General features: G+C 70.7%; 48 protein-coding genes and 5 pseudogenes. 25 read left to right on the top strand and 28 right to left on the bottom strand.

The window, feature by feature from the left end:
• From ACWBNA_RS41335 to mce, 6 genes are all read right to left on the bottom strand, one after another.
• On the bottom strand, positions 1-1,133 hold a 1,133-nt coding region (locus tag ACWBNA_RS41335), incomplete at its 3' end, for an ABC transporter ATP-binding protein (protein WP_482709743.1).
• Positions 1,134-1,262: 129 nt separating this feature from the next.
• On the bottom strand, positions 1,263-2,033 hold the full coding sequence (locus ACWBNA_RS41340; RefSeq protein ID WP_482709744.1) for an ABC transporter permease: 771 nt from the start codon (positions 2,031-2,033) through the stop codon (positions 1,263-1,265).
• Between the two features lie 2 nt (positions 2,034-2,035).
• Positions 2,036-2,992, bottom strand: coding sequence for an ABC transporter ATP-binding protein (locus ACWBNA_RS41345; RefSeq protein WP_482709745.1), 957 nt, complete (start codon positions 2,990-2,992; stop codon positions 2,036-2,038).
• A 163-nt stretch (positions 2,993-3,155) separates the two neighbouring features.
• Entirely contained in the window at positions 3,156-4,091 is a 936-nt protein-coding gene (locus ACWBNA_RS41350; protein WP_482709746.1) for a cellulose-binding protein, read from the bottom strand.
• Positions 4,092-4,274: 183 nt separating this feature from the next.
• Positions 4,275-8,186: a polarized growth protein Scy gene (gene scy, locus ACWBNA_RS41355; RefSeq protein WP_482709747.1), complete on the bottom strand. Its 3,912-nt coding sequence runs from the start codon at positions 8,184-8,186 to the stop codon at positions 4,275-4,277.
• A 234-nt stretch (positions 8,187-8,420) separates the two neighbouring features.
• Entirely contained in the window at positions 8,421-8,861 is a 441-nt protein-coding gene (gene mce / locus ACWBNA_RS41360; RefSeq protein WP_482709748.1) for a methylmalonyl-CoA epimerase, read from the bottom strand.
• 151 nt (positions 8,862-9,012) lie between these two features.
• Here mce and ACWBNA_RS41365 point away from each other — a divergent pair, with 151 nt between their 5' ends.
• From ACWBNA_RS41365 to ACWBNA_RS41375, 3 genes are all read left to right on the top strand, one after another.
• Complete coding sequence (locus tag ACWBNA_RS41365) at positions 9,013-10,215, top strand: acetyl-CoA C-acetyltransferase (protein WP_482709749.1); 1,203 nt, start codon at positions 9,013-9,015, stop codon at positions 10,213-10,215.
• Between the two features lie 74 nt (positions 10,216-10,289).
• Entirely contained in the window at positions 10,290-11,246 is a 957-nt protein-coding gene (gene meaB, locus ACWBNA_RS41370; protein ID WP_482709750.1) for a methylmalonyl Co-A mutase-associated GTPase MeaB, read from the top strand.
• Positions 11,247-11,405: 159 nt separating this feature from the next.
• A complete protein-coding gene (locus ACWBNA_RS41375; RefSeq protein WP_482709751.1) occupies positions 11,406-12,590 on the top strand; it encodes an MFS transporter in 1,185 nt (394 codons plus the stop codon).
• A 69-nt stretch (positions 12,591-12,659) separates the two neighbouring features.
• Here the strand turns inward: ACWBNA_RS41375 and ACWBNA_RS41380 are convergent, their stop codons facing one another.
• Positions 12,660-13,322, bottom strand: a complete 663-nt coding sequence (locus ACWBNA_RS41380) for a PepSY domain-containing protein (RefSeq protein WP_482709752.1) — start codon at positions 13,320-13,322, stop codon at positions 12,660-12,662.
• A 135-nt stretch (positions 13,323-13,457) separates the two neighbouring features.
• On the opposite strand from ACWBNA_RS41380, the gene ACWBNA_RS41385 reads away from it, so the two are divergent.
• Together ACWBNA_RS41385 and ACWBNA_RS41390 are read left to right on the top strand one after the other, a co-directional pair.
• Positions 13,458-14,180, top strand: a complete 723-nt coding sequence (locus ACWBNA_RS41385) for a response regulator transcription factor (RefSeq protein ID WP_482709753.1) — start codon at positions 13,458-13,460, stop codon at positions 14,178-14,180.
• On the top strand, positions 14,177-15,604 hold the full coding sequence (locus ACWBNA_RS41390) for a sensor histidine kinase (RefSeq protein WP_482709754.1): 1,428 nt from the start codon (positions 14,177-14,179) through the stop codon (positions 15,602-15,604). Before ACWBNA_RS41385 ends, ACWBNA_RS41390 begins: the two co-directional genes overlap by 4 nt.
• Positions 15,605-15,620: 16 nt before the next feature.
• Here the strand turns inward: ACWBNA_RS41390 and ACWBNA_RS41395 are convergent, their stop codons facing one another.
• The 5 genes from ACWBNA_RS41395 to ACWBNA_RS41415 all read right to left on the bottom strand — a co-directional run bounded on the left by ACWBNA_RS41395 (position 15,621) and on the right by ACWBNA_RS41415 (position 18,677).
• Positions 15,621-16,097 carry a MarR family winged helix-turn-helix transcriptional regulator gene (locus ACWBNA_RS41395; protein WP_482709755.1) on the bottom strand — a complete coding sequence of 159 codons (477 nt, stop codon included), beginning with the start codon at positions 16,095-16,097 and terminating at the stop codon, positions 15,621-15,623.
• A gap of 95 nt (positions 16,098-16,192) precedes the next feature.
• Positions 16,193-16,990 carry an AIM24 family protein gene (locus ACWBNA_RS41400; protein ID WP_482709786.1) on the bottom strand — a complete coding sequence of 266 codons (798 nt, stop codon included), beginning with the start codon at positions 16,988-16,990 and terminating at the stop codon, positions 16,193-16,195.
• Positions 16,991-16,992: 2 nt separating this feature from the next.
• On the bottom strand, positions 16,993-17,643 hold the full coding sequence (locus tag ACWBNA_RS41405) for an AIM24 family protein (protein ID WP_482709756.1): 651 nt from the start codon (positions 17,641-17,643) through the stop codon (positions 16,993-16,995).
• A 1-nt stretch (position 17,644) separates the two neighbouring features.
• Positions 17,645-18,277, bottom strand: coding sequence for an AIM24 family protein (locus tag ACWBNA_RS41410; RefSeq protein WP_482709787.1), 633 nt, complete (start codon positions 18,275-18,277; stop codon positions 17,645-17,647).
• 76 nt (positions 18,278-18,353) lie between these two features.
• Positions 18,354-18,677 (bottom strand): DUF6191 domain-containing protein, encoded by a 324-nt coding sequence (locus ACWBNA_RS41415; protein WP_482709757.1) that lies wholly within the window; start codon positions 18,675-18,677, stop codon positions 18,354-18,356.
• Between the two features lie 132 nt (positions 18,678-18,809).
• Here ACWBNA_RS41415 and ACWBNA_RS41420 point away from each other — a divergent pair, with 132 nt between their 5' ends.
• Both ACWBNA_RS41420 and ACWBNA_RS41425 read left to right on the top strand, forming a co-directional pair.
• A complete protein-coding gene (locus ACWBNA_RS41420; protein ID WP_217239317.1) occupies positions 18,810-19,154 on the top strand; it encodes a DUF3817 domain-containing protein in 345 nt (114 codons plus the stop codon).
• Complete coding sequence (locus ACWBNA_RS41425; protein WP_482709758.1) at positions 19,151-19,444, top strand: MTH1187 family thiamine-binding protein; 294 nt, start codon at positions 19,151-19,153, stop codon at positions 19,442-19,444. Before ACWBNA_RS41420 ends, ACWBNA_RS41425 begins: the two co-directional genes overlap by 4 nt.
• Before the next feature lie 515 nt (positions 19,445-19,959).
• On the opposite strand, the pseudogene ACWBNA_RS41430 reads toward ACWBNA_RS41425, so the two are convergent.
• A pseudogene (locus ACWBNA_RS41430) lies at positions 19,960-20,328 on the bottom strand (ArsR/SmtB family transcription factor); the annotation flags it as partial.
• On the opposite strand from ACWBNA_RS41430, the pseudogene ACWBNA_RS41435 reads away from it, so the two are divergent.
• From ACWBNA_RS41435 to icmA, 4 genes and pseudogenes are all read left to right on the top strand, one after another.
• Positions 20,320-20,718 (top strand): annotated as a pseudogene (locus ACWBNA_RS41435) (MFS transporter); the annotation flags it as partial. The pseudogenes ACWBNA_RS41430 and ACWBNA_RS41435 overlap by 9 nt on opposite strands.
• Positions 20,719-20,728: 10 nt before the next feature.
• The gene (locus ACWBNA_RS41440; protein ID WP_482709759.1) at positions 20,729-21,238 is read left to right on the top strand and encodes a MarR family winged helix-turn-helix transcriptional regulator; all 510 of its coding nucleotides are present in this window, start codon (positions 20,729-20,731) and stop codon (positions 21,236-21,238) included.
• A 162-nt stretch (positions 21,239-21,400) separates the two neighbouring features.
• A complete protein-coding gene (locus tag ACWBNA_RS41445) occupies positions 21,401-21,739 on the top strand; it encodes a DUF3817 domain-containing protein (RefSeq protein ID WP_482709760.1) in 339 nt (112 codons plus the stop codon).
• Positions 21,740-21,877: 138 nt separating this feature from the next.
• Positions 21,878-23,578, top strand: coding sequence for a coenzyme B12-dependent isobutyryl-CoA mutase large subunit (gene icmA, locus ACWBNA_RS41450; protein ID WP_482709761.1), 1,701 nt, complete (start codon positions 21,878-21,880; stop codon positions 23,576-23,578).
• Between the two features lie 43 nt (positions 23,579-23,621).
• Here the strand turns inward: icmA and ACWBNA_RS41455 are convergent, their stop codons facing one another.
• On the bottom strand, positions 23,622-24,353 hold the full coding sequence (locus tag ACWBNA_RS41455) for a TetR/AcrR family transcriptional regulator (protein WP_482709762.1): 732 nt from the start codon (positions 24,351-24,353) through the stop codon (positions 23,622-23,624).
• A gap of 236 nt (positions 24,354-24,589) precedes the next feature.
• On the opposite strand from ACWBNA_RS41455, the gene ACWBNA_RS41460 reads away from it, so the two are divergent.
• From ACWBNA_RS41460 to ACWBNA_RS41475, 4 genes are all read left to right on the top strand, one after another.
• Positions 24,590-25,576: a tetratricopeptide repeat protein gene (locus tag ACWBNA_RS41460; RefSeq protein WP_482709763.1), complete on the top strand. Its 987-nt coding sequence runs from the start codon at positions 24,590-24,592 to the stop codon at positions 25,574-25,576.
• Positions 25,577-26,225: 649 nt separating this feature from the next.
• Positions 26,226-26,870 carry a DUF6230 family protein gene (locus ACWBNA_RS41465; RefSeq protein ID WP_482709764.1) on the top strand — a complete coding sequence of 215 codons (645 nt, stop codon included), beginning with the start codon at positions 26,226-26,228 and terminating at the stop codon, positions 26,868-26,870.
• A gap of 191 nt (positions 26,871-27,061) precedes the next feature.
• On the top strand, positions 27,062-27,658 hold the full coding sequence (locus tag ACWBNA_RS41470; RefSeq protein ID WP_482709765.1) for a DUF6114 domain-containing protein: 597 nt from the start codon (positions 27,062-27,064) through the stop codon (positions 27,656-27,658).
• Complete coding sequence (locus ACWBNA_RS41475; RefSeq protein ID WP_482709766.1) at positions 27,648-29,000, top strand: hypothetical protein; 1,353 nt, start codon at positions 27,648-27,650, stop codon at positions 28,998-29,000. The genes ACWBNA_RS41470 and ACWBNA_RS41475 overlap by 11 nt, the downstream gene beginning before the upstream one ends.
• Positions 29,001-29,121: 121 nt before the next feature.
• Here ACWBNA_RS41475 and pyk read toward each other — a convergent pair whose 3' ends face one another.
• From pyk to pta, 3 genes are all read right to left on the bottom strand, one after another.
• Positions 29,122-30,549 (bottom strand): pyruvate kinase, encoded by a 1,428-nt coding sequence (gene pyk, locus ACWBNA_RS41480; protein ID WP_482709767.1) that lies wholly within the window; start codon positions 30,547-30,549, stop codon positions 29,122-29,124.
• A gap of 73 nt (positions 30,550-30,622) precedes the next feature.
• Positions 30,623-31,840 carry an acetate kinase gene (locus ACWBNA_RS41485; RefSeq protein ID WP_482709768.1) on the bottom strand — a complete coding sequence of 406 codons (1,218 nt, stop codon included), beginning with the start codon at positions 31,838-31,840 and terminating at the stop codon, positions 30,623-30,625.
• Positions 31,837-33,939, bottom strand: coding sequence for a phosphate acetyltransferase (gene pta / locus ACWBNA_RS41490; protein ID WP_482709769.1), 2,103 nt, complete (start codon positions 33,937-33,939; stop codon positions 31,837-31,839). Before pta ends, ACWBNA_RS41485 begins: the two co-directional genes overlap by 4 nt.
• Before the next feature lie 196 nt (positions 33,940-34,135).
• Here pta and ACWBNA_RS41495 point away from each other — a divergent pair, with 196 nt between their 5' ends.
• Entirely contained in the window at positions 34,136-35,161 is a 1,026-nt protein-coding gene (locus tag ACWBNA_RS41495) for an ATP-dependent 6-phosphofructokinase (protein ID WP_482709770.1), read from the top strand.
• Positions 35,162-35,256: 95 nt separating this feature from the next.
• Here ACWBNA_RS41495 and ACWBNA_RS41500 read toward each other — a convergent pair whose 3' ends face one another.
• Entirely contained in the window at positions 35,257-35,964 is a 708-nt protein-coding gene (locus ACWBNA_RS41500; RefSeq protein WP_482709771.1) for an XRE family transcriptional regulator, read from the bottom strand.
• Between the two features lie 178 nt (positions 35,965-36,142).
• Between ACWBNA_RS41500 and ACWBNA_RS41505 the strand changes: the two genes are divergently transcribed.
• Complete coding sequence (locus tag ACWBNA_RS41505; RefSeq protein WP_482709772.1) at positions 36,143-36,658, top strand: PPOX class F420-dependent oxidoreductase; 516 nt, start codon at positions 36,143-36,145, stop codon at positions 36,656-36,658.
• 68 nt (positions 36,659-36,726) lie between these two features.
• Here ACWBNA_RS41505 and ACWBNA_RS41510 read toward each other — a convergent pair whose 3' ends face one another.
• Positions 36,727-37,443 (bottom strand): response regulator, encoded by a 717-nt coding sequence (locus ACWBNA_RS41510; protein ID WP_482709773.1) that lies wholly within the window; start codon positions 37,441-37,443, stop codon positions 36,727-36,729.
• A complete protein-coding gene (locus ACWBNA_RS41515) occupies positions 37,440-39,224 on the bottom strand; it encodes an ATP-binding protein (RefSeq protein WP_482709774.1) in 1,785 nt (594 codons plus the stop codon). Before ACWBNA_RS41515 ends, ACWBNA_RS41510 begins: the two co-directional genes overlap by 4 nt.
• A gap of 161 nt (positions 39,225-39,385) precedes the next feature.
• On the opposite strand from ACWBNA_RS41515, the gene ACWBNA_RS41520 reads away from it, so the two are divergent.
• Positions 39,386-40,801: a cation:dicarboxylate symporter family transporter gene (locus ACWBNA_RS41520; RefSeq protein ID WP_482709788.1), complete on the top strand. Its 1,416-nt coding sequence runs from the start codon at positions 39,386-39,388 to the stop codon at positions 40,799-40,801.
• 350 nt (positions 40,802-41,151) lie between these two features.
• Here ACWBNA_RS41520 and ACWBNA_RS41525 read toward each other — a convergent pair whose 3' ends face one another.
• Positions 41,152-41,592 carry a MarR family winged helix-turn-helix transcriptional regulator gene (locus ACWBNA_RS41525; RefSeq protein ID WP_482709775.1) on the bottom strand — a complete coding sequence of 147 codons (441 nt, stop codon included), beginning with the start codon at positions 41,590-41,592 and terminating at the stop codon, positions 41,152-41,154.
• Positions 41,593-41,681: 89 nt separating this feature from the next.
• Between ACWBNA_RS41525 and ACWBNA_RS41530 the strand changes: the two genes are divergently transcribed.
• Complete coding sequence (locus ACWBNA_RS41530; protein WP_482709776.1) at positions 41,682-42,317, top strand: maleylpyruvate isomerase family mycothiol-dependent enzyme; 636 nt, start codon at positions 41,682-41,684, stop codon at positions 42,315-42,317.
• A 141-nt stretch (positions 42,318-42,458) separates the two neighbouring features.
• Positions 42,459-42,695: pseudogene (gene dnaA, locus ACWBNA_RS41535) on the top strand (chromosomal replication initiator protein DnaA); the annotation flags it as partial.
• Between the two features lie 40 nt (positions 42,696-42,735).
• On the opposite strand, the gene ACWBNA_RS41540 reads toward dnaA, so the two are convergent.
• Both ACWBNA_RS41540 and ACWBNA_RS41545 read right to left on the bottom strand, forming a co-directional pair.
• On the bottom strand, positions 42,736-43,629 hold the full coding sequence (locus tag ACWBNA_RS41540; protein WP_482709777.1) for an aldo/keto reductase: 894 nt from the start codon (positions 43,627-43,629) through the stop codon (positions 42,736-42,738).
• Position 43,630: 1 nt separating this feature from the next.
• Positions 43,631-44,545 (bottom strand): NAD-dependent epimerase/dehydratase family protein, encoded by a 915-nt coding sequence (locus tag ACWBNA_RS41545; protein WP_482709778.1) that lies wholly within the window; start codon positions 44,543-44,545, stop codon positions 43,631-43,633.
• 45 nt (positions 44,546-44,590) lie between these two features.
• On the opposite strand from ACWBNA_RS41545, the gene ACWBNA_RS41550 reads away from it, so the two are divergent.
• From ACWBNA_RS41550 to ACWBNA_RS41570, 5 genes are all read left to right on the top strand, one after another.
• Entirely contained in the window at positions 44,591-45,100 is a 510-nt protein-coding gene (locus ACWBNA_RS41550) for an Lrp/AsnC family transcriptional regulator (RefSeq protein ID WP_482709779.1), read from the top strand.
• Positions 45,101-45,129: 29 nt separating this feature from the next.
• The gene (locus ACWBNA_RS41555) at positions 45,130-45,558 is read left to right on the top strand and encodes a MerR family transcriptional regulator (protein ID WP_482709780.1); all 429 of its coding nucleotides are present in this window, start codon (positions 45,130-45,132) and stop codon (positions 45,556-45,558) included.
• 14 nt (positions 45,559-45,572) lie between these two features.
• Entirely contained in the window at positions 45,573-45,887 is a 315-nt protein-coding gene (locus ACWBNA_RS41560; RefSeq protein WP_383877555.1) for a thioredoxin family protein, read from the top strand.
• Between the two features lie 190 nt (positions 45,888-46,077).
• On the top strand, positions 46,078-48,300 hold the full coding sequence (locus tag ACWBNA_RS41565) for a HelD family protein (RefSeq protein ID WP_482709781.1): 2,223 nt from the start codon (positions 46,078-46,080) through the stop codon (positions 48,298-48,300).
• A gap of 94 nt (positions 48,301-48,394) precedes the next feature.
• Entirely contained in the window at positions 48,395-49,801 is a 1,407-nt protein-coding gene (locus tag ACWBNA_RS41570; RefSeq protein ID WP_482709782.1) for a cytochrome P450 family protein, read from the top strand.
• Between the two features lie 103 nt (positions 49,802-49,904).
• Here the strand turns inward: ACWBNA_RS41570 and glgB are convergent, their stop codons facing one another.
• From glgB to ACWBNA_RS41595, 5 genes and pseudogenes are all read right to left on the bottom strand, one after another.
• On the bottom strand, positions 49,905-52,454 hold the full coding sequence (gene glgB, locus ACWBNA_RS41575; RefSeq protein ID WP_482709783.1) for a 1,4-alpha-glucan branching enzyme: 2,550 nt from the start codon (positions 52,452-52,454) through the stop codon (positions 49,905-49,907).
• Positions 52,455-52,500: 46 nt separating this feature from the next.
• Positions 52,501-53,889: a maltokinase N-terminal cap-like domain-containing protein gene (locus tag ACWBNA_RS41580; protein ID WP_482709784.1), complete on the bottom strand. Its 1,389-nt coding sequence runs from the start codon at positions 53,887-53,889 to the stop codon at positions 52,501-52,503.
• A 112-nt stretch (positions 53,890-54,001) separates the two neighbouring features.
• Positions 54,002-54,889: pseudogene (locus ACWBNA_RS41585) on the bottom strand (alpha-glucosidase C-terminal domain-containing protein); the annotation flags it as partial.
• A gap of 18 nt (positions 54,890-54,907) precedes the next feature.
• Positions 54,908-55,846, bottom strand: a pseudogene (locus tag ACWBNA_RS41590) (alpha-amylase family glycosyl hydrolase); the annotation flags it as partial.
• On the bottom strand, positions 55,846-56,214 hold a 369-nt coding region (locus ACWBNA_RS41595), incomplete at its 5' end, for an alpha-glucosidase C-terminal domain-containing protein (protein WP_482709785.1). The gene ACWBNA_RS41595 and the pseudogene ACWBNA_RS41590, both read right to left, overlap by 1 nt.

Consider the following 56,214-nt stretch of genomic DNA (forward strand, 5'->3'; position numbering starts at 1 on the left):
GGGGCGTACGGGTTGGGCGCACCGGCGCCGGGGGCCGGGACGGCGCCAGGAGCGCCGTACGGACCCGCGGGCGGCTGCCCCTGCGGCATCGAGAACGGCTGCCCGCCCTGCTGGGGCGGCGGCGGGGCGTACCAGCCCGGCTGGCCCTGCCCCGGCATCGGCATCGGCGGCTGCGCGCCCGGCGGCAGCGGCTGCTGGAGCCCGGCCTTCTGGTCGATGGTCGAGCGGTAGTCGACCGCGCCCTGCGTCATCCGCATGTAGGCCTCCTCGAGCGAGGCCTGGTGCGGCGACAGCTCCCACAGGCGTACGTCGGTGTCGTGCGCGATGTCGCTGATGCGCGGCAGCGGCAGCCCCGTCACCCGCAGCGCGCCGTCCTGCTCCGGCATCACGTGCGCGCCCGCCTCGGTGAGCGCGGACGACAGCTTCTCGCGCAGCTGCGGGTCGGTCTCGGGCGTACGGACGCGTGCGAAGTCGGCCGAGTTGGCCGAGATGAAGTCCTTGATGTTCATGTCGGCGAGCAGCTGTCCGCGTCCGATCACGATCAGGTGGTCGGCGGTCACCGCCATCTCGCTCATGAGGTGCGAGGAGACGAAGACGGTGCGGCCCTCCGCGGCGAGCGCCTTCATCAGGTTGCGCACCCACAGGATGCCCTCGGGGTCGAGGCCGTTGACCGGCTCGTCGAACAGCAGCACCTGGGGGTCGCCGAGCAGCGCGGCGGCGATGCCCAGCCGCTGGCCCATGCCGAGGGAGAAGCCCTTGGAGCGCCTTCTGGCCACGTCCTGGAGACCGACGACGCCGAGCACCTCGTCGACCCGGCGGGCCGGGATGCCGGACAGCTGGGCCAGGCACAGCAGGTGGTTGCGGGCCGCCCGGCCGCCGTGCACCGCCTTGGCGTCGAGCAGCGCGCCGACCTGGCGGGGCGCGTTGGGCAGCTTGCGGTACGGATAGCCGCCGATCGTCACCTGCCCCGAAGTGGGATTGTCCAGGCCGAGGACCATGCGCATCGTCGTCGACTTGCCCGAGCCGTTGGGCCCGAGGAAGCCGGTGACGGCGCCGGGCCGCACCTGGAAGGAAAGGTTGTACACAGCGGTCTTGTCGCCATAGCGCTTGGTCAGGCCGACTGCCTCGATCATGCTCCGCACCCATCAAGGTTCAGGACAGCGGGGCACACGCCCCCCGTAAGGGTTAGGAGCTTATCGGGGCGCTGACGGTTCCGCTCAAATGAAAGCAAAGCCCAAAGCTTCACCCGTCCCGCTCCGGCTTCAGGCGTCCCGCTTCTTGAGCAGGACGTAACCGCCGAGCAGCGCGGCGGCCACCCACAGCGCCATGATCCCGAGGCCGCCCCAGGGGCCGTACGGTGTGTCGTCGTCGATCGGGGTGACCACCTGCATGATCTTGCTGCCGGCCTGGTCGGGCAGGTACTGGCCGATCTTCTTCGTCGCGTCGACGTTGCCCAGGATGTTGGAGATCAGGAAGAAGAACGGCATCAGGATGCCCAGCGACAGCATCGGCGAGCGCAGCATCGCGGCCACGCCCATCGAGAACATCGCGATCAGGGTCATGTAGAGGCCGCCGCCGATGACCGCGCGCAGCACGCCGGAGTCACCGATCGACGCCTTGTGGGTGCCCAGCATCGCCTGCCCCAGGAAGAAGGCGACGAAGCTGGTGGCCATGCCGACGACGAGCGAGAGCCCGGTCGCGACCGCGATCTTGCTGAACAGGAAGGTGCCGCGCTGCGGTACGGCGGCCAGCGAGGTGCGGATCATGCCGGTGCTGTACTCGTTCGACACCACGAGCACACCGAACACGATCATCGCCAGCTGTCCGAGGCTCATGCCCGCGAAGCTGATGAACGTCGGGTCGAAGGACAGCCGGTCGTTGCGGCTCATGGTGTCGAACTCGCTCTTCGACAGCGCCGAGATCAGCATGCCGAGCGCGATGGTGACGACCACGGCGAGGGAGAGCGTCCACACCGTGGACGCCACCGACCGGATCTTGGTCCACTCGGACCGGACGACCTGGATCGCCGCCATGGTCAGTTCCCCTTCCAGCCGTCGCCCCACTGCGGCCCCGGTGCGAGGGGCGTCCCGGCATGTGCGTGGTACTCGACCGACTCCGCGGTCAGTTGCATGAACGCCTCCTCCAGGGAGGCCTGCTGGGGGCTCAGCTCGTGCAGCACGATCTGGTGCTGCGCCGCGAGCTCCCCGATGTACTCGGGTTTCCAGCCGTCGACTTCCAGGGTGCCGTTGCCGGCCTCCACGGCGGTGATCCCGGCGCCGTGCAGCACGTCGAGCAGCCGCTCGCGGTGCGGGGAGCGGATGCGGACGTAGGACCGCGAGTTCCGCGCGATGAAGTCCGCCATGGAGGTGTCCGCGAGCAGCCGCCCCTGGCCGATGACGACGAGGTGGTCGGCGGTCAGCGCCATCTCGCTCATGAGGTGGGAGGAGACGAAGACCGTACGGCCCTGCGAGGCCAGCGACTTCATCAGGTTGCGGATCCAGTGGATGCCCTCGGGGTCGAGACCGTTGACGGGCTCGTCGAACATCAGGATCCGCGGGTCGCCGAGCAGCGCGCCCGCGATGCCGAGCCGCTGCCCCATGCCGAGCGAGAAGCCCTTGGCCTTCTTCTTCGCGACCGAGGTGAGACCGACCGTGTCCAGCACCTCGTGCACCCGGCTCTCGGGAATGCCGTTGCTCTGCGCGAGGCACAGCAGGTGGTTGAACGCGCTGCGCCCGCCGTGCATGGCCTTGGCGTCCAGCAGGGCGCCGATGTACCGGAACGGGTCCTTCAGCCGGTCGTAGTGCTTGCCGTCGATACGGACGTCCCCGGCGGTCGGCCGGTCGAGCCCCAGCATCATCCGCATGGTCGTCGACTTGCCGGCGCCGTTGGGCCCGAGGAAGCCCGTCACGATGCCCGGTCTGACGGCGAAGGTCAGATTGTTGACCGCCACCTTCTCGCCGTACCGCTTGGTCAACCCCTCGAGCTCGATCATGCGATCCACGCTAGGGGCGGTGTCCGGCGGATGCCAATCCTGGGGGGAAACGGATATCGGACAGAGCGGCAACAACCGTGGAAGCGGTCGCTCTCGCGCAGCCCATGACGAAGGCCCGCACCCCTCGCGGGGGATGCGGGCCCTGTCGTACTACGTCACACGCTTACCGGGACTGCTGAGCCGGGACACCCCGGGAGATCGGCTCGTCGTCGGCCGGCGTACTGGCGGCGGCCACCGCGGCACCCGTGAGCGTGGCGAGCATCTCGCGCACGTTCGTCAGCTGGGCGTTGATGGAGTCGCGGCGGTTGGTGAGGGCGGCCAGCTCGCGCTCGGATTCCGAACGGATCCGGTCGGCCTTGGCGTTGGCGTCGGCCACGATGTCCTCGGCCTGGCGCTGCGCCGTCTCCACCGTCTGACGGGCACGGCGCTCGGCGTCCGTGCGCAGCTTCTCCGCCTCCAGGCGAAGCTGCTCCGCGCGGTGCTCGATCTCCGCGAGACGCTTCTCCGCCTTCTGCTGACGCGAGGCCAGGTCGCGCTCCGACTGCTCGCGGCGCTTGGCGAGGTTCGTCTCGAAGTCGGCGGCGGCCTGCGCGGCCTTGGCGCGGGTCTCCTCGAAGAGGGCGTCGGCCTCCTCGCGCTTCGACTGCGCGTCCTTCTGAGCCTCGGAGCGCAGCTGCGAGGCGTCGCTCTTGGCCTTCTCGACGATCCGGACGCCCTCGTCCTCGGCCTTGGCCTTGCGCTCCGCAGAGAACGATTCTGCGTCGTTGCGAACCTGCTGGGCCGCCGACTCGGCGAGCTCGCGGTGCTGTTCGGCCGCGCGCCGGGCCTCCTCGCGCAGGTCCTTGGCCTCTTCCTCGGCGAGGCGGAGGATCTTCTCGACACGTGCGCCGAGACCGGCGTACGACGGCTCGGCGTCGCTGACCTGAGCCTGGGCGTTCTGCGTTTCGAGGTGGAGCTCCTCGATGCGCTTTTCCAGAGCAGTGATACGGGCCAGAGCGCTGTCACGGTCGGAGACGAGCTTCGAGATGCGTTCGTCCACCTGAGCGCGGTCGTATCCACGCCGCACAAGCTCGAAGCCGTAGGGGGAAGTGTCGCTCATGGGGTTCCTGTCGAATGAGACCGGTGAGGTGATAGGGGGAATCCTAGGGGCCGAAGCGGTGTGTCATCGAGCGGATGCGTGTTTGATCTGGAGAATGACACCCCTTTTGGGTGGCTAACCCGCGGACCACTTGCCAAAAACTTGGTCAAAGGCCCCAGAAGACACCGGAATTCGCACTTTGTTCTAGCCGTCCGACGACTTCGCACCCGAACGAGGGGCGCCGACCGTGGCGCCCGCCTTGACGCCGTCCTTGCCCCCGACAGGGGCCTCGAAGGACTCCAACGCCTCCAGGACGTCCTGGACACGCGAGATCTCGGCGTTGATGTCCTCGCGCCGGCGCACCAGGATCTCCAGCTCGCGCTTGCCCTCCTCGACCGTGCGCCGCGCCTCGCGGATCGCCTCGGCCTTGAGGTCCTCGGCCTCCTTCACGAGGGCCGCCTTCTTCTGCTCGGCCTCCTTCAGAAGCCCCTCGGCCTTCTTGACGGCGGCGATCCGCACCTTGCCGGCCTCGGAATTGGCCTCCGACACCAGCTCCTTGGCCTTCGCCTGGGCCTTGGCGAGCTGCTCCTCGGAGGCCTTGATGAGCGCGTCGCACCGGTCGCCGGTCGACTTCATCGTCTCGGAGGCCTCGCGGCGGGCCCGCTCGTGCAGGTTCTCGATCTCGGTCGTGATGCGGTCGCGCAGCTCCTCGGCCCGCTCCCTTATCGCGGTGGCGTCCCGGCGGGCACCGACGAGCAGTTCGTCCGCGTCCGTACGCGCCCTCTCCACCCGCGCGTTGCCCTCGACCGTCGCCTCGGACACCAGCCGGTCGGCCTCGGTGCGGGCCGCGCCGACCATGCTGTCGGCCTGGGCCTCCGCGTCCGCGGTGGTCTTGAGGGCCTGCTGCTGGGCCTCGGTGAGCAGCTTGTCGGCCTCGGCGGTGGTCTCCGTGATGAGCTTGTCGACCTGCTCGGCCGCCTCGGAACGCCGCTTGTTCGCGGCCTTCCGGGCCTCGTCGAGAGTGCGCTCGGCCTCCTCGCGCGCGGCCGTGGTGACCCGCTCGGCCTCCGACAGCGCCTCCTCCTGGACCCGCGCGGACTCGCCGCGGACCCGCTCGGCGTGCTGCTGGGCCGACCCGACCGTCTCGGCGGCCTCGGCGCGCAGCCGCTCCGCCTCGCCGGTGGCCTCGCCGACCAGCTGCTCGGCCTGGGCCAGCGCCTCGGACCGGACCCGCTCGGCCTCCGCGGCCGTCTCCGAGCGCAGCCGCTCGGCCTCGGCGACCGTCTCCTGCCGCAGCCGGTCGGTGTCCGTGATCGTCTCGGTGGTGAGCCGCTCGGCCTCGTTGCGCGCCTCGGTGATGAGGGTGTCGGCCTGCGTCGCCGCGTCCGACCGGATGCGGTTGGCGTCCTCGCGGGCATCCGCCCGGGTACGCGCCGCCGCCTGGTCGGCCTCGGCGATGGTCTCCGACGCCTGCGTACGCACCCGCTGGGCGTGCTCGGACGCGTCCGACCGCAGCTGCTCCGCCTCCGCGATCGCGTCCGAGACCGTCCGCTCGGCGAGCGCCTTGGCGGCGTCCGTCTCCTCGGCCGCCTCACGCCGGACCCGATTGGCGTCCTCGGTGGCCCGCTCCCGCTCGGCGTAGGCGTCGGCGCGGACCCGGTCCGACTCCTCCTGGGCCTCCCGACGGGTACGGTCCGCCGCGTGCTCGGCGGCCGACCGCAGCCCGGTGATCTCCTCCTGCGCCTGCTCGTACAGCCCCGCGACCGAGTCCCGTACCTGCTGGGCGTGCTGCTCGGCGGCCGACACCATCTCGGTGGCCCGCCGGTCCGCCTCCTCGACCAGCCGTACGGCCTCGGCCTGTGCCTCCTCGACGCGCTTGCGCGCCGAGGCCAGCAGTTCCTCGCTCTGCTCGCGGGCCCGCTCGCGCTCCTGGCCGGCCTCCTCGCGGGCCGCGCCGAGGAGCTCCTCGGCCTCGCGGCGACGCCGGTTGGCCTCGTCCTGCGCGGCGGCCAGCGTCTCCGACGCCTCGGTCGCCAGCCGCTCGGCGGCGGCCTGCGCCTCCGCCCGTACCCGGTCGGCGGTGTCCTGCGCGTCCGACTTGAGCCGCTCGGCCTCCGCCGCCGCTTCCGACCGCAGGCGTACGGCGACGGCCTCGCCCTCCGCGCGGGAGGCCGAGGCGTCCGACGCGGCCTCGGTACGCAGCCGCTCGGCCTCCGTCTCGGCCTGCTGCTGGAGGGTGCGGATCCGCTCGGCGGCCTCGCCGCGCAGTCGCTCGCCCTCCTCGGAGGCCTCGCGACGGATCCGCGCCGCCTCCTCACGGGCGTCGCTCAGCGCCTGCTCGGCGGCGACGAGGCGCTCCTCGGCCTCGTTGTGCAGCCGGCGCAGTTCCTCGGCGGCCTCGGCGCGACGGGCCTCTATGGCCCGCTCGGTCTCCTCGTGCAGTTCGAGCGCGGCCCGCTCGGCGTCGGCCTTGATGCCCTCGGACTGCTCGACGATCTCCGCGCGGTGCCGCTCGGCCTCCTTGCGGGTGCGCTCCAGGGTCTCCTCGGCCTGCCGGCGCAGGGTCGTCGCCCGCTCGATGGCCTCCGTGCGGACCTTCTCGCTGTCCGTGGTGGCCTTCTGGCGCAGCTCGTCCGCGTCCTGCCGGGACTTCGCCAGCAGTTCCTCGGCGGTCCGGGCCGCCTCCTCGATCTGCTGGACGGCCTCCTTGCGCGCCTCGGAACGGATCTTCTCGCCCTCGGCGACCGCCTCGGCGCGCAGCTGCTCGGCCTCGCCGCGCAGCCGACGGGCCTCCTCCTGCAGCTCGACCGTCTTGGCCCGGTACTCCTTGGTGTCGTCCTTCGCCGTGCCCTTGAGCTGCTCGGCGATGTCATGCGCCTCGGCGCGCAGCCGGTCCGCCTCGGTCTCCGCCTCGGTGCGGATCCGCTCGGCCTCCTCGGCGGCGGCCTTGGTGGTGCTGCGCGCGTCCTCTTGCGCCTTGTTGAGGACGTCCTCGGCCGTCTTGGCCGCCTTGGACAGCTGGGTCGCGCTCTCCTCGGCCGTGAGGGTGCGGGCCTTCTCGGCGGCCTCGTCGAGCAGCTTCTCCGCCGCCGCGCGGGCGTCGGCGACGATCTGCTCGGCGTCCGACCTGGTGGCCTCGGCCTCCTTGGTGGCCTCGGTGACCAGCCGGGCGACCTGCTCCTTCGCCGTACGGGTGCGCTGCTCGTTGGCCGACTCCGCGCTCGACAGGGCCTTCTCGGCGGCGGCCTTCGCCTCGGCGACCAGCTTCTCCGCCTCGGCGCGTGCCTCGCGCAGAGCCGTGTCGGCCTCCTGGATGCGCTGCTCGGCGGTCCGGCTCAGCTCCTGCGCCTCACGGCGGGCCTGCTCGGACTCCGACGTGGTGGAGGTGCGCAGCTGCTCGGCGTGCTCGGTGGCCTCCTGGGCCTGCGTCGAGGCGGCGTTCAGCAGTCGCTCGGCGTCCGCGCGGGCACGGCGCAGCAGCTGCTCGGCCTCCGTGCGGGCCGACTCGGCCTCGCTCTGCAGCCGCTGCCGGGCCTCGGACGTCACCCGCTCGGCCTCCGCGCGGGCCGCCGCCATGGCCTGCTCGGCCTCGGCACGGGACTCGTCCAGGAGCCGGCGGGCCTGCTGCTCGCTGCGGGCGCGCAGCTGCTCCGCCCAGGCCACGTTCTCGTTGACGTGCGACTCGACCGTCTGCCGGCGTTCGGCGAGCTCCTGGTCGAGCTGCTGGCGGCGGGTGACCGCCTCCTGGTGCAGTTCCGCCTGGAGCCGGGCCGCCTGCTCCGCGTGCTCCTGGAGGATGCGCTGGGTCTGCGCCCGGGCCTGGCTCAGCTCACGCTCGGCCTCCTGGCGCAGCTGGTCGGCCTGGACCTGCGCGTTGCGCAGCAGCTGCTCGGCCTGGTAGCCGATGTCACCGCCGTCGAAGGCGGGCCGGGACATGATGGTGCGACGCGCCTCGTGCAACTTGGCGCGCAGCACCTCGACCTGGTAGCCGAGGTCCTCGGCATGCTGGATCGCCTTTTCCCGCTCGGTCTTCAGCCGCTTCATCTCGGCTTCGAAACGAGTGAGGTGGTCGACGTCAGCCGCCGGTTCCCGCTCCTGGCTCTCGTAGCCCCGCACTGCGCGGTCCCATCCGTCCCCTGGTCGCAAGTCTCTCCGTACGAGCTCCGTCCGTTCGCAGAACGGGGCTCCCGGGGAATGGTGTCAGATCAACGGCGGAGCACGGGCTGCTGCCCCGACGCTCGTCCCCCGAAACCCGGACCCCGGCCAGGTCCCGCCGTGACGGCAGGACCCTGGTCGCCCTGGTTGTGAGCGACGACCGCCCCCAACCCTACCGGCCCATATGTACGAGGGTCAGTGCTCAGGTGACTCAACGGGCGCCGAAGTGACCAGTTCTGTCAGTACGCCGTGGCAATCCTTCGGGTGCAGGAAGGTGATCCGTGACCCCATGGAACCGATTCGCGGCTCTTCGTACAGAACGCGTACGCCCTTTCCGCGGATGTCCGCGGCGTCCGCGTCGACATCCGCCGTACCGAAGGCGATGTGGTGCACGCCCTCGCCGTTCTTCGCGAGCCACTTGCCCACGGCGGAGTCCGCCCTGGTCGGCTCCAGGAGCTGCAGGTACGAAGCCCCGCCGTCGGACGTATCGTTGATCTTGAGCATGGCCTCGCGCACGCCCTGCTCCTCGTTGACCTCGGAGTGGAACACCTCGAAGCCGTAGGTGGCCCGGTAGAACTCGACGGTCTTGTCGAGGTCGTGGCAGGCGATCCCGATGTGGTCGATTCGCGTCAGCATGGATTCAGTGCAGCGCTCCGGAGGTGGTTACGCAACGTGCGCGCGATCACACCGACAGCCCGATGACGGCATGGACTACCGCTCAGTACATTCGAAGTAAACCCTCGTTCACTCCTCGGCCAGTGCAGGCCGGATAAGGGGATCGCAGCTCATGACTGGATCGAACAGCACGACCTCGGTGATCGTCGCGGGCGCCCGGACGCCCATGGGCCGGTTGCTGGGCTCGCTGAAGTCCTTCTCCGGAGCCGACCTCGGCGGCTTCGCGATCAAGGCCGCCCTCGACCGTGCGGGTATCGGTGGCGACCAGGTGCAGTACGTGATCATGGGCCAGGTGCTCCAGGCCGGGGCGGGGCAGATCCCGGCACGCCAGGCCGCCGTCAAGGCCGGCATCCCGATGAACGTGCCGGCGCTCACCGTCAACAAGGTGTGCCTGTCCGGCCTCGACGCCATCGCGCTCGCCGACCAGCTCATCCGCGCCGGCGAGTTCGAGGTGATCGTCGCCGGCGGCCAGGAGTCCATGACCAACGCCCCCCACCTGCTGCCCAAGTCCCGTGAGGGCTTCAAGTACGGGGCCATCGAGATGCTCGACGCCATGGCGTACGACGGTCTCACCGACGCCTTCGAGAACATCGCCATGGGCGAGTCCACGGAGAAGCACAACACCCGCCTGGGCATCCAGCGCCCCGAGCAGGACGAGTTCTCGGCCCTGTCCCACCAGCGTGCCGCCGCCGCCCAGAAGAACGGCCTGTTCGAGGCGGAGATCACCCCGGTGGAGATCCCGCAGCGCAAGGGCGAGCCGGTCGTCTTCAGCAAGGACGAGGGCATCCGCGGCGACACCACGGCGGAGTCCCTGGGCAAGCTGCGCCCGGCCTTCACGAAGGACGGCACGATCACGGCGGGCTCGGCCTCGCAGATCTCCGACGGCGCCGCGGCGGTCGTGGTGATGAGCAAGGCCAAGGCGCTCGAGCTCGGCCTGGAGTGGATCGCCGAGATCGGCGCCCACGGCAACGTGGCCGGTCCGGACAACTCTTTGCAGTCGCAGCCGTCGAACGCGATCCTGCACGCCCTCAAGAAGGAGGGCCTGGAGGTCTCCGACCTCGACCTGATCGAGATCAACGAGGCCTTCGCGGCGGTCGGGGTCCAGTCAATGAAGGACCTCGGGGTGTCCTCGGAAAGGGTGAATGTCAACGGTGGCGCCATCGCCCTCGGTCACCCGATCGGCATGTCCGGCGCCCGCCTCGTCCTGCACCTGGCGCTGGAGCTGAAGCGGCGCGGCGGCGGCGTGGGCGCGGCCGCGCTGTGCGGCGGCGGCGGTCAGGGTGACGCGCTGATCGTGCGGGTACCCAAGGCCTGAGCCCCGCTTTCGAGGCCTGAGCCCCGCTGTTCGGCTGTCCCCCTTTCGTGGTCTCTTTCGTGAACGGAGCTGTGATGCAGGACGTCTCCTCGCTGGTCGCCCAGGCCAGGGAAGGCCGGCCGCGGGCCGTGGCCCGGCTGATTTCCCTCGTGGAGGGGGCGTCCCCGCAGCTCAGGGAGGTCATGGCGACACTGGCCCCGTTGACCGGCGGGGCGTATGTGGTCGGTCTGACCGGCTCGCCGGGCGTCGGCAAGTCGACGTCCACGTCCGCGCTGGTGACCGCGTACCGCAAGCAGGGCAAGCGGGTCGGCGTCCTGGCCGTCGACCCGTCCTCGCCGTTCTCCGGCGGTGCGCTGCTCGGCGACCGGGTCCGGATGTCGGAGCACTCCTCGGACCCGGGCGTCTACATCCGCTCGATGGCGACCCGAGGCCACCTCGGCGGTCTCGCCTGGGCCGCCCCCCAGGCGATCCGCGTCCTGGACGCGGCCGGCTGCGAGGTGATCCTGGTCGAGACGGTCGGGGTCGGCCAGTCGGAGGTCGAGATCGCCTCCCAGGCCGACACGTCGGTGGTGCTGCTGGCGCCGGGCATGGGCGACGGGATCCAGGCGGCGAAGGCCGGAATCCTGGAGATCGGCGACGTGTACGTCGTCAACAAGGCCGACCGCGACGGCGCGGACGCCACCGCCCGTGAGCTGAACCACATGCTGGGCCTCGGCGAGTCCCGCGGCCCCGGCGACTGGCGCCCGCCCATCATCAAGACGGTCGCCGCGCGTTCCGAGGGCATCGACGAGGTCGTCGAGGCACTGGAGAAGCACCGCGCCTGGATGGAGGAGCGGGGCGTCCTGTCCGAACGCCGCCGCACCCGCGCCGCCCGCGAGGTCGAGACGATCGCCGTCACGGCTCTGCGCGAACGCATCGGCGACCTGCACGGAGACCGCCGGCTGAGCACCCTGGCGGAGAAGATCGTCGCCGGGGAGCTGGACCCCTACCGGGCGGCGGACGAACTGGTGGCGGGGCTGACGGAGGGCTGACCGCCCCATGGTGACGCGGCGCACCCGCTGATACGTTGATCCACATGTTCCTCCTCCTGGCATAGGGCCCGCCCGAGCCCGCGACCGCACCCGGCAGCACGCCGTGGCCGTCGCGGCACTTCGGCGTCCCTTCCCTGCCTCCAGTAGAGGAACTCTGTCGTGTCCGCTGTGTCCCCGCGGCCTTCCTATGCCGCGGTACTCCGCATTCCCCATGCCCGCCGCACCTTCGCGGCCGCCCTCGCCGCCCGCCTGTCGTACGGCGTGATCCCGATCGCCGTGATGCTCTGCGTGACCCGGGCGACCGGGTCGTACGCCGTCGCCGGCGCCGTCATGGCCGTGTTCGGCGCCACGGGCGTCTTCCTGTCGCCGTACCGGGCGGCCCTGGTCGACCGCCACGGCCCGCGCCGGGCCCTGCTGCCCATGGCCCTGCTGTACACGGGGCTGCTCTGCACCTTGGCGGTGGCCGGTTGGCGTCCCGGCGCGTCCGGATTGCTGCTCGGCGTGATCGCCGCCGTCACCGGCGCCTGCGCGCCGCCCCTCGGCCCCACCATGCGCACGGTGTGGGGCGAACTCGCCGAGGACCGGCTCCTGCTGCAACGCGCGTACAGCCTGGACGGCGTCGCGGAGGAACTCCTCTACGTCACCGGCCCGCTGCTGGTCGGCGTGCTGGTCGGCTTCACGGCACCCGCTGTGGGTGTGGTGCTGGGCGCGCTGCTGATGGGGGTCGGGACGCCGGCCTTCGTCATGTCACCGGCGGTCCGCGCGATGCGCGGGAGCGGAGCTGTACGCGAGGGCCGACGGGCCTCGCTGACGCCGGGGCGGGAACTGCTGCAACCGGTCGTCGTCGCGGGGGGCGTCGGCCTGTCCCTCAGCGCCGTCGACCTGTTGGTGGTGGCCTTCGCCGGGCAGCGGCAGCTCGGGGACGACACCGTCGCCTGGGTGCTCGCGGCGCTGTCGGCGGGCAGCGCGGTGGGGGGTCTGCTGAACGGGGCGGTGGACTGGCGTACGCCGGCCCGGGTTCGGCTGTCACTGCTGGCGGTGGGCCTGGGGGTGACGCTCGCCGTCGCCGCTCTGGCCCCCGGCGTGGTCACCCTCGCCGGGGCGGCGGCCTGTGCGGGGCTGTTCGTCGCACCGGCCCTGACGACGGCGTACCTGATCGCCGACGAAGCCGCCCCGGCCGGGTTCCGTACGCAGGCGGGGGCGTGGGTCAACACGTCCGTCAACGCGGGGAGTTCGGCCGGGGCGGCGACGATGGGGGTTTTGGTGGAGCGGCTTCCGCTGGGGGTGTGCTTCGTGGTGGCGGGCGGGGTGTCGGTGGGGGCGGCGGTGATCGCGGGGTTCTAGCGCCCGGCCCGTGCCCGAAGGGCCAGGGGGCAAAGCCCCCTGGCCGGTTGCAGGGGCAGAGCCCGTACGTCAGCCGTCGTCGGAGGCGTCCGAGCGGTCCGCCGTGACCTTGCCGGTCTGCAGGTCGACGTTCCAGTCCTGCTCGGCCTTGCCGGACTTGTGCGTCTCGACCTCCCAGGACTTCGAGGTGCCGTCCTCGTCGAGGCCGACCGACGTCACGGTGCCCTTGCCCGCCGCGGCCTTGGCGGCCTCCGACGCCGTCACCTTCGCGCCCTTCAGCGCGGCCCGCACCTGGGCGGTGTCGTCCTCGTGCTCGGTGTGGGAGCCGAGGACCTTGCCGGTGCCGGGGTCGATGTTCACGCTGTGCCAGGTGTTGTCGCCACCGAGCACGTCGACCTGCCACACGACCGGCCCGGCGTCGTCCTGGTCGTCGAGGTCCACGGAGACGGCGGTTCCCGCGTCGTGGCGCAGCGCGGAGGCGATGGCCTCGGCCGCCGTCACGTCACCGGACACCCGCGCCGCGTCGTCGTCCTGAGCGTCGTCGGCGTCGTCGGCGTCGTCGGTGTCATCGACGTCCTGGGCGTCGTCGTCCTGGACCCCGGCCTGCTTCACCTGAGCGTCCGCCTGCCGCGCCGTCCCCTCGCCGTCCCCGGTGCCCGCGAGGGCCGTGGCCGTACCGCCCCCGATCAGAGCGGCGGCCGTAACGGCGGCGATCACGATGTTGCGCTTCATGCGGCTTCCTCCAGAGTCGTAATGATTCGGTCGCTTCGTTCCGCTTGCGACATCAACCACCCTGGACGACCGACGCTGAGAGGAACCTGAAACCCCCTGAAGAGATCTTCAGGTTCCCTTTGCGAACCTTTACGCATGCGCCCACCCGTCGCCCACCACCCTGCTCGAGACGCTTCGCGTCACCCCTTTCGATTCTTGATAGTGGAGGACGAGAAGCGGCTTGCCCTGTCGCTCGCCAAGGGTTTGACGGCCGAGGGGTACGCCGTGGACGTGGTCCACGACGGCCGGGAGGGTCTGCACCGGGCCACCGAGGGGACGTACGACCTCGTGATCCTGGACATCATGCTGCCCGGCCTCAACGGCTACCGCGTCTGCGCCGCCCTGCGCGCCGCGGGCCACGACGTGCCGATCCTGATGCTCACCGCCAAGGACGGCGAGTACGACGAGGCGGAGGGCCTCGACACGGGCGCCGACGACTACCTGACCAAGCCGTTCTCGTACGTCGTCCTGGTCGCCCGGATCAACGCCCTGCTGCGGCGCCGCGCGCAGGGCCCCGGCGCCTCGCCCGTACACGTCCACGGCGACCTGAAGGTCGACACCGCCGCCCGCCGCGTCTTCCTGGCGGACGACGAGATCGCGCTCACCGCCAAGGAGTTCGCCGTCCTGGAGCAGTTCGTGGTGCGGGCCGGGGAGGTGGTGTCCAAGACCGAGATCCTGGAACACGTCTGGGACTTCGCGTACGAGGGCGATCCGAACATCGTCGAGGTGTACGTCAGCACCCTGCGCCGCAAGCTGCGCGCCGGGCTCATCCGGACCGTACGCGGCGTCGGCTACCGGCTGGAGACGGAGCAACGATGAGACGCCTGTTCGGTTCCGTACGGTCCCGGGCGACCCTCGCCGCCACCCTCGTCGTCGCGGTGGCACTGATCGCGGCCGGGGCCGCCGTACTGCTGTCCCTGCGCTCCAACCTGATCGGGCAGGCCGGGACGGCCGCGGAGCGTGCCGCGCGGACCGTGGCCACCGACCTGGCCGCCGGGAAGACGTACGAGCAGCTGTCCCTGGACGACGACGACCAGCCCGTCCAGGTCGTCGACGAGACGGGCAGGCTCGTCGCCGCGACCGAGGATCTGGAGCGGATCACCGGCACGGGCACCGACACCGTGCGCCCGCGGACACCCACGCCCACGCCCTCGCCCACGGGCGGCAGCGACGACGACGTCGACGAGGACGCGGACGACACCTCTTCCTCCGACCCCGGCGAGATCGACGAGAAGACCACGTTCACCAACGGCTCCGCGACGATCGACCACCAGAAGGCCGACTACCGCTTCGCCGCCGTCCAGGTGGAGACGGACGAACTGGGCCTGCTCACCGTCTACGCCGGCGCCCCCCTGTCCGCCGAGCAGGGCGCCGTGAACACCGCCCTGACCGTCATGCTGATCGGCTTCCCGCTGCTGCTCGCCGTCGTCGCGGGCGTGACCTGGCTGGTCACCCGGCGCGCGCTGCGCCCGGTGGAGGGCATCCGCGGCGAGATGGCCGCGATCACCGCCTCGGAGGACCTCGGCCGCAGGGTCCCGGTGCCGGACACGCACGACGAGGTGGCCCGCCTCGCCCGCACGACGAACGAGACGCTGTCCGCCCTGGAGACCTCCGTGGAACGGCAGCGCCGGTTCGTTGCCGACGCCTCGCACGAGCTGCGCAGTCCGATCGCCAGCCTGCGCACCCAACTCGAAGTGGGCACCGCGCATCCGGAGTTGCTGGACCTGGAAGGGGTCGTCGAGGACACCGTACGACTGCAGCACCTCGCCGCCGACCTGTTGCTGCTCGCCCGGCTGGACGCGGGGGAGCGGCCGGCCGGCGGGCGGCTGGACCTTGCCGCGCTGGCGCGGGAGGAGGCCGCGGGGCGGGCGGGCGTGAGCGTGGAGGCGGCCGGGGCGGTGGAGGTGACCGGGTCCCGGGGGCAGTTGCGGCGAGTGCTCACCAACCTGCTGGACAACGCGCGGCGGCACACCCGATCGGCGGTCACGGTGACCGTGCGGCGGGAGGGGGAGTGGGCGGTGGCCGGGGTCGCCGACGACGGGGACGGGGTGCCCGACGGCGACCGGGAGCGGATCTTCGAGCGGTTCGTACGGCTCGACGACGCCCGCAGCCGCGACGACGGCGGCGCCGGGCTGGGGCTCGCCATCGCCCGTGACGTGGCCGCACGACACGGCGGCACGCTCACGGTCCGTGAAGCGCCGACAGGCGGAGCCCTGTTCGAGCTCCGCCTGCCGCTCGCCTAGACGGCGGACGCCCGGGTCACGGACGTCCGCGCTGCCCCCGCAGGTGGTCCGCGACGGGCCGCAGGGACTTCTCGAGTTCCGCCAGGGCGTCGGGGGACAGCATGTCGATGAAGTGCCTGCGCACGGACGCCACGTGATGCGGCGCGACCTTCTTCATCGTCTCCATGCCGTGCTCGGTGAGCACCGCGTACAGACCGCGGCGGTCCGACTCGCAGTTCTCGCGCCGCACGAGGTCCGCGTTCTCCATGCGGGTGATCTGGTGGGAGAGGCGGCTCTTGGACTGGAGGGTGGCGGACGCGAGGTCGCTCATCCGCATCCGTACGCCCTCCGACTCGGAGAGGTTGACCAGGATCTCGTAGTCGTTCATCGTCAGGCCGAACGGCTGAAGGTCCCTCTCGAGCTGGTACGTCAACAGCCTGTTGACCTCCAGGTGGGTGCGCCAGGCGCACTGCTCCGCATCGGTCAGCCAGCGCGTGGCCGTCTCGGTCTCCATGAATGAAGTCTACCTAAAAGGTTGAAAGGCGAACTAGCGAGGGTGGCATGACGCCGACGCGCACACGTTCGACGTCACACTCCGCAGACTACCGCTCACAGCCCGAAGCGACGCTGCAGGTCCCCGAGCTGTCCGGGAAGGCGCGGTGCGCCGGCTTGCTGTGCGGGGCCTGTGAACCCCCCGCCGCCACCGGGTACTCCCGCCTCGTGTGGAACAGCCCCTGTGGCCTGCTCGGCCATCAGTGCCTCCGACGACTGGAGCAGCACCGTGCCGGCGCCCACGAACTCGAACTGGTGCTCCTCGCCGGAGGCCCCGCCGAGGCCCGTCATCGCACGTAGACCGCCCATCAGGCCGGTCATGTACCCGTGGTCGTAGTGATGGCACGGAGAGGGGCAGTCGGCCCAGCCGACGAGGGCCTGCGGGTCCACCCGGATCGGGGGTTCCATGAACACCACCGGGCCGTTCGACGCGGCCACGAACTTTCCGGTTCCGATGAGTGTCAGAAAACCCGGCACGATTGATTGCTTGAGGGCGAGACTTGGCTGAAAAGCGAGCAAGTTGCCCGAGCGAATGGTCAGATTGCCGTTTTCCAGGTCGTAGGAGTTCACGTCGAAGGCCCGGTCGGCGAGGAGCATCTTCCCCGAGCCCTGTGCCACGACCCAGTCGCTCGCGTGCAGAGGCGAATGGAAGGAGGAACGGACAAGACCGTCCAGCCGGCCGTGCCCGATGCCGTTGAACTCCATCGAGCCGTAGTAGGCGATCATCTTCCCCTTCTGCAGGAACCACTGGCTCCCCTTGAGCTCCACGCAGAAGGTGTAGTTGTTGACGTTGTCGTCGACCGGCAGCGTCATGGGGTCGTAGACCGTCGGGCCGCCGCCCGGAGCCCCGTACATGCTCACAGCTTCTCCTCCGAGGCCTGGACGTACACCGCGCCGTTGCCGCTGAGCTCCAGCTGGAACGCCTCACCGGAGCCGCGGCCCACCATGTCCCGCCAGCCCAGCGCGGTGGACAGCTTGTTGCGGACGTCGCCGTGGTGGGCGACGTACGCCTGTGGATCGACATGGACCGGACGCTGCGGGGTGATGGGGACCTGGATGACTCCGCCGTGCGCCATCACCGCGACCGAGCCGTGTCCCTTCAGGGTGGTCGTGAACAGCCCCTGGCCGCTGACCTGGCCGCGGACCATGCCCATGACGCCGCCCTGGGAGCCCATGAACATGGTGCCCTGCTCCAGGGTGCCCTCGAAGGCGAGCAGCCGGTCCGCCTCCACGTACAGGGTGTCGCCGGTGAGGCCGATGACCTGTACGTGGTGACCGCCGTGCCCGAACAGGACGGTGCCGCTGCCCTCGACGGTCATCAGGGGAGCGGCCTCGCCCGCCGCCCGCCGCCCGAGCATCGACATGACGCCGCCCTGGCCGCCCTGGATGTTCGGGGTGAAGGACACCTCGCCCCGGTAGGCGAGCATCGCCCCGCGCTGACTGAACAGCCGCTGCCCCGGCATGACGGTCGCCTCGACCATCTTGGAGTTGATCTCCCGCAAGGCCATGTCACACATCCCCCGCGATCGTGTTCCGCTCGCTCGGCTGGACGTAGACCAGGCCGTCGCCCTCGAAGCGGATCTGGAAGGCCTCGCCGCCGCCCTCGCCCATGAATGTGCGGAACGTCACACCGGACTGGAAGGACTGGCGCAGGTTGCCCTGGTGCGCGATGTAGGCGCCCGGGTCGACGGTCAGCGGGTACTGCGCGCTGACCCGCAGCACGACCGCCGGCCCGTCCGACATGATCGCGGCCTGTCCGTGGCCCTCGATCGTCGTCGTGAACAGCCCGTTGCCCTGCGAGGCCCCGCGCGTGCCCGTGAACGACGTGCCGGTCCGCAGTCCCGAATCGGTCGCGAGCAGGTTGCTCGACTCCACGTACAGCTTGTCCCCCTGGAGAGCGACGAGGTTGATCTCCGAGGCCCGGTCCGCGAACCAGCACGTCCCGTGCCCCTTCACCTCCATCAATGTCATCTGCTCACCGGTGATCCGCCGGGTCACCATCCCCCGGATGCCCTCACCGCCGCCGCTGAGCTTCTTGAAGTCCATCTGACCGTCGTACGCGACCATCGAACCGTTCTTCGCCTTCACGGCGTCCCCGGTCATGTCGACGGCCAGCACCTTGCTGCCTTGAAGTCGGAACATCGCCACGCAGCGAAGGTAGCGGCCCCGGGCCTTTGCCGACAGAGCCTGGAGGTGGAGCACCACCCTGATGGCACCCCTAAGGGGTCACTCGCCCGCCGCGCAGCCGGATGACGGCCTTCCCCGAGGTCAGGTCGACCGTGGACCACGGTGGGTCCCCGTCCTCCTGGTCGTCCCGCATCACCAGCGCGCTCTGTCGTTCCTTCAGCTCGCTCTGCTTGCCCGGCGAGAAGGCGGCGTGCAGTTGCTCGAACCCGGTCGCGGAGATCTGCCCCTGCCGCCCCGAGTTCCGCCAGGGCAGCACCCCGGCCCGCCCGGCCCGCATCAGCAGCTGATCGACGAAGGCCAGCACGGTGAGCACCACCACCAGTCCCGGAATCGTCATGGAGAAGACGAACCGCATACGCGCTCCCCTGTCGCCGGCACCAGCTTCCACCCCCCGGCCGTCCGCCGCCCAGCCGTTTGCCACAATGAGGCGAACCGCTTGTGCCCGGATTCACAAACAGTCCGGCGTCTCTCCCACCGAAGGTGACCCGTGGACATCAAGACCGCCACCGCCCTCCGACGCCTCCGCCTGGTCTCGGCCCCCGAGGCGATCTCCTTCCTCCTTCTCCTCGTCTGCTCGGTGCTCAAGCGGACCACGGACTTCAACGCGGTCCCCGTGATGGGGATGATCCACGGCGTCCTCTTCATCCTGTACGTGATCTTCTGGGCCGACGCCTGGAACCGTACGAAGTGGCCCCTGAAGACCGCCGCCCTCTACTTCGTCCTCTCCGTGCTGCCCACCGGCGGCTTCTTCGCCGAGCGCAGGCTCAGGCGCGAGACCGAGGACGCGGTCATCGCCTCCCGGGCCCGCCAGGAAAAGGCCGTGAAGGCATGATCGTCGCCTTCTCCGTGACGCCGCTGGGTGTCGGCGAGGACGTGGGGGAGTACGTCGCCGACGCCGTCCGGGTGGTACGGGAATCGGGTCTGCCCAACCACACCGACGCGATGTTCACGTCCATCGAGGGCGAGTGGGACGAGGTCATGGACGTCGTCAAGCGGGCGGTCGCCGCGGTGGAGCAGCGGGCGCCGCGCGTCTCCTTGGTCCTCAAGGCGGACATCCGCCCCGGAGTGACGGACGGACTCACGTCCAAGGTGGAGACGGTGGAGCGGCACCTCGCCGAGTAGCCCTGCGGCGGCCCTCGGCCCCGTCGCCCAGCGGGCGGTGGGGCCCCCACGCCGAGCAACTCGCCGTTGACCGGATGCCCCCCCGGCGCCGCCGCGCACCCCCTGGGGGCTCCGCCCCCAGACCCCCGGCCTATGCCCACCCACCCCCCGACTCGGTGGGTCGAAGGGCCGGCCTCGCCCCGAGGGCTCCGCCCCCGGACCCCCGGGCCTGTGCCCACCCACCCGACCCGGTCGGTCGAGAGGTGCCCCTCGCCCCGCCGTCCCCCGGCGTCGCAAGGCGCACGCAGCCGCCGCAGCCGCAGCGCTCCCGCAGCCGCAGCGCTCCCGCAGCCGCAGCGCTCCCGCAGCCGCAGCGCTCCCGCAGCCGCGTACGGCGGCAAGGGGCCGTGTCGGGGGGTGTCCGCCCGCAGCGGTTGGCGCGTCAACGCCGGCACCTCTCCAAGGAACCGATTCCGCGCCGTTCCGAGGACGGACACCCCCCGACACGGCCCCGACCCCCCACGCACCCGAAGGCGCTACGCGCACGCCAGCGCGATCCCCAGCGGTGTCCGCTCGTACAGCACCTGATGCCCGTACCGCCGCGAGGTCAGCAGGCCGGCGTCCCGCAGGACGGTCAGGTGCGCCGACACCGACGACGCCGCGAGGCCCAGCCGATGGGCGAGGGCGGTCGTGGTCGCGGGTTCGTCGAGCGCGGTGAGGACGGCGGACCGGCCCCGGCCGAGGAGCCGTACGAGCGTCTCGGAGGTGCGGTCGGCGGGCTCGGCCCACAACCCGCCGATGCCCCGCGCCGGGTAGACCAGGGCCGGCTGCCAGGGCGGTTCGAAGGTGCTGACGATGTCCGGCCAGGCGAAGACGCTCGGCAGCAGCACCAGGCCCTGCACCCCGCCACCCGCGAGCGGATCGCCGTCCCGCTGGTCTGCTGCACGCTGTTGCCGTACCTCGGCTACGCGCTGCGCCCCGGCCTGGCCGTCTCGCTGCTGCTCCTGGTGGTCTCGGGTGCGGGGTCGGCGTACACGCTGGGCCTGGACCAGTGGTTCGTGAGGGCCGTGCCGCAGGAGCTGCGCGGGCGGGCCATGACCCTGCTCACCGCGGGGCTGATGACGATCCAGGGGGTGGGTATGGCCCTGGCGGGGGTGGCGGCGGAGTTCGCCGGGGTGGCCGCCACGGTGACGGGAGCGGGCGTGCTGGGGACGGTGTGCTGTGGGCTGCTGGCCCGGGAATCCCGGCGGACCGAGGGGCGAGACGGGGCTGACCGTGATGTGACCGGCCGGTAAGGTCTTTGCCGTGCCGAAGCCGCTCAGTCTCCCGTTCGATCCCATCGCCCGCGCCGACGAACTCTGGAAGCAGCGCTGGGGAAACGTGCCGTCGATGGCCGCGATCACCTCGATCATGCGCGCCCACCAGATCCTGCTCGCCGAGGTCGACGCGGTGGTCAAGCCGTACGGACTGACGTTCGCGCGCTACGAGGCGCTCGTCCTGCTCACCTTCTCCAAGGCCGGTGAGCTGACCATGTCCAAGATCGGCGAGCGGCTGATGGTGCACCCCACGTCCGTGACGAACACCGTGGACCGCCTGGTGAGGTCGGGGCTGGTGGACAAGAAGCCCAACCCCAACGACGGGCGCGGCACGCTCGCCGTCATCACCGACAAGGGGCGCGAGGTGGTCGAGGCGGCCACCCGCGATCTGATGGCGATGGACTTCGGGCTCGGGGTGTACGACGCCGAGGAGTGCGCGGAGATCTTCGCGATGCTGAGACCGCTGAGGGTCGACGCCCACGACTTCGACGAGGACTAGGTGTAGGGCCCTTCCGCCGGACAGCCCCTGACCGCCTGACCGCCGGACAGCCCCTGACCGCCTGACCGCTGGACAGGCCCTGACCGTCTGACCGCCTGACCGCCGACCTGACCGCCCGACCCGGGGCAAGATCCGCCGGAGTGCCTGGTTACGCTCGTAGGCATGAAAAAGTCCGTGCTGACCCGCTACCGCGTCATGGCCTACGTCACCGGTGTGCTGCTGGTCCTGCTGACCCTCGGCGTGATCGCGAAGTACCTGCTCAAGATGGACGGGGCGGACGACTTCACCCGTGTCGTGGGCATCGCGCACGGCTGGCTGTACGTCGTCTACCTGGTCTTCGCGTTCGACCTGGGCTCGAAGGCGAAGTGGCCGGTCGCCAAGCAGCTGTGGGTGCTGCTGGCCGGGACGATCCCCACGGCCGCCTTCTTCGTGGAGCGGAAGATCAGCCGCGAGCTGGAGGGCAGGATCGCCGAGGACTCCCCGGCGGTCGCCAAGGCGTAACCGCACCGCCGCACCGCACCGCACCGCCGCACCGCACCGCACCGCCGCACCGCACCGCCGCACCGCCGCACCGCCGTACGGGTCGCGTACGGCGGTCTGCCATCGACATTTACTAGGACGTCCTAGTAAATTCGAAGTATGGACGCTGACGCCATCGAAGAGGGCCGCCGACGCTGGCAGGCCCGGTACGACGCCGCACGCACGCGCGAGGCGGACTTCACCACGCTCTCCGGCGATCCCGTGGAGCCGGTGTACGGGCCAAGGCCGGGAGACAGCTACGAGGGCTTCGAGCGGATCGGCTGGCCGGGTGAGTACCCCTTCACCCGCGGGCTGTACGCGACCGGCTACCGGGGGCGTACCTGGACCATCCGGCAGTTCGCCGGATTCGGGAACGCCGAGCAGACCAACGAGCGCTACAAGATGATCCTCGCCAACGGCGGCGGCGGACTGTCCGTGGCCTTCGACATGCCGACGCTGATGGGCCGCGACTCCGACGACCCGCGCTCGCTCGGCGAGGTGGGCCACTGCGGTGTCGCCATCGACTCGGCCGCCGACATGGAGGTCCTGTTCAAGGACATCCCGCTGGGTGATGTCACCACCTCCATGACGATCTCCGGGCCCGCCGTGCCCGTCTTCTGCATGTACCTCGTCGCCGCCGAGCGACAGGGCGTCGACCCGGCCGTGCTCAACGGCACCCTTCAGACCGACATCTTCAAGGAGTACATCGCCCAGAAGGAGTGGCTCTTCCAGCCCGAGCCGCACCTGCGCCTCATCGGCGACCTGATGGAGTACTGCGCGGCCGGCATCCCCGCCTACAAGCCGCTGTCCGTCTCCGGCTACCACATCCGTGAGGCCGGCTCGACGGCCGCGCAGGAACTGGCGTACACGCTGGCGGACGGCTTCGGGTACGTGGAACTGGGGCTCAGCCGCGGTCTCGACGTGGACGTCTTCGCACCGGGCCTGTCCTTCTTCTTCGACGCGCACCTCGACTTCTTCGAGGAGATCGCCAAGTTCCGCGCGGCGCGCAGGATCTGGGCGCGCTGGATGCGGGACGTGTACGGCGCGCAGACCGACAAGGCCCAGTGGCTGCGCTTCCACACCCAGACCGCCGGCGTCTCGCTGACCGCCCAGCAGCCCTACAACAACGTCGTGCGCACGGCCGTGGAGGCGCTCGCGGCGGTCCTGGGCGGCACCAACTCGCTGCACACCAACGCCCTGGACGAGACCCTCGCGCTCCCCTCCGAGCAGGCGGCGGAGATCGCGCTGCGCACGCAGCAGGTGCTGATGGAGGAGACCGGCGTCGCCAACGTGGCGGATCCGCTGGGCGGTTCGTGGTACGTCGAGCAGCTGACGGACCGGATCGAGGCGGACGCCGAGAAGATCTTCGAGCAGATCAGGGAGCGGGGCCTGAGGGCGCACCCGGACGGGCAGCACCCCATCGGGCCGATCACCTCGGGCATCCTGCGCGGCATCGAGGACGGCTGGTTCACCGGCGAGATCGCCGAGTCCGCCTTCCAGTACCAGCGCGCCCTGGAGAAGGGCGACAAGCGTGTCGTGGGGGTGAACGTCCACCACGGCTCGGTGACCGGCAACCTGGAGATCCTGCGGGTCAGCCACGAGGTGGAGCGCGAGCAGGTGCGGGTGCTCGGGGCACGGAAGACGGCCCGGGACGAGGCCGGTGTGCGGACTGCTCTGGACGCGATGCTCGCGGCCGCACGGGACGGCGGCAACATGATCGGGCCGATGCTCGACGCCGTACGGGCCGAGGCGACGCTGGGCGAGATCTGCGGGGTGCTGCGGGACGAGTGGGGTGTGTACACCGAGCCCCCGGGGTTCTGACCCCGGGGTTGGTGCGGCCGCAGGGTGGTTGCCCCCGCCGCCCCTACCCGTCCCGTCCCCGGGGGCTGCCGCCCCCAGACCCCCGCTTCGGCCCTGAAGGGGCCTCGTCCTCGAACGCCGGACGGGCTGAGGGATGCGGACCGGCTGAGGGATGCGGACCGGCTGATGAGATCAGGCCCAGGAGCAGCATCCTAGTGAAACTCCGCACCCATTCCTCGTCCGCCGGCTCCGCGCTCACCAATGTCCGGTGGACCACCGCGCCCGCCACCACGTCGAAGATGAGGTCCACCGTGCGGGCGGCCTCGGTGGGGTCCGTCCCCGGAGGGAGTTCGCCCCGCACCTGGGCGCGCTCCCTGCCCTCCAGGACCAGCCGCTTCTGGCGTTCCACGATCGACGCGCGGATGCGTTCGCGCAGGGCGTCGTCCCGGATCGACTCCGCCACCACCGCCATCAGGCCGCTCTTCGCCGCCGGGCGGGCCAGGATGGCCGCGAACTGGAGGACGACGCCCTCGATGTCGGCGGCGAGGGTGCCGCGGTCGGGGAGTTCGAGTTCGTCGAAGAGCTCGGCGACCGCGTCGACCACCAGCTCGTTCTTGCCCGCCCAGCGGCGGTAGATGGTCGTCTTCGCAACCCCGGCCCGCGCCGCCACGTCACCCAGGGTGAGTTTCGACCAGCCCAGCTCGACCAGCGCCGCCCGCGTCGCGGCCAGGATCGCGGTGTCCGCGGCGGCGCTGCGCGGACGCCCGGTACGACCGGCGGGGGTGCGGCTCTGCATCTCACGACGATAACCGGCCGTTTCCCGATCCCGGTGAGGGAGATCACCGGATTCCGGTGTCCCGGAGGCACTCGGTGCCATTACGCTACGACTCGTAGCGTAAGCACGTGACGGACGTACGCGAGCGACGCGGACACGCACGGCGTGGGGTGGGGACCCGGCGCCGAACACCCGAGGGCACGACCGGCTTTCACAACGCTTTTCACATGGGCGCGGGAACGGGGGAGGATGTACGCATGCAGCCACGGAACATGTCCATGAGCGGAGTCGTCGACCTCGCCGCGGTGAAGGCGGCCCAAGAGGCCAAGGCGAAGGCGGAGCAGGCGCGGGCCGAAGCCGCCCGGCAGGGCGGCGGCGCCGGTGGCGTCTCGCCGGCCGATCTCGTCATCGATGTCGATGAGGCCGGGTTCGAGCGGGATGTCCTGCAGCGGTCCGCCGAAGTGCCCGTCGTCATCGACTTCTGGGCCGAGTGGTGCGAGCCCTGCAAGCAGCTGAGCCCCGTCCTGGAGCGGCTCGCCCTCGAGTACAACGGGCGCTTCGTCCTCGCCAAGATCGACGTCGACGCCAACCAGATGCTGATGCAGCAGTTCGGGATCCAGGGGATCCCGGCCGTCTTCGCGGTGGTCGCGGGGCAGGCCCTGCCGCTCTTCCAGGGGGCCGCGGGCGAGGCGCAGATCCGCCAGACCCTGGACCAGCTGGTGGAGGTGGCCGAGCAGCGCTTCGGACTCACCGGTCTGGCCGTCGACCCCGACGCCGAGCCCGGCGGTGCCGGTGGAGCCCAGGCGGCTCCCGAGATGCCCGAGGGGCCGCACGACACGCTCCTCGAAGCCGCCGTACGCGCCCTGGACGCGGGGGACTTCGGCGGTGCGGTCCAGGCGTACAAGAACGTGCTGAGTGACGACCCGGGCAACAGTGAGGCCAAACTCGGGCTCGCCCAGGCCGAGTTGCTCCATCGCGTGCAGGGGCTCGACCCGCAGCAGGTGCGCAAGGACGCCGCCGACAGGCCCGCCGACGCCCAGGCGCAGATCGCCGCCGCCGACCTGGATCTGGTGGGCGGACACGTGGAGGACGCGTTCGGACGGCTCATCGACACCGTGCGGCGCACCGCGGGCGACGACCGGGATGCCGTACGGCTCCGGCTGCTGGAGCTGTTCGAAGTGGTCGGCGGCGATGATCCGCGGGTGGCGGCGGCGCGCAGGGCGCTGGCGCGCGCCCTGTTCTGACCGGGGCGGGGGGGCAGGTTCTGACCTGTCCCTAAACGCCGAGGCATGTGATGCCCGAGTGAAAATTGGCCGACAGGGGGCCACTGCGGCCGCGCTTTACCAAATCTTGGTAAACGCGGCCGCTGTTACTTGGAGTAAGTCAGAGGCGTTGGTCTGTCGGAATCTGTCCAACGATCAATGTTTTTGTCCAACCCCTGTCTGACACCGAGCGTCGTCGGCCGAGACCAGCGGGTCGTTGTTCGGTTATCCGGCCGTTACTAGCGAGTAACGAACCCCCTTGTGTCGGCGGCGAGAATGCACCACGATCGGCGACGCTCGGTCCATTCCCGTACCCCGGCAGCCGGTTGGGCGGACGGGATTCCTTGGGTCCCCACCGAGCAGGGTCGACGACAGTGATGTCGGCCCTTGGGCAGGGGGGTCTTCGCCGCTCGGCGAAGCCTGTCCAGCAAGGTTGTGCGTGATGCGTGTCAGGCGCGACCAGTGGTTGTCGCTCGGGGGTGATCGCCGGTGATTCGGGTGCGGTTCGCGCCTCGAGCGCGGGCGCTCCCCTTCCCGAGGACGTAGCACTTCTCCCATCCCTGCCCGGCTGAGCCGTCGCTTCGATAGGGGCAGTCAAGGCCAGGAGATGTACGTCCGAGAAGGAGGAAATATGGAGTCCCAGGTGCGTGGCGGGACCAGATGGAAGCGCTTCGCTGTGGTCATGGTGCCCAGCGTTGCCGCGGCCGCATGTGTGGGTGTCGGGCTGGCGCAGGGTGCGCTGGCCGCGTCGTTCAGCGTGTCCGGCCAGGAGTTCAAGGTGTCGGCCGGGCACCTTGAGGGCCAGGGTTTTGCCCAGTACGGCGGTATCGACACCGGTTACACGTCGACCGACGGCAAGAACAAGACGGTTCGTCCCGTCGCGATCTCGTCGTTCAAGACCGCTCAGATCACGAACATGTGCCAGTCCGTCAAGACGGAGATTCCCCTCATAGGGAAGACGATCTACCTCCGTCTCGATGCGGGCCCGGACGCGAAGCACAAGGTCGAGGCCGAGAACCTCTACATCGACGTCGCCCAGCTCGACGCCGATGCGACGTTCAAGAACATCGACATCGGTGTTGCGGTCAAGGACCAGACCAAGGGTCCTGACGTCAAGACCGGCGACAACGTGCTGCCCGGCGGCTTCGCTCAGCAGGCCGACTCGGCCGACCTGACGAAGGTCGAGCAGACGGCGTGGGCGACCACGGCCGGCACCTTCAAGCTCAGTGGCCTGAAGATGCGTCTCGGTACCGACGCCAAGATGGAGTGCTTCTGACGGCTCACGCCGCAGGGGCGTCCTTGGACAGCTGAGCTGCCCATGGGGGCGGGGGAGTTCGCCGCTTCTCCGCCCCGCACGTCCTGCCCGACGCCTCGCGCCGGGCACGTGCACCCACCCAGACTTCCGGCTTCTCCACGCCTACGGCCGAGCCGGTACGTACTTCAACCGGACCCAGGGAGCTGTTTTCCATGAGTGCCGAGACTCCGGTCCAGAGCGCCGGGACGTTTACCCGGTTGCGTCTGCGATTCCGTGACTGGCGGGGCACCCGGCCGTTCTGGGCAGGCCTTTTCACCCTGCTCGGCGGGGTGCCGATCGCCTACTTCCCGTACGCCACCCTCAAGTTGGGCACCATGTCGCTCGCCATGGCGACGACAGCGGGTGCCGGCTCCCTCATCATCGGCGTACTGCTGGTGACACTCGGTCTGACCATGTGGTTCCAGCAGGCCACGCGGGTCTTCGCCGGTGTCGCGGCGACCGTCCTCGCCCTGGTGTCCCTGGTCGTCTCCAACATAGGCGGCTTCATCATCGGCTTCCTGCTCGCGATGCTCGGCGGCGCGCTCGCCGTCTCATGGGCACCGGGCAAGCCTCAGGTGCCGGGCGCCGGACCGCGCGAGGCGGAGAAGGGCCCCGCGGACGACAGTGCCGTGGAGCCCGCATCCGAGGGCGCCGTCGGTGAGCCGGGAGCGCCGTACCACGCGCAGGACCCCGCGACCGGCGGGCCGGCGGACCGGACGCCCGAGAGCGCCTGGGCCGAGGGATCCAACGGGGGGTACCGTGTCGGCTGACGAGATCCGCGGCGAGAGCCCCGTGATTCCGCCACAGGCGAGAACGGGTCCCCGTCACGCCGCGCCCAAGAAGCCGCTGTTCACCAGGTTCCACGTGCCGGCCGGCAAGGCGATAGCCATGGCCGCGATGCCGACGGCGGTTCTGATGGGCATCGGGTTCACGCCGACGCTCGCCCTCGCCGACGAGCAGCCGGCCTCCAACAGCCTGAAGGCCGACGAGTACAAGGACTGTGTCGCGGCCCTGGAGGGCACGTCCGACTCGGCCACTCCGTCCCCGTCCGCCTCGACGAGCGACGACGCCTCGGCGGACGACGACAAGGCCGACGCGGCGAAGCCGAGCCCTTCGGCGACGTCCTCCTCGGACACGGGCGCCGGCTCGGACAACTCGGGTTCCGGTGACTCCTCTTCGTCGGATTCAGGTTCCGACGACGCGGCCGACCCCACCCCGTCCGCCTCGGCCTCGCCGAGCAAGGAGAGCAACTCCTCCGGCGACACCGCCACGGCGAGCCCCTCGCCGTCCGCGACGGACGGCGGCAACCTGCTGGACGACATCGGCGACGCGATCACCGGCATCTTCACGGGCGGTGACAAGACGTCGGAGGGCGCGAGCCCGACGCCGACCGCGTCCCCGTCCGCCTCGGAGAGCACCGACAGCACCGACGGCACGGACAGCGCCGCCAAGGACCCCTCCGACGCCGTCAAGGACACGACCGAGAAGGTCGCCGGCACGGTCGACGACACCGTGAAGGACACGACCGACACGGCGTCGAAGACGGCCGAGGACACCACGAAGGCGGTGCAGGAGGCGGCCGAGGCCGCCGCCGACGCCACGGCCACGCCGAGCCCCTCCGCGAGCTCCACCACGGACCCCGAGGACTGCCCGGTCGCCACCAAGGCCGAGGGCGACGTCGACAACAAGATCCTGGTGGCGGACGACCCCTGGTACCTGGAGGCCAGTTCGCTGACGCTGAAGGGCGCGGACTACCAGGGCATCGTCGAGGTGAAGACGGCCAGCGGCAAGACCAAGAAGGTCCTCAAGTACGTCATATCCGGCGGCACCGACATCGGCGACCTGCACCAACTGGTCAAGGAGCACGGCAAGACCTACCACGTGCAGGCGGCCAAGGGCTCCACGTCCACGATCACCGACGGCGACACGGTGATGTACACCGAGAAGATCTCCGGCAACCTGCTCGGGCTGATCCCGATCACGTTCGACCCGGAGCACCCGCCGCCGCTGAACATCCCCCTGATCTACTTCACCAACGTGAAGATCACCCAGGCCGCCCAGTTCGGCGGAACGCTGCACGTCCCCGGGATGCAGCAGTACACGACCGACTGAAGGCCGTCACAAGCCCGTTCGGGAGCCGCACACAGCAGAGGGCGCCCCCTGTCACAGGGGGCGCCCTCCGCGCCGTACAAGGCCCTTCCCGGGCCGGGCCGCAACGGCCCTCGGGGGACCGTCAGTCGCGCGCGCCGCCGAGGTGGTGGACGCGCAGCATGTTGGTGGTGCCGGCGACGCCGGGGGGCGAGCCCGCGGTGATGATGCAGATGTCGCCCGGGTTGAAGCGGTTGAGCTTGGCGATCTCCTGGTCGACGAGGTCGACCATCTCGTCGGTGCTGTTCACGAACGGCACGACGTGCGACTCGACGCCCCAGCTGAGCGTGAGCTGGTTGCGGGTGCTCTCGTCGGTGGTGAAGGCGATGATCGGCTGGGAGGCGCGGTAGCGGCTCAGTCGGCGGGCGGTGTCGCCGGACTGGGTGAAGGCCACCAGGCCCCGGCCGCCGAGGAAGTCGGCGATCTCGCAGGCGGCACGGGCGACCGAACCACCCTGGGTGCGCGGCTTCTTGCCGGGGACCAGCGGCTGCAGGCCCTTCGACATCAGCTCCTGCTCCGCCGCGGTGACGATCTTCGACATCGTCTTCACGGTCTCGATCGGGTAGGCGCCCACGGAGGACTCCGCCGACAGCATGACCGCGTCCGCGCCGTCCAGGATCGCGTTGGCCACGTCGGAGGCCTCGGCGCGGGTGGGGCGGGAGTTGGTGATCATCGACTCCATCATCTGGGTCGCCACGATCACCGGCTTGGCGTTGCGGCGGCACAGCTCGATGAGGCGCTTCTGCACCATGGGGACCTTCTCGAGCGGGTACTCGACGGCCAGGTCGCCACGGGCCACCATCACGGCGTCGAACGCCGCGACGACGTCCTCCATGTTCTCCACCGCCTGCGGCTTCTCCACCTTGGCGATGACGGGGACCCGGCGGCCCTCCTCGTCCATCACCTTGTGGACGTCCGAGACGTCCTTGGCGTCGCGCACGAAGGACAGCGCGACCATGTCGCAGCCCATGCGCAGCGCGAAGCGCAGGTCCTCGACGTCCTTCTCGGACAGCGCCGGGACGTTCACGGCCGCGCCGGGCAGGTTGATGCCCTTGTGGTCGGAGACGACACCGCCCTCGATGACGATCGTCTTGACGCGGTGGCCCTCGACCTCGGTGACCTTCAGCTCGACGTTGCCGTCGTTGATGAGGATCTGGTCGCCCTTGGTCACGTCACCGGGCAGGCCCTTGTAGGTCGTGCCGCAGCTCTGCTTGTCGCCGGGCACGTCCTCGGTGGTGATGACGAACTCGTCACCACGCTCCAGCTCGACCGGGCCTTCGGCGAAGGTCTCCAGGCGGATCTTCGGGCCCTGCAGGTCGGCGAGGACGCCGATGGGGCGGCCGGTCTCCTTGGAGGCGGCACGGACACGGTCGTACCGCCCCTGGTGCTCGGCGTGGGTGCCGTGGCTGAAGTTGAAGCGGGCCACGTTCATGCCGGCCTCGATCAGCGACACCAGCTGCTCGTGGGAGTCGACCGCGGGGCCGAGAGTACAGACGATTTTCGAACGGCGCATGGGGCGATCCTATCGGTTTGTTTCGCTACGGAATATTCCGTCTGGCGGAAGATACAAATGGGCGGGCGGTCGCTCAGTTGTTCTTTTCGACCAGTGCAACGAGTGCATAAGTCTGAGTGGCGATTTCCAGTTCTTCGTCCGTCGGAACCACGGCGACCGCCACGCGCGCGTGGGCGGGCGAGACCAGCCGCGGCTCGTCGCCGCGTATCGCGTTCAGCTCGCCGTCCACCATCAGGCCCAGCTCCTCCAGGCCCGCCACGGCGGCCTCCCGCACCGGCGCCGCGTTCTCGCCGACCCCGGCCGTGAACGCGATCGCGTCCACCCGGCCGAGCACCGCGTAATAGGCGCCGATGTACTTCTTCAAGCGGTGAATGTAGATGTCGAAGGCCAGCTGTGCCTGTTCGTCACCCGCGTCGACCCTGCGGCGGATCTCCCGCATGTCGTTGTCCCCGCACAGGCCGGTCAATCCGCTCTTCTTGTTGAGAAGAGTGTCGATCTCGTCCGTGGACATTTTGCCAACGCGCATCAAATGGAAGATGACGGCCGGGTCCATGTCTCCGGAGCGCGTACCCATCACGAGCCCCTCCAAAGGCGTCAGCCCCATGGAGGTGTCCACGCACCGACCGCCCCTGACCGCCGAGGCGGACGCCCCGTTGCCCAGGTGCAGCACGATCACGTTGACGTCGGCAGGGTCCTTGCCCAGCAGCTTCGCCGTCGCCCGGGAGACGTACGCGTGTGACGTCCCGTGGAAGCCGTAGCGCCGGATCCGGTGCTCGTCGGCGGTCTTCACGTCGATCGCGTAGCGGGCGGCCGACTCCGGCATCGTGGTGTGGAAGGCGGTGTCGAACACGGCGACCTGAGGGAGGTCGGGGCGCAAGGCCCGCGCGGTGCGGATGCCGGTCAGGTTGGCCGGGTTGTGCAGCGGGGCCACCGGGATCAGCCGCTCGATCTCGGCGAGCACGGCGTCGTCGATCACCGTCGGCTCGGTGAAGGACTTCCCGCCGTGCACCACCCGGTGCCCGATCGCGGCCAGCTCCGGCGAGTCCAGCCCGAGCCCGTCCTTCGACAGCTCTTCGGCCACGGCCTTCAGCGCGGCCTCGTGGTCGGCGATCGGCCCGCTCCACTCGCGGGAGGCACCGGTGGTCAGCGGCGTGTGCTTCAGCCGGGAGGTCTCCTCGCCGATGCGCTCGACGAGCCCCACGGCCAGCCGGCTGCTGTCCCGCATGTCGAGCAGCTGGTACTTCACCGACGAGGAACCGGAGTTGAGGACGAGGACGCGCGTGGAGCTCACTGGGCGGAAGCCTTCTCGATCGGGGACGCGGCGGGGGACTGGGCCTGGATGGCGGTGATGGCGACGGTGTTGACGATGTCCTGGACGAGCGCGCCCCGGGACAGGTCGTTGACCGGCTTGCGCAGACCCTGCAGCACCGGCCCGACGGCGATCGCGCCGGCCGACCGCTGCACGGCCTTGTAGGTGTTGTTGCCGGTGTTGAGGTCGGGGAAGATCAACACGCTGGCCTGTCCGGCGACTTCGGAACCCGGCAGCTTCGTCGCGGCGACCGTCGGCTCGACGGCCGCGTCGTACTGGATCGGCCCCTCGGTCTTCAGGTCGGGTCGCTGCGAGCGCACCAGCTCGGTCGCCTCGCGCACCTTGTCGACGTCGGCGCCCGAGCCTGACGTGCCCGTCGAGTACGACAGCATCGCGATCCGTGCCTCCACGCCGAACTGCTCGGCGGTGGCGGCCGACTGGATGGCGATGTCGGCGAGCTGCTCGGCGTTCGGGTCGGGGTTCACCGCGCAGTCGCCGTAGACGAGGACCTTGTCGGCCAGGCACATGAAGAACACGGACGAGACGATGTCGGCGTCCGGCTTCGTCTTGATGATCTCGAAGGCCGGACGGATGGTCGCGGCCGTGGAGTGCACCGAGCCCGACACCATGCCGTCGGCGAGGCCCTCCTGCACCATCAGGGTGCCGAAGTAGTTCACGTCCGAGACGACGTCGTACGCGAGCTCGACCGTCACGCCCTTGTGGGCGCGGAACCGGGCGTACTTCTCGGCGAAGGAGTCGCGCAGCTCGCTGGTGGCCGGGTCGATCAGCTGGGCGCCGCCCAGGTCGATGCCGAGGTCGGCGGCGTTCTTGCGGATCTGCTCCACCGGGCCGAGCAGGGTGAGGTCGCAGACCCCGCGGCGCAGCAGGACCTCGGCGGCGTGCAGGACCCGCGGCTCGGTGCCCTCGGGCAGCACGACGCGGCGCAGGTCGGAGCGGGCCTGCTCCAGGAGCTTGTGCTCGAACATCATCGGAGTGAGACGGTCGCTGCTCGGCGCGGAGACGCGCCCGTTGAGCTCGGCGGTGTCGACGTACCGCTCGAAGAGACCGAGCGCGGTCTCCGCCTTGCGCGGGGTCGCCGCGTTCAGCTTCCCCTCCAGGGCGAAGAGTTCGGCGGCGGTGGGAAAGCTGTTGCCGGGCACCGAGAGCACCGGGGTGCCCGGGGCGAGGCGGGCGGCGAGGGTGAGGACGGCGTCGCTCGGCACCTCGTTCAGGGTGAGCAGGACGCCCGCTATCGGCGGGGTGCCGGCGCTGTGCGCGGCGAGCGAGCCGACCACCAGGTCGGCGCGGTCCCCGGGGGTGACGACCAGGCAGCCCGGGGTCAGGGCGCCCAGGAAGTTCGGCAGCATTGCCCCGCCGAAGACGAAGTCCAGCGCGTCGCGGGCGAGCCCGGAGTCGTCGCCGAGGACGACCTTGGCGCCGAGCGCGTGCGCGACCTGGGCGACGGTCGGCGAGGAGAGGGCGGGCTCGTCCGGCAGGACGTAGCAGGGCACGGGCAGCCGGGTGTCGAGCTGCTCGGCGATCTTGTCCCGGTCGTCGCGGGCGACCCGGTTGGCGACCATGGCGAGGACGTCGCAGCCGAGGCCCTCGTAGGCGCGGAAGGCGTTGCGGGTCTCGGCGAGCACGGACTCGGTGGTCTGCCCCCGGCCGCCGACCACCGGGATCACGGAGGCGCCGAACTCGTTCGCCAGGCGGGCGTTGAGGGACAGCTCGTCGGGGAACTGGGTGTCGGCGTAGTCGGTGCCGAGGACGAGGACGACGTCGTAGTCCCGCGCGACCCGGTGGAAGCGGTCGACCAGCGTCGACACCAGCTCGTCGGCGCCCTGCTCGGCCTGGAGGGCGGACGCCTCGTGGTAGTCCATGCCGTAGACCGTGCCGGGGTCCTGGGTCAGCCGGTAGCGCGCCCGCAGGAGCTCGAACAGCCGATCGGGGCCGTCGTGGACGAGCGGACGGAACACGCCCACCCGGTCGACCTGCCGGGTCAGGAGTTCCATGACCCCCAGCTCGACGACCTGGCGGCCGTCGCCGCGGTCGATACCGGTCACGTACACGCTGCGGGTCACGCGTGTTCTCCGTTTCGTCTGGCGTCCAGGAACCTGGTCCATAAAAATCGCCCACCGAGGTGAGCAGAACCCTCTTGACAATACCTCTCACGATAGATAAGGCACCCGCCGGGACGGGATGCGGCACCGGCCTGGCGGACGTGAAAGAATCGAACCTGGCTCACCGGTATCAACAGCGAGCAGGAGACACAGCACGATGCGCATCGGAGTGCTCACCGCAGGCGGCGACTGCCCCGGCCTGAACGCCGTGATCCGGTCGGTCGTGCACCGAGCGGTCGACAACTACGGCGACGAGGTCATCGGTTTCGAGGACGGCTTCGCGGGTCTGCTGGACGGCCGCTACCGCTCCCTCGACCTGAACGGCGTCAGCGGCATCCTCGCCCGCGGCGGCACCATCCTCGGCTCCTCCCGTCTGGAACGCGACCGGCTGCGCGAGGCCTGCGCGCACCTCGCCGAGGAGGCCCGGGACTTCGGCATCGACGCCCTGATCCCGATCGGCGGCGAGGGCACGCTGACCGCGGCCCGGATGCTGTCCGACGCCGGTCTGCCGGTGGTCGGCGTTCCGAAGACCATCGACAACGACATCTCCTCCACCGACCGCACCTTCGGCTTCGACACCGCGGTCGGCGTCGCCACGGAGGCGATGGACCGCCTCAAGACCACCGCCGAGTCCCACCAGCGCGTGATGGTCGTCGAGGTCATGGGCCGGCACGCGGGCTGGATCGCCCTGGAGTCCGGCATGGCGGCCGGCGCCCACGGCATCTGCCTGCCCGAGCGCCCCTTCGACCCGGCCGACCTGGTCAAGATGGTCGAGGAGCGCTTCTCCCGCGGCAAGAAGTTCGCCGTGATCTGCGTAGCCGAGGGCGCCCACCCCGCCGACGGCACCATGAACTACGGCAAGGGCGCGATCGACCAGTTCGGCCACGAGCGCTTCCAGGGCATCGGTACGGCACTGGCCTTCGAGCTGGAGCGCCGCCTCGGCAAGGAGGCCAAGCCGGTCATCCTCGGCCACGTCCAGCGCGGCGGCACGCCGACCGCGTTCGACCGCGTCCTCGCCACCCGCTTCGGCTGGCACGCGGTGGAGGCCGCGCACCGGGGCGACTTCGGCCGGATGACCGCGCTCAGGGGCACCGACGTGGTGATGGTGCCGCTGGCGGAGGCCGTGACCGAGCTGAAGACGGTGCCGAAGGACCGGATGGACGAGGCCGAGTCGGTCTTCTAGGCCGTCCGGCGGGTACTGGCCGGGTTGCAGGGTCTTCGATCCCGTCCACCGGGGCCGGCCGGGGTTGCCGGATCTTCGCCCCCGTCCCGGCGGGTCTAGCCGGTGCTGTCGCGGACCGTCGTCCAGAACCGGTCCACGATCCGGTCGAGGAAGTCCTGGCCGGCCGCGACCGAGCGGCCGCTGTCGCCGCCCCAGCTGAGCGTGGCCACCATCTGCCCCTGGTACTCCCGGTGCAGCTCCTGGAGGGTGTCCTCGACAAGGCGCCGGTCCAGGGGCACGAGCTTGGCGACCGGGCGGGCGTAGGCCTGCCAGCGGGTGGTGACGGCGCTGCGGAGGTGCTCGGCCAGCCGTGGCTCGCGCCCGGTGACGGTGACGAAGTCCGGGAGCGACAGGTCGAGCAGGTCGGCGAGCGCGGCGGACTGACGGTCGGTGCCGCGCCACTCGTCGTGCTCCTCCATGTGGAGGTAGGCGAGGAGTTCGAGCCCGACGGCGCGCGCGACGTCCTCGGGCGCGAGACCGTGGCTGATGCGGTGCTCGCGCAAGGTCCGCGGGCGGTCGATGAGTTCACCGGGCGAGCACCACAACACGCCTGCCAGGGCCGTGAGTTCGGGACTGGTGGGTGAGGCGGCCCCGCGTTCCCAGGCCGTGACCAGGTCCGGCGTCACGTACGGCAGTCCGTACGAGGCGCGCAAACCGTAGGCGACGTGCTCGGGGCCCATGCTGAGCGCGGCACGGAGCCTGCGGGCGGCGGGGGCGTTGAACGGGGGACCGGGCTGGTTCGGTAGGGCTGGGGGTCGGCGCACGGGCCACAACGTAGAGGTGCGGGCGTGCGGTGACTACGGTCTGTTCGGCCAGGATCACAGGTTGTGGGAACGTACGGTTCCGGCCGTCTGTTCGGGGTGGCCGAAGATCGTCTGTCGGTTGCGCGGGAGCGGTGGCGAGGATGGCGGCGAGGCGGCCGGCCGGGCGCCCGGGAGGAGCGTGGCTGTCGTGTACGAGGTGAACGGCAAGGTAGAGGGGCATATTCGCGAGCGTCTGCGGGCGCCGAACTTCTGGCACCTCGCGACCGTCGGCCCGGACGGCACTCCGCAGGTCTCGCCCATGTGGGCGGACGTCGAAGGTGAGTACGTCATGGTCAACACCGCGATCGGCCGTGTGAAGGAGGAGAACCTGCGGCGCAATCCGAACGTTTCGCTCTCCCACCACGACGCCGACAACCCCTACGACCGGGTGGAGATCCGGGGGCGGGTCGTCCGGTTCGTGGAGGGGGAGGAGGCGGAGCGGTCCATGGACCGGCTCACGCGGAAGTACATCGGGCAGGAGCGGTATCCGTGGCTGCTGCCGGGGGAGCGGCGGGTGATGCTCCTGATCGAGCCGGTGCGGGTGCGCAGGGTGGTGGGGGTGGAGCCGTTCCGCGCGGGAGTGTTGCCGGTGCCGCCGGACCAGTCGGTCTCGCCGGATGAGTCGGTGCCTCCGGTGCCTCCGGCGGGAGACTGACTCGCACTGTGACTGCCACGCCCGACACGACCGAGAGCGCGGCGGGTCTGCCTTCCCTGCCGACTGCCCTAACGCCCCCGCTCCACGTCCCCCCGCTCACCCCTGACCCACCGATACTGCAACTCGGGCCGCCCCACCGCTCCGTACTGCGGGCTCCGAGCGGCCCGCCCCGAGTCGACCAGATGCTCCAGATAGCGCCGGGCCGTGATCCGCGATATCCCCACCGCCTCCGCCACCCCGGTAGCCGTGAGGCCCTCGGCGCAGTCCCGCAGTGCCACGGTCACGCGCTCCAGCGTCGGCCCGCTCAACCCCTTCGGCAACGCCGCGGGCCCGGGTGCCCGCAGCGTCGCCAGGGCTCTGTCCACCTCGTCCTGACCGCTGGCCTCACCCGCCGCCGCGTGGAACTCGGCGTACCTCACCAGGCGGTCCCGCAGGGTGGCGAAGGTGAAGGGCTTCAGTACGTACTGCACGACGCCGAGCGAGACCCCTTCCCGCACCACGGTCAGATCCCGCGCCGACGTCACCGCTATGACGTCCGCGTGGTGCCCGGCCGCACGCAGTGACCGGGCCAGCTGCAGCCCGTGCACGTCCGGCAGATGCAGGTCGAGGAGCAGCAGGTCCACCGCCGTACGTTCCAGCGCCCGCCGCGCCTCCGCACCGGTGTGCGCCTTGCCGACGGCCGCGAAGCCCGGGACCCGGTTGACGTACATGACGTGCGCGTCGGCGGCGACGGGGTCGTCCTCGACGACCAGGACACGGATGGGATGCTGCTCGGCCGTCGTCATACGTCGCCTCCAGAAACCGCACTGCCCCCGGAAACCGCACTGCCCTCGGAAACCGTCGCGGTGCCCTCGGCGGCCGTCGTCCCGTCCCCGGCAGCCGTCGGCCTGTTCCCGGCAGCCGCGCTCCCCGGCACGGCCCCCCGCGTCGCCGGCTCGGAGCTTCGCCGCTCCAGCGCGTCCCGCTCGGCCCTGCCCGCCAGCGGCAGCCGCACCTCGAACTCCGCCCCGCCCCCGTCGGCCCCCGCCACCGCCAGCGCCCCCTCGTGCCGGTTCACCGCCTGCCGTACGAGCGCCAGCCCCAGGCCCCGGCCCCCCGGCCCCGACGGCTTCGTCGAGAAGCCCCGCTGGAAGACCGCGTCCGCGTGGGCGGGGTCGACGCCCGCGCCGGTGTCCGACACGCGCAGCACCAGCTCGCCGTCCGCCGTGTACGCGGTCACCGTCACCCGGCCCCGCGCACTGCCCTGGGCCGCGTCCACCGCGTTGTCGATCAGGTTGCCGAGGATGGTCACCAGGTCCCGGGAGGGAAGCGACGGCGGCAGCAGACCGTCGTCCAGCCGGCTCTCCTCCGAGACCACCAGCTCCACGCCCCGCTCGTTGGCCTGAGCCGTCTTGCCCAGCAGCAGGGCCGCCAGCACCGGCTCGCTCACCGCCGCCACGACCTGGTCGGTCAGCGCCTGGGCCAGTTCCAGTTCGGCGGTCGCGAAGTCCACCGCCTCCTCCGCCCGCCCCAGCTCGATCAGCGAGACCACCGTGTGCAGTCGGTTCGCCGCCTCGTGGGCCTGGGAGCGCAAAGCCTGGGTGAAGCCGCGTTCGGAGTCCAACTCGCCCATCAACGACTGGAGTTCGGTGACATCGCGCAAGGTCACGACGGTGCCCCGGTGTTCGCCTCCCGACACCGGCGAGGTGTTCACCACCAGCACCCGGTCAGCCGTCAGGTGCACCTCGTCCACCCGCGGCTCCGACGCCAGCAGCGCGCCCGTCAGCGGTACCGGCAGCCCGAGATCGGCGACGGACCGGCCCACCACATCGCCCGACACACCCAACAGCTCCCGTCCGCCGTCGTTGATCAGCGCCACACGGTACTGCCCGTCGAGCATGAGCAGCCCCTCCCGTACGGCGTGCAGCGCGGCCTGGTGGTAGTCGTGCATGGCGCTGAGCTCGGCCGCGTTCATGTTGTGGGTGTGGCGGCGCAGCCGGGCGTTGACGACGTACGTGCCGACCGCGCCGATCGCGAGCGCGCCGCCCGCGACGCCGAGCAGGGCCGTGAGCTGGCCCTGCACCCGCTTGCTGATCTCGTCGACCCTGATGCCGGCGCTGACCAGGCCGACGACCCGTTCGTCGTCGTCCTGGACCGGAGTGACCGCGCGGACCGACGGGCCGAGCGTGCCGGTGTACGTCTCGGTGAAGGACTCGCCCTTCAGCGCCCGGTCGATGTGGCCGCGGAAGCGCTGGCCGATCTCGTCCTTGTCGGGGTGCGTCCAGCGGATGCCCTGCGGGTTCATGATCGTGACGAAGTCGACCTGGGTGTCCCGCATGACCCGCAGGGCGTACGGCTGGAGCTCGGCCGTCGGGTCGGAGGTGCCGATCGCCTCCCGCACGGAGGGGGAGTCGGCGACGGATCGCGCCACCGCCAGGGCCTGCCGGCGTGCGGCGTCCTCGGCCTGGCCGCGGTCGCTGATGTAGGTGAACAGCGCGTACCCGGCGACGAGCACCGTTATGAGCACGGCCTGCATGGCGAAGAGCTGGCCGGCCAGGCTGCGGGGTCTCGGGACACGGACGTGCATGCCGTCAGTCTGCCTCGTGGCTGATTGTGAACTAAATGAACGGAAGGGTGACCGCCCTCACACGACGGGAGATAGTCACCGCATCCCCCCATGCAGAACCCGATGCTGAACCCCCTGCACATCCCCATGCAGATCCCCCGGACGTGAGCCGCACGCCGGTGATGCCGACGACGTCGTCAAGGAGGGCCGCCGTGAGCAGCGCAGCCAATACGGCAGCTACACCCAAAGCCAAGCGGGACCGCACCCACTACCTCTACATCGCGGTGATCATCGCGGTCGCCGCGGGCATCGCCGTGGGGCTTGCCGCACCCGATTTCGCCATCGAGCTGAAGCCCCTCGGCACAGGGTTCGTGAACCTGATCAAGATGATGATCTCGCCGATCATCTTCTGCACGATCGTGCTGGGCATCGGCTCCGTGCGGAAGGCCGCCAAGGTCGGTGCCGTCGGCGGTATCGCGCTCGGCTACTTCATGGTGATGTCGCTGGTCGCCCTCGCCATCGGCCTGGTCGTCGGCAACATCCTGGAGCCCGGCACGGGCCTGCACATCACCGAGGCGATCAAGAGCGCCGGTCACGAGCAGGTGAGCGACGAGGCGCTGCCGCCGGTCGAGTTCGCGCTCTCCATCATCCCCACCACGATGATCTCCGCCTTCACCGAGGGCACGGTCCTGCAGACCCTGCTGGTCGCCCTGCTCGCGGGCTTCGCCCTGCAGGCCATGGGCTCGACCGGTGCGCCGATCCTGCGCGGGGTGGAGCACATCCAGCGGCTCGTCTTCCGCATCCTCGCGATGGTGATGTGGGCCGCGCCGATCGGTGCCTTCGGCGCCATCGCCGCCGTCACCGGCTCCGCCGGCGTCGACGCGCTCAAGAGCCTCGCCGTCCTGATGCTCGGCTTCTACGCCACCTGTTTCCTCTTCGTCTTCATCGTGCTCGGCGTGATGCTGCGCCTGGTCGCGGGTCTGAACATCCTCACGTTCTTCAAGTACCTGGGCCGTGAGTTCCTGCTGATCCTGTCGACCTCGTCGTCCGAGTCGGCGCTGCCGCGACTCATCGCGAAGATGGAGCACCTGGGCGTGAGCAAGCCGGTGGTCGGCATCACCGTCCCGACCGGCTACTCCTTCAACCTCGACGGCACCATGATCTACATGACCATGGCCTCGCTGTACATCGCCGACGCCATGGGTACGCCGATGTCGATCGGCGAGCAGATCCCGCTGCTGCTCTTCCTGCTGGTCGCCTCCAAGGGTGCGGCCGGTGTCTCCGGCGCCGGTCTGGCCACGCTGGCCGGTGGTCTGCAGTCGCACAAGCCCGCCCTGGTGGACGGCATCGGCCTGATCGTCGGTATCGACCGCTTCATGAGCGAGGCGCGCGCCCTCACGAACTTCGCGGGCAACGCGGTGGCCACCGTCCTGATCGGCACCTGGACGAAGGAGATCGACCGCGAGCGCGTCGACCAGGTGCTCGCCGGACAGATCCCGTTCGACGAGAAGACGCTCCTGGACGATGCCGAGCCCCAGGACGACACCCACGCCGAGATCCCCGAGCAGGGCGGCGAGAAGGAACTGGCCAAGGCCTGATCCGACGGGTTCGAAGTCAAGGTCCGACGGGCTCGAAGGCCCGTCCGGCCGGCCCGAAGCCAAGGCCTGACCGGCCCGAAGCCAAGGTCCGACAGGCCCCACAGCCGGGACGGGCCCGGCGCCTGAACCCGGGCCCGCCCCCACGCCTCCGGGCGGCTGAGTACTCCCCCGTAGCTCAGCCGCCCGGTCGCTTTCCGCAGTCGCTCAGCCCGCCACCGGTCCGGTGGCATCGAGGCGGGTCCGCCTGCCGCGGTCGGTACGACGACCACGGCAGGCGGACCCGCCTCTTGCGTGTCACGGCCGGCGGAGCCGAGCCGGGGGCCCGGGATCACCGGACCCGAGCGCGCGCCTCACGCCCACGGATCCGTGATCTCCCGCAACACCGTCAGCGCCTCCCGCAGCTGCTTCATACGGCGCTTGCCGAGGTGTGCCTCCCACTCCCGCTCGACCTCGGCGACCACGGCGTCCGCGACCTCCTTGGCCGCCCACGCCTTCGCCGCCCCGCACACCAGCCGGGCCCGCTTGTCCGTGGGGTCCGGCACGCGGGTGACGTAGCCCGCCTTCTCCAGCTGGTCGACCAGGAAGCCCGCGGTCTGCTTGGTGATCTGGGCCTGCTCGGCCAGCTCGGTCAGCCTCGTGCCGTTCGGGCCGATGCGCTGCATGACCCGGGCCTGGGCGGGCGTGAAGTCGTCGAAGCCGGCCTCGGCGAGCGCGCTGAAGACCCGGTTCTCCAGGGCACGGTAAGGAAGGAACAGGAGCACGCCCGTGTTGAGCTCGCTCTCCACCACCATGGCCGACGCCTCCTGCACACTGCTTGACTTTGGTCAGAGTCTCTGACTAATTTGGTCAGAGAAGCTTACCACTTGAGTGAGTGATGCCCATGAGTGCCGCAGTGTTGGGAACCGACGAGCGCTGGCAGATCGTCGACCGGGAACGGACGAGCCTGGCCGACCTGCTGGAGCAGCTGAGCCCCGAGGAGTGGCAGACGCCCACGCGGTGCGGGGACTGGCGGGTGAGGGACGTCGCCGCGCATCTGACCGTCGCGGCGCGGTTCAGCTACCGGACCGTCCTGCGCGAGTTCGTGCTCGCCCGGGGCGACTTCGACCGGATGATCCACGACTCGGCGGTCCGCGAGGCCGAGCGGCCCGTCGCCGAGATCGTCGCCAACCTCCGCGCGATCGTCGGCTCCCGCCGCCTCGCGCCGACCACCTCGCCCCGCGAGCCGCTCCTCGACCTCCTCGTGCACGGCCAGGACATCGCCCTGGCCCTCGGCCGCCGGCGCGAGATGCCCCCGGCGGCCGCCCGGGACGCCGCCGACCGGGTGTGGACCATGCGGGTGCCGCCCCGCCCGTGGCCGCTGCCGAAGGCACGGCTCGTCGCCACCGACATCGGGTGGACGCGCGGGGAGGGCGAGGAGGTCCGCGGTCCGATCGCCGCGCTGCTCCTGCTGCTGACCGGGCGCCCGGAGGCCGCGCGGGAGTGGTGCGAGCTGGCCGGTGTGGAGGGCCTGCGCTGAACCGTTCGTGGGCGGGAGTCTCGCGGGGGCCTTCCCCATTCCGTCGACCCGTCCGGAGTCCACCCCACCCGGAAGCCGTCGCGGACACGGGCGGACGGACGGAGACGTACGGGGCGTACGGTGGCGCATGGCGGGCATGGCGACATCCGCGAGCTGGAGGGCGCGTTGATCCGGGCGACGGCGTTCGCGTCGCTCGACCGGCAGCCCGTGGACCTGGGTCTCACGGAGATCGTCCTCAAGGACCTCATTCCGGGCGGCGAGGACCCGGCCCCCGAGATCACCTCCACCGCGATCGTGGGCGCGACCGCCGACCATGCCGGCCGCACGGTCGAGGACCTGTGCGGCGCCTCGCGCGGGCGCGCGCTGGTGACCGCCCGAGCGTGAGGGCGGCATGGACCGGGCCCTGCGCGCTGCGCCGCTACGGGCGGCGGACGGCCTCGTCCAGGCGGGCCAGTTCCGCCGCGTCCAGCACCAGGTCCGCCGCGGCCGCCGAGTCGCGGATCGTCTCCGGGCGGCTCGCTCCCGGGATCGGGATCACGACCGGCGACTTCGCCAGCATCCAGGCCAGACAGACCAGTTGGGGGCTGACCCCGCGCTCGGCGGCCACGTCGTGGAAGGCACCGAAACGCCGGGGACCCTCGACGCGCGACGGCCCGTCCAGCGCGCTGCGCGAGATGCCGCCGAGCGGGCTCCACGGCAGGAACGCCAGCCCCAGCTCCGCGCAGAGCGCGAGCTCCGCCTCGCTGTCCCGTACGGCCGGCGAGTACTGGTTCTGCACCGAGACCAGCCGGTCACCGAGGATCTCGCGGGCCGTCCGGATCTGTCCGGCGTCCGTGTTGGACACCCCGGCCAGCCGGATCTTGCCCTCGTCGAGCAGGTCGCGCAGTGCGCCGACCGACTCCTCGAAGGGCACCGCCGGGTCGGGCTTGTGCAGCTGGTAGAGGCCGATCGCGTCCACGCCGAGCCGCTTGAGGGAGGCCTCGGCGGCCGACTTCAGATGCCGCGCGCCGCCGGTCACCGTCCAGTCGCCGTCGGACGGTCTGCCCCGGCCGCCCTTCGTGGCCACCAGCACGCCGGCCGTGTCACCGCCGTACGCGGCGAGTGCGCGGGCCACCAGCAGTTCGTTGTGGCCGGGCGTGGCGCCGGGCAGGTGGTAGGAGTCCGCCGTGTCCAGGAGGGTCACGCCCGCGTCCAGCGCCGCGTGCACGGTGGCCAGGGCGCGCGGCTCGTCCGGGTGGCCCTCGATGGACAGGGGCATCGCGCCCAGCCCGACGGCGCTCACGCGCAGGTCGCCAAGTGTGCGGTACCGCATGTCAGTTGCCGCCCTTTCCGAGGGTGTCGGCGACGGCCCGCGGCAGCCACTGCCGTACGTCACCGAAGGCGAAACCGAGCCGGGCGGCCAGGGAGTTGTCCATGCCGTAGGAGCGGGTGAAGGAGAACGGGGAGACCTCGCCGACCTCGACGGGGTGCAGGACCGTCTTCCCGTCCGGGAAGTGCGCGACCACCGCCTCGCACAGCTCCTCGGTGGTCAGCAAGCCGTCGGAGGCCGCGTTGACCGGCCCGGTGAAGTCCGCGCCCGTCGCCCAGGCCAGGAAGTCGGCGATCTCCTCGACGTGGACGTAGGTGGCGGGCCGGTTCACGGCCGGCACGGCGATCGGCTCGCCGGTGCGGATGCGGTCGGCGTAGTGCTGGAGCCGTCCGGTGAAGTCGTCGGCGCCGCCCAGCACATGGGCCACGCGTACCGAGGCGTACGGGAAGTCCTGGCCGGCCGCGAAGACCGCCTCCGCCTGCCGCTTGCCCTCGCCGTAGTGGGACTCCTGGAACTCCGGATCCTCCCAGGGGAGTTCGAGGTCGACGGGGACGGTCAGCGGGTCGACGGCGTCCTCGCGTACGAGCGTGGCCGAGTCCTCGTACTCGTACACCTCGACCGTCGAGGTCATCACATAGCGCCCGGTCCGGCCGGCGAAGACCCGGCGGGCGGTCGCCGCCTGGCGCGGGGTGTAGCAGACCTGGTCGACGACGACGTCGAAGGTGCGGGAACCGAGTGCCTCGGTGAGCGATGTCTCGTCATCGCGGTCGGCGACCAGATGAATCGCTCCGGGAGGAGGAGGGGAAGAGCCGCGATTGAGGACCGTGACCCGGTCTCCGGCCGCCAGCAGACGCGCGATCAGCCGCTTGCCGAAATAGCGGTTGCCGCCGATGACCAATACCTCTCGTGCCTTTTCCATGACCATAATTCTCCCGGCGTACACGCACGCATTGAAGGGGGAACCATGGGAGTTCCGGCCGCCACACCGAAAGAACCACGGCATCTGCGCGCCGCCGCCGACGAAACGTCGGTGGCCTTCGACGCGCTGGACCGGCAGATCCTGGAACTCCTCCAGACCGACGGCCGGATCAAGCTCAGCGAGCTGGGCCGCCGGGTCCGCCTCAGCCCGGCGGCGGTCACCGAGCGGGTGCGGCGGCTGGAGGGCGCGGGTGTGATCAGTGGTTACGGTGCCCAGGTCGTCCCGGCCCGGCTCGGTTACGGCATCCAGGCGTTCATCCGGGTCGACCCGCACGGCGGGTACACCCTGAAGCACCCGAGGACCCTGGAACTGATGGAGCGGCCCGAGATCACCGAGGTGCACCACGTGGTCGGCGAGGACTGCTGGTTCCTCAAGGTCGCCGTCAGGGACACCGTCCACCTGGAGGCGGTCCTCGAGGAGATCTCCGCCCTGGGGCGTACGACGACGTCGATCGTGCTGACCTCCCCGGTGGAACGCAAACCGCTGTTGCCTTGACGTCGGCGTCAAGGCTTACGTTCGTACCCATGCGAATCGGCGAGCTGGCCGCGCGGGCCAAGACCACGACCCGGACGCTGCGCTACTACGAGTCGCGCGGGCTGCTGCCCGCGCGGCGGGGCGGCAACGGATACCGGACGTACGACGAGAACGACCTGAGGCTGCTGAGGCAGATCAGGACGCTGCAGGACTTCGGGTTCGACCTGGAGGAGACGCGGCCGTTCGTGGAGTGCCTGCGGGCCGGGCATCCGGAGGGCGACTCGTGCCCGGCGTCGCTCGCGGTCTACCGGCGCAAGCTGTCGGAGCTCGACGAGCTGATCGGCGAGCTGCAGGCCGTGCGCTCCCAGGTCGGGGCGCAGCTGGAGAGGGCCGAGCGGGCTCGGGACGAGCTGGCGGCCGAGGCGGAGGTTCCGGGCGGTCCGGAGCCGGTGTGCGAGCTGGGGAGGGACCTCAAGTGATCAAGGCGGCGGGTGTGACCGAGGTGACGGACGCGGACTTCGCGGCGGAGGTGATCGGGGCGGAGCTGCCGGTGCTGGTGGAGTTCACCGCCGACTGGTGCCCGCCGTGCCGGCAGATGGGGCCGGTGCTCAGCGCCCTGGCCGCGGAGGAGGGGGAGCGGCTCAAGGTGGTCCAGCTGGACGTGGACCACAACCCGGAGACCACCAACGCGTACAAGGTGCTGTCGATGCCGACGTTCATGGTGTTCCGGGGTGGCGAGCCCGTGAAGGCGATGGTGGGGGCCCGGCCCAAGCGGCGCCTGCTGGAAGAGCTGTCCGACGTGCTGTGAGCCCGTGCTCCGAACCGCGTACGGCATGAAGAAATCCCCCGGGCAATTGCGCCCGGGGGATTTCTTTGCGTATATTCAATGGTTCGCGACTTCAATGAAATCGAGTCGCAAAGAAGCTCAGTGAGCACAGTATATCCGGGCGGGAGCGGAATTGTCAAACACCGGTTTTCCCCACAGTGAAGACACTGAATTGCGGCAGGAACAGCAATTCATCGACGGGCTGTATGTGCGCGTCGACGCCCTGCGCGGCGACACCGAGGGCTCCGTCACGGACGCGCTCGCCCAGGGCAACACGCCCATGCAGGCCCGCCTCGAACGGGACATCCTGGTCGCCGAGCGCTCGGGGCTGCTGGCCGCGCTGAACGCGGTGGACGGCTCGCTCTGCTTCGGCCGGATCGACCTCACCTCGGGCGTCAGCCACCACATCGGCCGGATCGGCCTGCGCACCGACGACGCGGAGCGCACGCCGGTCCTGATCGACTGGCGGGCGGACGTGGCCCGCCCCTTCTACCTGGCCACCGGCCACACCCCGATGGGTCTGCGCAGGCGCCGGCACCTCACCACCGAGGGCCGCAGGGTCACCGCCCTGCACGACGAGATCCTCGACCTCGGCGACGCCACCCGCACCGGCCACGAGGACCCGAGCGGCGACGCCGTACTGCTCGCCGCGCTCAACTCCGCGCGCACCGGCCGGATGAACGACATCGTGCAGACCATCCAGGCCGAACAGGACGAGATCATCCGCGCCCCGCATCGAGGGGTGCTGGTCGTGGAGGGCGGCCCCGGCACCGGCAAGACGGCGGTCGCCCTGCACCGCGCCGCGTACCTCCTCTACGAACACCGGGAGTTGCTCGCCAAGCGGGCCGTCCTCATCGTCGGCCCCAACCCCGCCTTCCTCGGCTACATCGGCGAGGTCCTGCCCTCGCTCGGCGAGACCGGCGTCCTGCTGGCGACGGTCGGCGAGCTGTTCCCCGGCGTGAGGGCACGGGCCACCGACACACCCGAGGCGGCCGCCGTGAAGGGCCGCGCCGCCATGGCGGACGTCCTCGCCGCCGTCGTACGCGACCGCCAGGCGCTGCCCGACCCGGTGATCGCCATCGAGCACGACCGCGAGATCCTGATGCTGGACGACGACCTCGTGAACATGGCCCGCGAGCGCACCCGAGCCGCCGGCCTCCCGCACAACGCGGCCCGCGAGCACTTCGAGGGCCACATCCTCAACACCCTCACGGACATGGTCGCCGAACGCATCGGCACGGACCCGTACGACGGCTCCAACCTGCTGGACCCGAGCGACATCACCCAGATCCGCGACGAACTCGCCGAGAACCCCGAAGTCTGGTCCGCGATCGGCCGGTTGTGGCCGAGGGTGACCCCGCGGCGCCTGGTCGCGGACTTCCTCGCGGCACCCGAGGGATACCTCGGCGACGAGGACGCCGCCGCCGTCCGCCGCCCGGTGACACGGGCGTGGACCGTGGCGGACGTACCGCTGCTCGACGAGGCGGCGGAACTGCTCGGCGAGGACGACCGGGTGGCGCGGGCGCGCGCGGAGCGGGAGCGGGAGAACCAGGTCGCCTACGCGCAGGGCGTGTTGGACGTCTCGTACGCCTCTCGCACCTACGAGTTCGAGGACAAGGACGAGGAGGACTCCGAGGTCCTGTCCGCGCACGACATCATCGACGCGGAGCGCTTCGCCGAACGCCACGAGGAGGACGACCACCGCAGCGCCGCCGAGCGCGCGGCGGCCGACCGCACCTGGGCGTTCGGGCACATCATCGTCGACGAGGCGCAGGAGCTGTCGCCGATGGCCTGGCGGCTGCTCATGCGGCGCAGCCCGACCCGCTCGATGACCCTGGTCGGCGACCCGGCGCAGACGTCGGAGGCGGGCGGTGTCGGTTCCTGGTCCGGGATTCTGGAGCCGTACGTCGAGGACCGCTGGGAGCACACCCGGCTCGGCGTCAACTACCGCACCCCGGCCGAGATCATGGACGTGGCGGCGGCCGTCGTCCGCGCCGAACACCCCGGCTTCGAGCCGCCGAGTTCGGTGCGGTCGACGGGGGTACGGCCCTGGGCCCGCGCCACCGACGACCTGCCCGGAGCCGTGGCCAAGGCGGTCGGGGAACTGACCCCGGCCGAGGGCCGCCTCGCGGTCATCGCCCCGCGCGACCTGCATCGCGCCCTGGCCGCCCGGCTGGACGGAGTGACGGCGGGCGCGGAGCCCGACCTCACCCGGACCGTCGTCCTTCTCGACCCCCGCCAGTCGAAGGGCCTGGAGTTCGACTCGGTGCTGGTGGTCGAGCCGGCGCGGTACGGCACGAGCGACCTGTACGTGGCGCTGACCCGGGCGACCCAGCGGCTCGGGGTGCTGCACACCGGGCGGCTGCCGGGGCCGCTGGCCGAGGCGCTCGGGTAGACGCGGGCTCCCGGACACCGGATTCGTAGAGGAGCCGTAACAGTTCGTGACGTAGTCACTGCACGTGCACGGTCGGTGCGGTATGCGTGGCGGTATGGAAGCCCAGTCCCGCCCCACCGCACCGGCCGGCAGCCCCACCCTCGCGGAGCTGCCCGTCGAACCGCTGCTCACCTCCGAGTTCGACGCCGACCCCGGTGCTGTGTACGAGCGGCTGCGGCGCACGTACGGGCCGGTCGCACCGGTCGGTCTCGCGGGCGTACCGGTGTGGCTGGCTCTCGGCTATCCCGAGGTGATGGAGGTGCTGAGGAACGAGAGCCAGTGGCGGCGCGACGTCCGGTACTGGCGGGCCCGGGCCGAGGGGCGGCTGCCGCGCGAGTGGCCCCTGCTCGCGGGCTACGAGGTACGGCAGATGATGTTCGTGGACGACGAGGAGCACCGGGTGGCCCGCCGCACCCACCACGCGGCCCTCGGCCCCTTCCAGGACGCCCGCAGCCCCGAGGGCTGGGAGTTGCGGGCCTCGGTGGCGCGTTACGCCGACGAGCTCGTCGGGATGCTGGCGGCGGAGTCCGGCTCGTCGGGCTTCGCCGACCTCGGGGCGCAGTACACCCGGCCGCTGCTGCTCATGGTCACCACCAAGCTGTTCGGCTGCCCGGTCGAACTCGGCGACGACCTCGTCATGGACCTGTGGCGGATGCTGGACGGCGGGCCGGACGCGGGCCCCGCGACGGGCCGCGCCCTCGCCGCGATGACCCGCCTCGCCGCCCACCGCCGCGCCCGCCCCGGCGACGACCTCACGTCGTACATGCTGCTCGCCGACCCGGAGTTGAGCGACGAACAGCTCGGGCGTGAGCTGTTCATGAACGCCGTCTACGTGAACGACATCACCGGCAACATGGTCCTCAACGTGCTGCTGGAGGTGCTGCGCGGCAACGCGACGGTCCGCCGCAGCCTGTCCGCCGGGCAGTTGGGCGAGACGGTCAACCGGGCCGCGCTGGCGAATCCGCCGGTCGCCAACATGTGCTTCCGGTTCGCCGCGCGGGACGTCCGGCTCGGCGACTTCTGGGTGCGGGCCGGAGAGGTGGTCTCACCGTCCGCGGCGGCGGCTCACCGGGACCTGCTGGCTCTCGGCTCCTCCCACCTGGTCGGTTCCGCGGTCTCCACGCGGGCTCACCTCGGGTGGGGCGCCGGACCGCACCAGTGCCCCAGCGCGGCACGCGAACTGGGCGGGCTGATCGTGACGACGGCCGTGGGACGCGTCTTCGACCACTTCGCCAAGGCCGAACTGACCCTTCCCCCGGACCAGTTGCCCTGGCGGTCGGGTCCCGTGGTCCGGGGGCTGCGACTGCTGCCGGTCCGGTACGAGCTGGCGGCCGGTGCACTGCCGTCACCCGGCCCGGAACCGGTGCCCGCCACCCACGGCAGACACGGCGGGAACGGCCACTCGGGGGGACTGCTGGCGGTGCTGCGCCGCCTGATGCACGGCGGCAAGAGGGAGGGCTGACGCACCTCGGAAGGGGCTTCCACCTGCGGTGACGGCGCCCTGAACACAGGCGTCCGGCTTCGCCTTCCAGAGGAGGGAGACCGGGCGCCCAGCCCTTTCCGGCTCAGGCCGGCCGCAGCCACACCGTCGACAGTGGCGGCAGCGTCAGGCGGATGCTCGCCGGGCGGCCGTGCCAGCCCTGGGCCTCCGGCTTGACGGCGTCGGGGTTGGAGACGTCGCTGCCGCCGTACCTCCCGAGGTCCGTGTTGAGGGCCTCGTACCAGGCCGGGACGTCGTCGGGGACGCCGAGGCGGTAGTCGTGGCGGACGACGGGGGAGAAGTGGGAGACGGCGAGCAGGGGGTTGCCCTCCGCGTCGTAGCGCAGGAACGCGAAGACGTTGTCCTCGGCCGCGTCGCCGACCACCCACTGGAAGCCGGCGGGGTCGGTGTCGCGCTGCCACAGCGCCGGGGTGTGGCGGTAGACGGTGTTGAGGTCCCGGACCAGGTCACGCACGCCCCGGTGCTCGGGCTCCGCGCCGTACGCGGGGTCGAGGAGCCACCAGTCGGGGCCGTGGGCCTCCGACCATTCGGCTCCCTGGGCGAACTCCTGCCCCATGAACAGGAGTTGCTTGCCGGGGTGGGCCCACATGAAGCCGAGATAGGCGCGGTGGTTGGCGCGTTGCTGCCACCAGTCGCCCGGCATCTTCGAGACCAGGGACCGCTTGCCGTGCACGACCTCGTCGTGGGAGATGGGCAGGACGTAGTTCTCGCTGTAGGCGTACACCATGGAGAACGTCATCTCGCCGTGGTGGTACTTGCGGTGGACGGGCTCGTGGCTGACGTAGTCCAGCGAGTCGTGCATCCAGCCCATGTTCCACTTCAGGCCGAAGCCGAGACCGCCGAAGCCGCCCGGGCCCATGTGGTGGGTGGCGCGCGTGACGCCGTCCCAGGCCGTGGACTCCTCCGCGATGGTCACCACGCCCGGCACCCGGCGGTACACGGTCGCGTTCATCTCCTGGAGGAACGCCACCGCGTCCAGGTTCTCCCGGCCGCCGTGCTCGTTCGGCGTCCACTGGCCCGGCTCGCGGGAGTAGTCGAGGTAGAGCATCGAGGCCACGGCGTCCACGCGCAGGCCGTCGATGTGGAACTCCTCGCACCAGTACACCGCGTTGGCCACCAGGAAGTTGCGCACCTCACGGCGGCCGTAGTCGAACTCCAGGGTGCCCCAGTCGGGGTGGGCGGCCCGCAGCGGATCCTCGTGCTCGTACAGCGGACGTCCGTCGAACTCGGCCAGCGCCCAGGCGTCGCGCGGGAAGTGCGCCGGCACCCAGTCCATCAGGACACCGATCCCGGCCTGGTGCAGCGCGTCGACCAGGTACTTGAAGTCGTCCGGGGTGCCCAGCCGGGCGGTGGGGGCGTAGAAGCCGGTGACCTGGTAGCCCCAGGAACCGCCGAAGGGATGCTCGGCGACGGGCATCAGCTCGACGTGGGTGAAACCGAGGTCCTTGACGTACGCCGGCAGCTGCTCGGCCAGTTGACGGTACGTCAGTCCCGGTCGCCAGGACGGCAGATGGATCTCGTACACCGAGAACGCGGCCTCGTGCGCGGGGGCGTCCGCGCGGCGCGCCAGCCATTCCTCGTCGTGCCACTCGTGGTGCGAGGCGTGCACGACGGACGAGGTGGCGGGCGGGACCTCCGTACGGCGGGCCAGCGGGTCGGCGCGCAGGGTCCTGGAGCCGTCCTGGCGGGTGAGCTCGAACTTGTACAGTTCGCCCTCGCCGATGCCGGGCACGAACAGTTCCCAGACGCCGGTGCCGCCGAGCGAACGCATCGGATAGGCGGCCGGGTCCCAGAAGTTGAAGGTGCCGGCCACCCGCACGCCCCGCGCGTTCGGCGCCCACACCGTGAAGCGGGTGCCGGCCACACCCTGGTGGGTCATCGGCTCGGCGCCGAGCGCCGTCCACAGCTGCTCGTGCCGGCCCTCGCCGATCAGGTGCAGGTCGAGGTCGCCCAGCGCGGGCAGGAAGCGGTACGCGTCCTCGGTGTCCTGGACCGTCGCCTCGTACGCCACGAGGAGGCGGTACTCCGGGACGTCCCGCAGCGGCAGCAGGCCCGAGAAGAACCCGTCCCCGTCGTCGTGCAGCTCGGCCCGCAGATCCCCGGCGACGACCGTGACGGACAGGGCGTACGGCCGGAAGGCGCGGAAGGCGACCCCGCCGGGCACGGGATGGGCGCCGAGTACGGAGTGGGGGGCATGGTGGGTGCCGGCGAGCAGGCGCTCGCGGTCACCGGCGTCCATGGCAGGGGAGACGACCACGGGTGCCTCCGGCGTCGGAACGGGAATCGGGGCGGTGACCTTCTTCGTGACGGTCTTCTTCGCGGTGGCTTTCTTGGCGGTGGCTTTCTTGGTGGTGGCCTTCGCCGCGGTGGTCGCGGTCACGGTGGCCTTTTTCGTGCCGGCCTTCTTCGCGGCGGCCTTCTTGGCCGTCTCGGTCGCCTTCGTCGCCGCGGTCTTCTTCGTCACCGACTTCTCGGCGGTGGCCTTCTTCGCCGCAGCCTTCTTCACCGCTTCCTTGGGCGCGGTCGCCTTCTCCGCGGCCTTCTTCACACTCTTCGCGGCTTGCGCAGCGGTCTTCTTCGGATCCGAACCGCTGGACGGGGTGCGGGGGGTCACTGGCGAGGCCTCCTCGGCGAAAAGTCTGGTCGGCAGCTCTGGTCGGTCAGATCAGGTCGGATGTCACGTAGCCCTCGATGGCCGCCATCGGCACGGGGAGCCAGTCGGGGCGGTGGCGGGCCTCGTAGACGACCTCGTAGATCGCCTTGTCCGTCTCGTAGGCGCGCAGGAGAACCGGGTCGGTCCGCGGATCGACGCCGCTGACCTCCGCGTACCCGGAGCAGTACGCCGCCCGGCACGCCTCGGCCCAGCCCGGCACCGGCTGGTCGGCGGAGTGGGCCGCGTAGTCGAAGGAGCGGAGCATTCCCGCGATGTCCCGGGCCGGCGGCTGTGGCATCCGGCGTTCGGCGAGCGGTTTCGACGGCTCGCCCTCGAAGTCGATCAGCGACCACTGGCCGGAGGGCGAGCGCAGGCACTGGCCGAGGTGCAGGTCGCCGTGGATGCGCTGCGCGGTCCAGGTACGGCCCTCGGCGGCCAGGTCGGCCAGCGCGGTGAACGCGGAGCGCAGCCCCGGCGCGTGCGGCCGTAGCGCGGGCACCGCCTGCGCTGCCGCCTCCAGGCGCTCGATCATGCCGTCGACCAGCGGCTGGAGCTGGGTGTGACCGATCGTGGCCGTGGGCAGCGCCCGGGCGAGCGCGGTGTGCACCTCGGCGGTGGCCCGCCCCAGCGACCGCGCCTCCGCGCTGAAGTCCTCACCCTTGGCCAGCTCCCGCAGCGCGAGCTCCCAGCCGTCGGAGGCGCCCTGCACGAAGGGCTGGAGGACGCCGAGGACGTACGACTCACCGGCCAGCTCGGCCAGCAGCCATCCCGTCGGCGCGGGCACCCGGGGGCAGCCCTCCCCGGCGAGGGCCAGCGGCAGCTCCAGGTCGGGGTTGGTGCCGGGCACGATCCGGCGCAACAGCTTCAGAATGAACGTATCTCCATAGACGATCGACGAGTTCGACTGCTCGGCGGTCATCACCCGGGGCACGAGCCCGTCCCGGATCTCCTGCTGCGGGTCCCGGTCGAAGCGCAGGCCGCCGATGCGGGCCCGCCTGCGCACGGCCTCCAGGAGCAGTTCGGCGGGCCGGGGGTCGTGCAGGGCGTCGTACACCGTGTGTCCGGCGAGCGGGCCCTCGTCGACGTGGCCGATCAGCGCGGGCGCCAGCCGGGGCGGCAGCGCCTCGCGCGCGCCTATGAGGAGCTGGTAGCAGTCACCGGGATGCGGCGGGCTGCCCAGGGTGAGGGGCTGGTGGGCGCGCACCAGCAGGTGGTACAGACCCTGCTTCGCCGTCGGCGGCAGCAGCTCGGTGGCCGCGACCAGGGAGAAGCCGGTGACCGGGCGGCCCTTGCCCGCGAACCAGCGCTGCCGCGGCAGCCACTCCCGCAGCAGTGGGTCCAGTGACGCAAGGAGGCCGGGATGTGTCGTGGCGTTACGGGTGACGGCTTCCGACATGGCGTCGCGTCCTTTCCCCGGGTGGGCGGGGTGTTACTGATGCGTGCCCCGGGCGGGGCGGGGGAAACCGACCCGCCCGGGGTTCGGCCGGGCTGAGCCGGTCGCTGTGCGGCTATGCCGCGTCCTTGCGGAGCCGGAACCAGTAGAACCCGTGTCCGCCGAGAGTCAACAGGTACGGCAGATCACCTACGGCCGGAAAACGCACCCCACCGAACAGCTCGACCGGATGCCGCCCGTTGAACGCGCTCAGATCCAGCTCCGTCGGCTGCGCGAACCGCGAGAAGTTGTTCACGCACAGGACGAGGTCGTCCTCGTACTCCCGGAGGAAGGCGATCACCGCCGGGTTGGAGGAGGGCAGCTCCGTGTAGGACCCCAGACCGAAGGCGGGGTTCTGCTTGCGGATCTCGATCATGCGGCGGGTCCAGTGCAGCAGCGAGGACGGGGAGGCCATCGAGGCCTCGACGTTCGTCACCTGGTAGCCGTGGACCGGGTCCATGATCGTGGGCAGGTAGAGCCGTCCCGGGTCGCAGGACGAGAAGCCCGCGTTGCGGTCCGGGGTCCACTGCATCGGCGTGCGTACGGCGTCCCGGTCGCCGAGCCAGATGTTGTCGCCCATGCCGATCTCGTCGCCGTAGTAGAGGATCGGCGAGCCCGGGAGGGACAGCAGCAGCGCGGTGAACAGCTCGATCTGGTTGCGGTCGTTGTCCAGCAGCGGGGCGAGCCGTCGCCGGATGCCGATGTTGGCGCGCATGCGGGGATCCTTGGCGTACTCCGCCCACATGTAGTCGCGCTCTTCGTCGGTGACCATTTCGAGGGTGAGCTCGTCGTGGTTGCGCAGGAAGATGCCCCACTGGCAGCTCGACGGAATGGCCGGGGTCTTGGCGAGGATTTCCGAGACCGGGTACCTGGATTCCCTGCGCACCGCCATGAAGATGCGCGGCATCACCGGGAAGTGGAACGCCATGTGGCATTCGTCGCCGCCGGAGCTGTAGTCGCCGAANCTCGACGGAATGGCCGGGGTCTTGGCGAGGATTTCCGAGACCGGGTACCTGGATTCCCTGCGCACCGCCATGAAGATGCGCGGCATCACCGGGAAGTGGAACGCCATGTGGCATTCGTCGCCGCCGGAGCTGTAGTCGCCGAAGTAGTCGACCACGTCCTCCGGCCACTGGTTCGCCTCCGCCAGCAGCACCGTGTCCGGGTAGGAGGCGTCGATCTCCTTGCGGACCCGCTTGAGGAACTCGTGGGTCGCCGGAAGGTTCTCGCAGTTGGTGCCCTCCTCCTGGTACAGGTACGGCACCGCGTCGAGCCGGAAGCCGTCGATGCCCAGGTCCAGCCAGAACCGCAGCGCGGAGATGATCTCCTCCTGCACCGCGGGGTTCTCGTAGTTGAGGTCGGGCTGGTGGGAGAAGAAGCGGTGCCAGTAGTACTGCTTGCGGACCGGGTCGAAGGTCCAGTTGGAGGCCTCGGTGTCGACGAAGATGATCCGGGCGTCCTGGTACTGCTTGTCGTCGTCGGCCCACACGTAGTAGTCGCCGTAGGGGCCGTCCGGGTCCTTCCTCGACTCCTGGAACCACGGGTGCTGGTCGCTGGTGTGGTTCATGACGAAGTCGATGATCACGCGCATGCCGCGCTGGTGGGTGGCGTCGACGAACTCCACGAAGTCGGCGAGGTCGCCGAATTCGGGCAGGACCGCGGTGTAGTCCGAGACGTCGTATCCGCCGTCGCGAAGAGGTGACTTGAAGAAGGGTGGCAGCCACAGACAGTCGACGCCCAGCCACTGCAGGTAGTCGAGTTTCGCGGTCAGGCCCTTGAGGTCGCCGACGCCGTCACCGTTGCTGTCCTGGAAGGAGCGGACGAGGACCTCGTAGAAGACGGCGCGTTTGAACCACTCCGGATCCCGGTCCTTGGCCGGGGTGTCCTCGAAGGTGTCGTGGACGGGCTCGTTGACGATCATTAGGTGGGTGACCCTCCGATCTGCGGGGTGGACGGTCGCAGAACCGAAAAGATGTGCGCGGGCCGGGTGCCCGGTTCGAGGCGCACATAATTGGCCCTGCCCCAGTGATAGGTCTCACCGGTGAGCTCGTCGCGCACCGGCACCGACTCGTGCCATTCCAGGCCGAGTTGCGGCATGTCCAACGAGACCGTGGCCTCCTGGGTGTGGTGGGGGTCGAGGTTGGCGACCACCAGAACCGTGTTCGAGCCGCTCCGCTTCGAGTACGCGATCACCGCCTCCTGATCCGCGTGGTGGAAGTGGAGATCGCGCAGCTGCCGCAGGGCGGGGTGTGCGCGGCGGATCGTGTTGAGCTGGGTGATCAGCGGGGT

This window comes from Streptomyces sp. Q2 (genome assembly GCF_056820935.1).

Bases quoted from the DNA above. Each gene is read 5' to 3' on its own strand.
- ACWBNA_RS41340 (WP_482709744.1), bottom strand. From the start codon at position 2,033: ATGGCGGCGATCCAGGTCGTCCGGTCCGAGTGGACCAAGATCCGGTCG.
- ACWBNA_RS41345 (WP_482709745.1), bottom strand. From the start codon at position 2,992: ATGATCGAGCTCGAGGGGTTGACCAAGCGGTACGGCGAGAAGGTGGCG.
- ACWBNA_RS41350 (WP_482709746.1), bottom strand. From the start codon at position 4,091: ATGAGCGACACTTCCCCCTACGGCTTCGAGCTTGTGCGGCGTGGATAC.
- mce (WP_482709748.1), bottom strand. From the start codon at position 8,861: ATGCTGACGCGAATCGACCACATCGGGATCGCCTGCCACGACCTCGAC.
- ACWBNA_RS41365 (WP_482709749.1), top strand. From the start codon at position 9,013: ATGACTGGATCGAACAGCACGACCTCGGTGATCGTCGCGGGCGCCCGG.
- meaB (WP_482709750.1), top strand. From the start codon at position 10,290: ATGCAGGACGTCTCCTCGCTGGTCGCCCAGGCCAGGGAAGGCCGGCCG.
- ACWBNA_RS41380 (WP_482709752.1), bottom strand. From the start codon at position 13,322: ATGAAGCGCAACATCGTGATCGCCGCCGTTACGGCCGCCGCTCTGATC.
- ACWBNA_RS41385 (WP_482709753.1), top strand. From the start codon at position 13,458: ATGCGCCCACCCGTCGCCCACCACCCTGCTCGAGACGCTTCGCGTCAC.
- ACWBNA_RS41390 (WP_482709754.1), top strand. From the start codon at position 14,177: ATGAGACGCCTGTTCGGTTCCGTACGGTCCCGGGCGACCCTCGCCGCC.
- ACWBNA_RS41395 (WP_482709755.1), bottom strand. From the start codon at position 16,097: ATGGAGACCGAGACGGCCACGCGCTGGCTGACCGATGCGGAGCAGTGC.
- ACWBNA_RS41400 (WP_482709786.1), bottom strand. From the start codon at position 16,990: ATGTACGGGGCTCCGGGCGGCGGCCCGACGGTCTACGACCCCATGACG.
- ACWBNA_RS41405 (WP_482709756.1), bottom strand. From the start codon at position 17,643: ATGGCCTTGCGGGAGATCAACTCCAAGATGGTCGAGGCGACCGTCATG.
- ACWBNA_RS41410 (WP_482709787.1), bottom strand. From the start codon at position 18,277: ATGTTCCGACTTCAAGGCAGCAAGGTGCTGGCCGTCGACATGACCGGG.
- ACWBNA_RS41415 (WP_482709757.1), bottom strand. From the start codon at position 18,677: ATGCGGTTCGTCTTCTCCATGACGATTCCGGGACTGGTGGTGGTGCTC.
- ACWBNA_RS41425 (WP_482709758.1), top strand. From the start codon at position 19,151: ATGATCGTCGCCTTCTCCGTGACGCCGCTGGGTGTCGGCGAGGACGTG.
- ACWBNA_RS41445 (WP_482709760.1), top strand. From the start codon at position 21,401: ATGAAAAAGTCCGTGCTGACCCGCTACCGCGTCATGGCCTACGTCACC.
- icmA (WP_482709761.1), top strand. From the start codon at position 21,878: ATGGACGCTGACGCCATCGAAGAGGGCCGCCGACGCTGGCAGGCCCGG.
- ACWBNA_RS41455 (WP_482709762.1), bottom strand. From the start codon at position 24,353: ATGCAGAGCCGCACCCCCGCCGGTCGTACCGGGCGTCCGCGCAGCGCC.
- ACWBNA_RS41460 (WP_482709763.1), top strand. From the start codon at position 24,590: ATGCAGCCACGGAACATGTCCATGAGCGGAGTCGTCGACCTCGCCGCG.
- ACWBNA_RS41465 (WP_482709764.1), top strand. From the start codon at position 26,226: ATGGAGTCCCAGGTGCGTGGCGGGACCAGATGGAAGCGCTTCGCTGTG.
- ACWBNA_RS41470 (WP_482709765.1), top strand. From the start codon at position 27,062: ATGAGTGCCGAGACTCCGGTCCAGAGCGCCGGGACGTTTACCCGGTTG.
- pyk (WP_482709767.1), bottom strand. From the start codon at position 30,549: ATGCGCCGTTCGAAAATCGTCTGTACTCTCGGCCCCGCGGTCGACTCC.
- ACWBNA_RS41495 (WP_482709770.1), top strand. From the start codon at position 34,136: ATGCGCATCGGAGTGCTCACCGCAGGCGGCGACTGCCCCGGCCTGAAC.
- ACWBNA_RS41510 (WP_482709773.1), bottom strand. From the start codon at position 37,443: ATGACGACGGCCGAGCAGCATCCCATCCGTGTCCTGGTCGTCGAGGAC.
- ACWBNA_RS41515 (WP_482709774.1), bottom strand. From the start codon at position 39,224: ATGCACGTCCGTGTCCCGAGACCCCGCAGCCTGGCCGGCCAGCTCTTC.
- ACWBNA_RS41520 (WP_482709788.1), top strand. From the start codon at position 39,386: ATGCCGACGACGTCGTCAAGGAGGGCCGCCGTGAGCAGCGCAGCCAAT.
- ACWBNA_RS41525 (WP_482709775.1), bottom strand. From the start codon at position 41,592: ATGGTGGTGGAGAGCGAGCTCAACACGGGCGTGCTCCTGTTCCTTCCT.
- ACWBNA_RS41530 (WP_482709776.1), top strand. From the start codon at position 41,682: ATGAGTGCCGCAGTGTTGGGAACCGACGAGCGCTGGCAGATCGTCGAC.
- ACWBNA_RS41540 (WP_482709777.1), bottom strand. From the start codon at position 43,629: ATGCGGTACCGCACACTTGGCGACCTGCGCGTGAGCGCCGTCGGGCTG.
- ACWBNA_RS41545 (WP_482709778.1), bottom strand. From the start codon at position 44,545: ATGGAAAAGGCACGAGAGGTATTGGTCATCGGCGGCAACCGCTATTTC.
- ACWBNA_RS41550 (WP_482709779.1), top strand. From the start codon at position 44,591: ATGGGAGTTCCGGCCGCCACACCGAAAGAACCACGGCATCTGCGCGCC.
- ACWBNA_RS41555 (WP_482709780.1), top strand. From the start codon at position 45,130: ATGCGAATCGGCGAGCTGGCCGCGCGGGCCAAGACCACGACCCGGACG.
- ACWBNA_RS41570 (WP_482709782.1), top strand. From the start codon at position 48,395: ATGGAAGCCCAGTCCCGCCCCACCGCACCGGCCGGCAGCCCCACCCTC.
- ACWBNA_RS41580 (WP_482709784.1), bottom strand. From the start codon at position 53,889: ATGTCGGAAGCCGTCACCCGTAACGCCACGACACATCCCGGCCTCCTT.